At 41.5% G+C, this 57,671-nt stretch carries 50 protein-coding genes, 2 tRNA genes, 2 rRNA genes and 1 pseudogene (2 of these 55 cut by a window edge); 41 read left to right on the top strand and 14 right to left on the bottom strand.

The window, feature by feature from the left end; translation table 11 throughout:
- From OC529_RS03070 to ilvD, 4 genes are all read left to right on the top strand, one after another.
- Positions 1-72 carry the end of a PTS ascorbate transporter subunit IIC gene (locus OC529_RS03070; protein WP_262081450.1) on the top strand. Its footprint begins 1,275 nt before the window's first position, so 72 of the gene's 1,347 nt are visible here — the last part of the coding sequence; its start codon lies beyond the left edge, outside the window; it ends in the stop codon at positions 70-72.
- A 3-nt stretch (positions 73-75) separates the two neighbouring features.
- Complete coding sequence (locus OC529_RS03065) at positions 76-933, top strand: transketolase (protein ID WP_262081449.1); 858 nt, start codon at positions 76-78, stop codon at positions 931-933.
- On the top strand, positions 930-1,862 hold the full coding sequence (locus tag OC529_RS03060) for a transketolase family protein (protein ID WP_262081448.1): 933 nt from the start codon (positions 930-932) through the stop codon (positions 1,860-1,862). Before OC529_RS03065 ends, OC529_RS03060 begins: the two co-directional genes overlap by 4 nt.
- A gap of 232 nt (positions 1,863-2,094) precedes the next feature.
- On the top strand, positions 2,095-3,798 hold the full coding sequence (gene ilvD / locus OC529_RS03055) for a dihydroxy-acid dehydratase (protein ID WP_261020425.1): 1,704 nt from the start codon (positions 2,095-2,097) through the stop codon (positions 3,796-3,798).
- A gap of 60 nt (positions 3,799-3,858) precedes the next feature.
- On the opposite strand, the gene OC529_RS03050 is transcribed toward ilvD, so the two are convergent.
- Positions 3,859-4,200 carry a metal-sulfur cluster assembly factor gene (locus tag OC529_RS03050; protein ID WP_001204052.1) on the bottom strand — a complete coding sequence of 114 codons (342 nt, stop codon included), beginning with the start codon at positions 4,198-4,200 and terminating at the stop codon, positions 3,859-3,861.
- 123 nt (positions 4,201-4,323) lie between these two features.
- Here OC529_RS03050 and rgg point away from each other — a divergent pair, with 123 nt between their 5' ends.
- Positions 4,324-5,175, top strand: a complete 852-nt coding sequence (gene rgg / locus OC529_RS03045) for a quorum-sensing system transcriptional regulator Rgg (protein WP_262081447.1) — start codon at positions 4,324-4,326, stop codon at positions 5,173-5,175.
- 305 nt (positions 5,176-5,480) lie between these two features.
- Positions 5,481-6,728: a transporter gene (locus OC529_RS03040; RefSeq protein WP_262081446.1), complete on the top strand. Its 1,248-nt coding sequence runs from the start codon at positions 5,481-5,483 to the stop codon at positions 6,726-6,728.
- Positions 6,729-6,756: 28 nt separating this feature from the next.
- On the opposite strand, the gene OC529_RS03035 is transcribed toward OC529_RS03040, so the two are convergent.
- Positions 6,757-6,915 carry a hypothetical protein gene (locus OC529_RS03035; RefSeq protein WP_262081445.1) on the bottom strand — a complete coding sequence of 53 codons (159 nt, stop codon included), beginning with the start codon at positions 6,913-6,915 and terminating at the stop codon, positions 6,757-6,759.
- Between the two features lie 86 nt (positions 6,916-7,001).
- Between OC529_RS03035 and hisS the strand changes: the two genes are divergently transcribed.
- The 12 genes from hisS to OC529_RS02975 all read left to right on the top strand — a co-directional run bounded on the left by hisS (position 7,002) and on the right by OC529_RS02975 (position 15,336).
- A complete protein-coding gene (gene hisS / locus OC529_RS03030; protein ID WP_262081444.1) occupies positions 7,002-8,282 on the top strand; it encodes a histidine--tRNA ligase in 1,281 nt (426 codons plus the stop codon).
- Positions 8,282-8,746, top strand: a complete 465-nt coding sequence (locus tag OC529_RS03025; RefSeq protein ID WP_262081546.1) for a hypothetical protein — start codon at positions 8,282-8,284, stop codon at positions 8,744-8,746. Before hisS ends, OC529_RS03025 begins: the two co-directional genes overlap by 1 nt.
- A 9-nt stretch (positions 8,747-8,755) precedes the next feature.
- Entirely contained in the window at positions 8,756-8,962 is a 207-nt protein-coding gene (locus OC529_RS03020; RefSeq protein ID WP_001176231.1) for a helix-turn-helix transcriptional regulator, read from the top strand.
- Entirely contained in the window at positions 8,962-9,150 is a 189-nt protein-coding gene (locus OC529_RS03015; RefSeq protein ID WP_049513531.1) for a hypothetical protein, read from the top strand. The genes OC529_RS03020 and OC529_RS03015 overlap by 1 nt, the downstream gene beginning before the upstream one ends.
- Positions 9,137-9,325 carry a hypothetical protein gene (locus OC529_RS03010; protein ID WP_001046123.1) on the top strand — a complete coding sequence of 63 codons (189 nt, stop codon included), beginning with the start codon at positions 9,137-9,139 and terminating at the stop codon, positions 9,323-9,325. The genes OC529_RS03015 and OC529_RS03010 overlap by 14 nt, the downstream gene beginning before the upstream one ends.
- A gap of 11 nt (positions 9,326-9,336) precedes the next feature.
- On the top strand, positions 9,337-10,077 hold the full coding sequence (locus OC529_RS03005; RefSeq protein WP_262081443.1) for a DUF3169 family protein: 741 nt from the start codon (positions 9,337-9,339) through the stop codon (positions 10,075-10,077).
- A 10-nt stretch (positions 10,078-10,087) separates the two neighbouring features.
- Positions 10,088-10,912 carry an ABC transporter ATP-binding protein gene (locus OC529_RS03000; RefSeq protein WP_262081442.1) on the top strand — a complete coding sequence of 275 codons (825 nt, stop codon included), beginning with the start codon at positions 10,088-10,090 and terminating at the stop codon, positions 10,910-10,912.
- Positions 10,905-11,603 (top strand): ABC transporter permease, encoded by a 699-nt coding sequence (locus OC529_RS02995; RefSeq protein ID WP_262081441.1) that lies wholly within the window; start codon positions 10,905-10,907, stop codon positions 11,601-11,603. Before OC529_RS03000 ends, OC529_RS02995 begins: the two co-directional genes overlap by 8 nt.
- Positions 11,604-11,612: 9 nt before the next feature.
- Positions 11,613-12,251, top strand: coding sequence for a CPBP family intramembrane glutamic endopeptidase (locus OC529_RS02990; RefSeq protein ID WP_196310609.1), 639 nt, complete (start codon positions 11,613-11,615; stop codon positions 12,249-12,251).
- A 17-nt stretch (positions 12,252-12,268) separates the two neighbouring features.
- Positions 12,269-12,499, top strand: a complete 231-nt coding sequence (locus OC529_RS02985) for a hypothetical protein (protein ID WP_000832181.1) — start codon at positions 12,269-12,271, stop codon at positions 12,497-12,499.
- Positions 12,500-12,653: 154 nt separating this feature from the next.
- Positions 12,654-14,417: an aspartate--tRNA ligase gene (gene aspS / locus OC529_RS02980; RefSeq protein ID WP_262081440.1), complete on the top strand. Its 1,764-nt coding sequence runs from the start codon at positions 12,654-12,656 to the stop codon at positions 14,415-14,417.
- Complete coding sequence (locus OC529_RS02975) at positions 14,395-15,336, top strand: YitT family protein (protein ID WP_000806293.1); 942 nt, start codon at positions 14,395-14,397, stop codon at positions 15,334-15,336. Before aspS ends, OC529_RS02975 begins: the two co-directional genes overlap by 23 nt.
- A gap of 29 nt (positions 15,337-15,365) precedes the next feature.
- On the opposite strand, the gene OC529_RS02970 is transcribed toward OC529_RS02975, so the two are convergent.
- The 5 genes from OC529_RS02970 to OC529_RS02950 form a co-directional block, all read right to left on the bottom strand.
- Positions 15,366-16,352: a LacI family DNA-binding transcriptional regulator gene (locus OC529_RS02970; RefSeq protein WP_262081439.1), complete on the bottom strand. Its 987-nt coding sequence runs from the start codon at positions 16,350-16,352 to the stop codon at positions 15,366-15,368.
- 9 nt (positions 16,353-16,361) lie between these two features.
- On the bottom strand, positions 16,362-17,162 hold the full coding sequence (locus OC529_RS02965) for a DUF1189 domain-containing protein (RefSeq protein ID WP_262081438.1): 801 nt from the start codon (positions 17,160-17,162) through the stop codon (positions 16,362-16,364).
- Between the two features lie 153 nt (positions 17,163-17,315).
- Positions 17,316-18,158 (bottom strand): sugar ABC transporter permease, encoded by an 843-nt coding sequence (locus OC529_RS02960; RefSeq protein ID WP_262081437.1) that lies wholly within the window; start codon positions 18,156-18,158, stop codon positions 17,316-17,318.
- 1 nt (position 18,159) lies between these two features.
- The gene (locus tag OC529_RS02955) at positions 18,160-19,452 is read right to left on the bottom strand and encodes a carbohydrate ABC transporter permease (RefSeq protein ID WP_000414952.1); all 1,293 of its coding nucleotides are present in this window, start codon (positions 19,450-19,452) and stop codon (positions 18,160-18,162) included.
- 109 nt (positions 19,453-19,561) lie between these two features.
- Positions 19,562-20,833: a maltodextrin ABC transporter substrate-binding protein gene (locus tag OC529_RS02950; protein WP_173224770.1), complete on the bottom strand. Its 1,272-nt coding sequence runs from the start codon at positions 20,831-20,833 to the stop codon at positions 19,562-19,564.
- Positions 20,834-21,492: 659 nt separating this feature from the next.
- Between OC529_RS02950 and malQ the strand changes: the two genes are divergently transcribed.
- The 3 genes from malQ (at position 21,493) to OC529_RS02935 (ending at position 25,744) form a co-directional block, all read left to right on the top strand.
- The gene (gene malQ / locus OC529_RS02945) at positions 21,493-23,010 is read left to right on the top strand and encodes a 4-alpha-glucanotransferase (RefSeq protein ID WP_061439895.1); all 1,518 of its coding nucleotides are present in this window, start codon (positions 21,493-21,495) and stop codon (positions 23,008-23,010) included.
- Positions 23,011-23,035: 25 nt separating this feature from the next.
- On the top strand, positions 23,036-25,294 hold the full coding sequence (glgP, locus tag OC529_RS02940) for a glycogen/starch/alpha-glucan family phosphorylase (protein ID WP_262081436.1): 2,259 nt from the start codon (positions 23,036-23,038) through the stop codon (positions 25,292-25,294).
- Positions 25,295-25,537: 243 nt separating this feature from the next.
- Entirely contained in the window at positions 25,538-25,744 is a 207-nt protein-coding gene (locus OC529_RS02935) for a hypothetical protein (RefSeq protein WP_078706315.1), read from the top strand.
- 341 nt (positions 25,745-26,085) lie between these two features.
- On the opposite strand, the gene OC529_RS02930 is transcribed toward OC529_RS02935, so the two are convergent.
- Positions 26,086-26,934 carry a putative RNA methyltransferase gene (locus OC529_RS02930; protein ID WP_262081435.1) on the bottom strand — a complete coding sequence of 283 codons (849 nt, stop codon included), beginning with the start codon at positions 26,932-26,934 and terminating at the stop codon, positions 26,086-26,088.
- A 150-nt stretch (positions 26,935-27,084) separates the two neighbouring features.
- Between OC529_RS02930 and OC529_RS02925 the strand changes: the two genes are divergently transcribed.
- Both OC529_RS02925 and OC529_RS02920 read left to right on the top strand, forming a co-directional pair.
- The gene (locus OC529_RS02925) at positions 27,085-27,363 is read left to right on the top strand and encodes a DUF6110 family protein (protein WP_000910910.1); all 279 of its coding nucleotides are present in this window, start codon (positions 27,085-27,087) and stop codon (positions 27,361-27,363) included.
- Between the two features lies 1 nt (position 27,364).
- A complete protein-coding gene (locus OC529_RS02920; protein ID WP_262081434.1) occupies positions 27,365-29,425 on the top strand; it encodes a heavy metal translocating P-type ATPase in 2,061 nt (686 codons plus the stop codon).
- A 79-nt stretch (positions 29,426-29,504) separates the two neighbouring features.
- On the opposite strand, the gene tyrS is transcribed toward OC529_RS02920, so the two are convergent.
- Complete coding sequence (gene tyrS, locus OC529_RS02915; protein ID WP_050243306.1) at positions 29,505-30,761, bottom strand: tyrosine--tRNA ligase; 1,257 nt, start codon at positions 30,759-30,761, stop codon at positions 29,505-29,507.
- Positions 30,762-30,902: 141 nt separating this feature from the next.
- Here tyrS and pbp1b point away from each other — a divergent pair, with 141 nt between their 5' ends.
- From pbp1b to OC529_RS02885, 6 genes are all read left to right on the top strand, one after another.
- Complete coding sequence (gene pbp1b, locus OC529_RS02910) at positions 30,903-33,368, top strand: penicillin-binding protein PBP1B (RefSeq protein ID WP_262081433.1); 2,466 nt, start codon at positions 30,903-30,905, stop codon at positions 33,366-33,368.
- Between the two features lie 82 nt (positions 33,369-33,450).
- Complete coding sequence (locus OC529_RS02905) at positions 33,451-34,362, top strand: DMT family transporter (RefSeq protein ID WP_001077843.1); 912 nt, start codon at positions 33,451-33,453, stop codon at positions 34,360-34,362.
- A gap of 229 nt (positions 34,363-34,591) precedes the next feature.
- Positions 34,592-35,290 carry a 2,3,4,5-tetrahydropyridine-2,6-dicarboxylate N-acetyltransferase gene (dapD, locus tag OC529_RS02900; protein WP_164226280.1) on the top strand — a complete coding sequence of 233 codons (699 nt, stop codon included), beginning with the start codon at positions 34,592-34,594 and terminating at the stop codon, positions 35,288-35,290.
- Between the two features lie 67 nt (positions 35,291-35,357).
- Positions 35,358-36,488, top strand: a complete 1,131-nt coding sequence (locus OC529_RS02895) for an N-acetyldiaminopimelate deacetylase (protein ID WP_262081432.1) — start codon at positions 35,358-35,360, stop codon at positions 36,486-36,488.
- 11 nt (positions 36,489-36,499) lie between these two features.
- On the top strand, positions 36,500-37,039 hold the full coding sequence (locus OC529_RS02890; protein ID WP_262081431.1) for a 5-formyltetrahydrofolate cyclo-ligase: 540 nt from the start codon (positions 36,500-36,502) through the stop codon (positions 37,037-37,039).
- Positions 37,023-37,697 (top strand): rhomboid family intramembrane serine protease, encoded by a 675-nt coding sequence (locus OC529_RS02885; protein WP_262081430.1) that lies wholly within the window; start codon positions 37,023-37,025, stop codon positions 37,695-37,697. Before OC529_RS02890 ends, OC529_RS02885 begins: the two co-directional genes overlap by 17 nt.
- 53 nt (positions 37,698-37,750) lie before the next feature.
- Here the strand turns inward: OC529_RS02885 and galU are convergent, their stop codons facing one another.
- From galU to argS, 4 genes are all read right to left on the bottom strand, one after another.
- Positions 37,751-38,650, bottom strand: coding sequence for a UTP--glucose-1-phosphate uridylyltransferase GalU (galU, locus tag OC529_RS02880; RefSeq protein WP_262081429.1), 900 nt, complete (start codon positions 38,648-38,650; stop codon positions 37,751-37,753).
- Between the two features lie 21 nt (positions 38,651-38,671).
- Positions 38,672-39,688 (bottom strand): NAD(P)H-dependent glycerol-3-phosphate dehydrogenase, encoded by a 1,017-nt coding sequence (locus OC529_RS02875; protein ID WP_164226285.1) that lies wholly within the window; start codon positions 39,686-39,688, stop codon positions 38,672-38,674.
- Positions 39,689-39,856: 168 nt separating this feature from the next.
- A complete protein-coding gene (locus OC529_RS02870) occupies positions 39,857-40,102 on the bottom strand; it encodes a hypothetical protein (RefSeq protein ID WP_000084859.1) in 246 nt (81 codons plus the stop codon).
- 577 nt (positions 40,103-40,679) lie between these two features.
- The gene (gene argS, locus OC529_RS02865) at positions 40,680-42,371 is read right to left on the bottom strand and encodes an arginine--tRNA ligase (protein WP_262081428.1); all 1,692 of its coding nucleotides are present in this window, start codon (positions 42,369-42,371) and stop codon (positions 40,680-40,682) included.
- 135 nt (positions 42,372-42,506) lie between these two features.
- On the opposite strand from argS, the gene argR reads away from it, so the two are divergent.
- The 8 genes from argR (at position 42,507) to OC529_RS02825 (ending at position 53,694) form a co-directional block, all read left to right on the top strand.
- Positions 42,507-42,953, top strand: a complete 447-nt coding sequence (gene argR, locus OC529_RS02860; protein WP_001231476.1) for an arginine repressor — start codon at positions 42,507-42,509, stop codon at positions 42,951-42,953.
- Between the two features lie 50 nt (positions 42,954-43,003).
- Entirely contained in the window at positions 43,004-45,538 is a 2,535-nt protein-coding gene (gene mutS, locus OC529_RS02855; RefSeq protein WP_173229729.1) for a DNA mismatch repair protein MutS, read from the top strand.
- Positions 45,539-45,684: 146 nt separating this feature from the next.
- Positions 45,685-47,391: a multidrug efflux ABC transporter subunit PatA gene (gene patA / locus OC529_RS02850; protein WP_173229731.1), complete on the top strand. Its 1,707-nt coding sequence runs from the start codon at positions 45,685-45,687 to the stop codon at positions 47,389-47,391.
- Position 47,392: 1 nt separating this feature from the next.
- Positions 47,393-49,159 carry a multidrug efflux ABC transporter subunit PatB gene (gene patB, locus OC529_RS02845; RefSeq protein ID WP_173229734.1) on the top strand — a complete coding sequence of 589 codons (1,767 nt, stop codon included), beginning with the start codon at positions 47,393-47,395 and terminating at the stop codon, positions 49,157-49,159.
- A 289-nt stretch (positions 49,160-49,448) separates the two neighbouring features.
- The gene (locus tag OC529_RS02840; RefSeq protein ID WP_000124770.1) at positions 49,449-50,138 is read left to right on the top strand and encodes a gamma-glutamyl-gamma-aminobutyrate hydrolase family protein; all 690 of its coding nucleotides are present in this window, start codon (positions 49,449-49,451) and stop codon (positions 50,136-50,138) included.
- A 170-nt stretch (positions 50,139-50,308) separates the two neighbouring features.
- Positions 50,309-51,658 (top strand): glucose-6-phosphate isomerase, encoded by a 1,350-nt coding sequence (locus tag OC529_RS02835; protein ID WP_000018268.1) that lies wholly within the window; start codon positions 50,309-50,311, stop codon positions 51,656-51,658.
- A gap of 127 nt (positions 51,659-51,785) precedes the next feature.
- Positions 51,786-53,246, top strand: coding sequence for a glutamate--tRNA ligase (gene gltX / locus OC529_RS02830; RefSeq protein WP_173269882.1), 1,461 nt, complete (start codon positions 51,786-51,788; stop codon positions 53,244-53,246).
- 13 nt (positions 53,247-53,259) lie between these two features.
- On the top strand, positions 53,260-53,694 hold the full coding sequence (locus OC529_RS02825; protein WP_173229738.1) for a cytidine deaminase family protein: 435 nt from the start codon (positions 53,260-53,262) through the stop codon (positions 53,692-53,694).
- 153 nt (positions 53,695-53,847) lie between these two features.
- Here the strand turns inward: OC529_RS02825 and OC529_RS02820 are convergent.
- A pseudogene (locus tag OC529_RS02820) lies at positions 53,848-54,126 on the bottom strand (helix-turn-helix domain-containing protein); the annotation flags it as partial.
- A 358-nt stretch (positions 54,127-54,484) separates the two neighbouring features.
- Between OC529_RS02820 and OC529_RS02815 the strand changes: the two are divergent.
- From OC529_RS02815 to OC529_RS02800, 4 genes are all read left to right on the top strand, one after another.
- Positions 54,485-54,556 (top strand) — tRNA-Glu (locus OC529_RS02815).
- Positions 54,557-54,799: 243 nt separating this feature from the next.
- Positions 54,800-56,345 (top strand): 16S ribosomal RNA (locus OC529_RS02810).
- Between the two features lie 51 nt (positions 56,346-56,396).
- Positions 56,397-56,469, top strand: a tRNA-Ala gene (locus OC529_RS02805).
- A 124-nt stretch (positions 56,470-56,593) separates the two neighbouring features.
- A 23S ribosomal RNA gene (locus tag OC529_RS02800) occupies positions 56,594-57,671 on the top strand (it continues 1,823 nt past the right edge of the window).
- The 16S and 23S rRNA genes sit together here with 2 tRNA genes alongside, the layout of an rRNA operon.

Here is a 57,671-nt window from a genome sequence, read left to right as displayed (position 1 = left end):
GGTCTTGTTCTTATTTTAGCAGTTATGTTTGGAGTATCCTTTATTAAAAAGCCATCTGTAAAGGAGGAATAAGGGATGATTTTAAGTAAAAATAGAGAAGATGAGTTAAGAAAATTTGCAACAAAAATCCGATTAAATACTCTTGAAACCTTGAATCATCTTGGATTCGGACATTACGGAGGAAGTCTGTCTATCGTAGAAGTTCTAGCAGTGCTTTATGGTGAAATAATGCCAATGACTCCAGAAATATTTGCAGCACGAGATAGAGATTATTTCATATTATCAAAAGGTCACGGAGGACCAGCTCTATACAGTACACTCTATTTGAATGGTTTCTTTGACAAAGAATTCTTATATTCTTTAAATACAAATGGAACCAAATTACCGTCTCATCCTGATAGAAATCTAACGCCGGGCATAGATATGACAACTGGCTCTTTAGGACAGGGAATTAGTGTTGCAACCGGACTTGCATATGGTCAGAGAATAAGAAAAAGTCCCTTTTATACCTATGCTATTGTTGGAGATGGTGAGTTAAATGAGGGACAATGTTGGGAGGCTATACAGTTTGCTTCTCATCAACAGTTATCCAACTTAATTGTATTTGTAGACGATAACAAAAAACAATTAGATGGTTTTACAAAGGATATTTGTAATCCAGGTGATTTCGTAGAAAAATTTTCAGCATTTGGATTTGAATCCATTAGGGTCAAGGGTTCAGATATTAGAGAAATTTATGAAAGGATTGTCCAATTAAAACAGTCAAATAATTCATCCCCTAAGTGCATTGTATTAGATACTATTAAAGGTCAAGGGGTTCAAGAGCTGGAAGAAATGAAATCCAATCATCATCTTCGCCCTACTGTAGAGGAGAAACAAATGTTAACTTCAGTTGTAGAAAGATTAAGTCAGGAATTGGAGGAAACAGAATGATGAGAAGTACGAAAGAATTACGGCATGTATATAGAGACTTCCTTTTAGAGGCTAATCAAAGTTATTCTGATATAGTAGTCTTAGAAGCCGATTTGTCAAGTTCGATGGCTACTAATAATCTTGAAAAGGACTTCGGAGACCGTTATGTGAATGTTGGGATTATGGAAGCAGAAATGGTCGGGCTTGCAGCAGGTTTATCTATTCAGGGGTTTAGACCCTATCTTCATACATTTGGTCCTTTTGCTTCACGAAGAGTATTTGATCAATTATTTATTTCTCTTGGATACGCACAATTGGATGCCACTGTGATTGGATCAGATGCAGGAGTAACTGCAGAAATGAATGGTGGTACACATATGCCATTTGAAGAAATTGGATTGTTACGTTTAATTCCTAAATCGATCATTTTTGAAGCAACTGATGATATCCAATTTCGTGAAATATTGAACCAGACATTAGACTTAAAAGGACTGAAATATATTCGAACAATTAGAAAAGCTCCAGAGGCTGTATATCAAGGTGGAGAAGATTTTTCTAAAGGCTACATTGAGTTAAGACATGGTGAAGATGTTGTAATCGTTGCTTCTGGTATAATGGTTGCTCCAAGTATTCGAGTTGCAGATGAACTGTCTAAATTAGGTTATTCAGTAGGTGTGATAGATTTATTTAGAATCAAACCGATAGCAGAACAGATAAAAACAATGTTAAGTGGAAAAACTATATTTACTGTAGAAAACCACAATCAGATAGGTGGAATTGGCAGTGCTTTATGTGAATTATTCTCTGATGATGGAATAACAAAAATTCATCGGATGGGTGTTCAAGAAAGATTCGGTCAAGTAGGGAAAATGGATTATCTTCTTAATGAATATGGTTTGAGTGAATCGAATATAAAAGAGAAGGTTCTAGAAATTTATAATGCAAGATAGATGTTAAATACACTGTTCTGAAAGAATTTTTGTAACAATTACAGTACGTTATTTAAAGAAAGCGGATTAAAAAGCATATTCTGGTCATCAGAAAGTGCCCTAATCCGCTTTGTTGTTTTTAGTTTTAAATATTTCATATGTATATAGAATTTTCTGAAAATTCAAGAATTTTCTTCTGTTCATTGCTTTTAAAATGTGCTATAATAGTAAAAACTGAAATGGGAGGGAACAAATGACTGAATTAGATAAACGTCACCGCAGTAGCATTTATGACAGTATGGTAAAATCACCAAACCGTGCTATGCTTCGTGCGACTGGTATGACAGATAAGGACTTTGAAACACCGATTGTGGGAGTGATTTCGACTTGGGCGGAAAATACGCCATGTAATATCCACTTGCATGATTTTGGGAAATTAGCCAAAGAAGGTGTAAAATCAGCAGGTGCTTGGCCTGTGCAGTTTGGAACTATCACCGTAGCGGACGGGATTGCTATGGGAACGCCTGGTATGCGTTTCTCTCTAACATCTCGTGACATCATCGCGGACTCCATCGAGGCGGCTATGAGTGGTCACAACGTGGATGCCTTCGTCGCTATCGGTGGCTGTGACAAGAACATGCCTGGATCTATGATTGCTATTGCTAATATGGATATCCCAGCTATTTTCGCCTATGGTGGAACGATTGCACCGGGAAATCTTGATGGTAAAGATATCGACTTGGTTTCTGTCTTTGAAGGGATCGGAAAATGGAACCACGGTGACATGACAGCTGAGGACGTGAAACGTCTTGAATGTAATGCCTGCCCTGGCCCTGGTGGCTGTGGTGGTATGTATACTGCTAATACCATGGCGACTGCTATCGAAGTTTTGGGTATGAGTTTGCCAGGTTCTTCATCTCATCCAGCTGAATCAGCTGATAAGAAAGAAGACATCGAAGCAGCAGGACGTGCTGTTGTTAAGATGTTGGAGCTTGGTCTCAAGCCATCAGACATCTTGACTCGTGAAGCCTTTGAAGATGCCATTACTGTAACTATGGCTCTCGGTGGTTCTACAAATGCCACTCTTCACTTGCTTGCCATTGCCCATGCTGCCAATGTTGACTTGTCACTTGAGGACTTTAATACTATCCAAGAGCGTGTGCCTCACTTGGCTGACTTGAAACCATCTGGTCAGTATGTCTTCCAAGACCTCTACGAAGTCGGTGGTGTGCCTGCGGTTATGAGATACCTCTTGGCAAATGGTTTCCTTCATGGAGACCGCATTACATGTACTGGTAAGACTGTTGCTGAGAACTTGGCTGATTTTGCAGACCTCACACCAGGTCAAAAAGTTATCATGCCACTTGAAAATCCTAAACGTGCGGACGGTCCGCTTATCATCTTGAACGGGAACCTTGCACCAGACGGTGCGGTTGCCAAGGTATCAGGTGTGAAAGTGCGTCGTCACGTTGGTCCAGCTAAGGTATTTGATTCAGAAGAAGATGCTATTCAGGCCGTTCTGACAGATGAAATCGTTGATGGCGATGTAGTCGTTGTTCGTTTTGTTGGGCCTAAGGGTGGTCCTGGTATGCCTGAGATGCTCTCACTTTCATCAATGATTGTCGGTAAAGGTCAGGGAGACAAGGTTGCCCTCTTGACGGATGGACGTTTCTCTGGTGGTACTTATGGTCTGGTTGTAGGACATATCGCTCCTGAAGCTCAGGATGGTGGACCGATTGCCTACCTTCGTACAGGCGATATCGTTACGGTTGACCAAGATACCAAAGAAATTTCCATGGCCGTATCCGAAGAAGAACTTGAAAAACGCAAGGCAGAAACAACCTTGCCACCACTTTACAGCCGTGGTGTCCTCGGTAAATATGCCCATATCGTATCATCTGCTTCTCGCGGAGCCGTGACAGACTTCTGGAATATGGACAAGTCAGGTAAAAAATAAACTCAAAAAGCAAGCCAATCTCGGCTTGCTTTTTTTCATCTTCAAAAGTAATTTACCTGCTTAACGAGGTGGCAGTCCAAGGGCAATGCGGCCGTAGCGACTGATTCGTGTAATCTTCCAGGCAGGCGACCAGGTAACTTCAACCTTGACATCTTCGATACCCTCGATTTGTTTCAGACCTGCCACGATTTCGATAGGCAGGCTTTCGGCACAATCACAGGCAGTGTCGGTGAAGGTCATGACAATCTTGCAGAGACCTGTTTCGTCCAGATTGATTTCATAAATCAACCCTAGATTGTAAACATCCAATTCCACATCTGTATCAAAAACCTTCTCTAGTTTTTCGATAATTTGGTCTTGCAAGGCCAAAGCACGGTCATTGATTTTGATATCGTCTCTCATTACAGTCCCTCCACGTGATAAATATCCTCTATTTTCTCATAATTCTGACAATTTGGCAAGTTTTTGATGAATTTTCTGAAAAATATGATAAAATGAAGAAAATACGGAATCAAGGGGAAGTCTATGGAGCAGATTGGAAAAGTCTTTAGACAATTACGAGAGTCAAGAAATATCTCGCTGAGACAAGCAACTGGGGGACAATTTTCGCCGTCTATGTTGTCCCGATTTGAAACTGGTCAGAGTGAGCTTTCGGTGGAAAAGTTTTTATTTGCCTTAGAAAATATATCTGCCAGTGTAGAGGAAATCCTCTTTCTGGCGAGAGGTTTTCAGTATGATACAGATTCTGAGTTGAGAAAAGAAATCATAGATGTCTTGGATCCAAAGAATATAGCACCTCTTGAGGACTTGTATCGCAGGGAGTATCAAAAGCATGCCCATTCTCAAAACAAACAGAAACATATTCTAAATGCCATTCTTATAAAGTCTTATATGAAGAGCATGGACGAAAGGGTAGAGTTAACGGCAGAGGAGGGGAAAGTCCTTCATGACTATCTGTTTTCTACCGAGATCTGGGGAATCTATGAACTCAATTTATTTTCAGTCAGTTCACCATTTCTATCTGTTTCTCTTTTCACTAGGTATGTTAGAGAGATGGTACGAAAATCTGATTTTCTAATGGAAATGTCTGGTAATCGAAACCTTTTTCACACTATACTATTGAATGGTTTTTTAGCCAGCATTGAGTGTGAAGAATTTACCAATGCCTCTTATTTTAAACGTGTTATCGAAGAGCATTTCTACAAGGAAAATGAGACCTATTTCCGAATTGTCTATTTGTGGGCGGAAGGTCTCCTTGATAGCAAGCAAGGTAGAGTCAAGGAAGGCCAGAAAAAGATGGAGGATGCTGTCCGTATTTTTGAGATGCTTGGTTGTAATAAATCTGCCGAATACTATAGAAAAACTCTCGATTCTTGAATATCTGCAAACTAAGAAAAAAATTTGAAATTTGAAGCGATAGAACTGTTGGGCTCTCTCAGGTCAGTAAAGTAGTTTTATCGTTTCTTTTTGCTCATTTTATTTGTTGCATATATTCAAAAGTTTTTCCTCTAAAATTTCTAAGTGCTATACTATAGTCATACTTCACATAAAACTTATACTCTTCGAAAATCTCTTCAAACCACGTCAGCTTCACCTTGCCGTACTCAAGTACAGCCTTCGGCTAGCTTCCTAGTTTGCTCTTTGATTTTCATTGAGTATTTGAACAAGAAGGTAGATTATCTATGAAACTATTGTTTAGAAATCAAGCTTATCGACTCTTGACTTTGTCACGCTTCTTCAATGCTTTTGGTGCTTCAATTTTTAACCTGGTATTTATCGTTTATGCATCGACCTTGCCACAAGCCTCTTTTGCTGTTGCTATGGCGAATATTGTCATGATTCTTCCGACTCTCTTTACAGTTTTTGTAGGGATTCGGGCAGATTACACGAGGGACAAGGTCAAATGGATGGTCTATAGCGGTTTATTTCAGGCGATCTTATTTTTTCTGGCAGCCCTAGTTGTTCAGCAAGCTAGTCTCTTTGCCTTTTCTAGTTTGTGTTTAATCAATGTCATTAGTGATGTCATCAGTGATTTTGCAGGTGGCTTGCGCATGCCTCTCATTAAGGAAAAAGTAGCTGAAGATGATTTGATGGAAGCTTACTCTTTTTCTCAGTTCATCACCTATATTTCAGCTATTGGTGGTCAAGCTTTTGGAGTCTGGCTCTTAGGTCTATCGGTCAACAATTTTTCCCTCGTTGCGGGAATCAATGCCTGTTTTTTCCTCGTATCAGCCTTTATTCTCTTTTTAGGGAAAAGCAAATTGAGCCTGTCAATTTCATCTGCTGATGGTGAATCACTAAAAAATGAGAAGCTTCCTATCAAAGACCAATTTCTAACGATTTATCGAAATTTACGTCTCGTTTTTCTTAAAAGTGGACAGAAAAACTTTGGTTTTATGCTCTTTGCTGTCTTGCTTATCAATGCCTTGGGTGGCGCTTTGGGTGGAATTTATAATATCTTCTTTTTGAGCCATTCTCTCTTGAATTTTTCTTATACAGAGGCATTATTTATCAGTCAATTCTGTGCTTTGTTAGCAATCATCATCAGTAGCCTTACGGGCAATGATTATTTTGGGAAGCAGTCCTTGCCTAGATTGATGATGTGGGTGACCGTAGGACTCAGTTTAGTTGGTCTAGCTAATTTATTCAATCAAGTCGTGCTTGGTTTACTATTTCTCTGTTCAACTCTGTATGTGTCTGGTAAAGTTCAACCAAAGATTAGTGCCATGCTCCTGAAAAATCTAGCTCCAGAAGTTCTAGCTCGTACCAGTAATTTTTTAGGTTTATTGTTCACCTTATCCATACCTGTGGGAACAGCTTGTTTTTCACTTATAGCTGTATGGAATATACAGTTGACTTGGATGCTATTTGTTGGTCTTTCCTTGCTAGCTATTCTTTTGACGATTCTTAATCTCAAAAATGATATCTAATACTCTTCGAAAATCTCTTCAAACCACGTCAGCGTCGCCTTACCGTATAGATGTTACTGACTTCGTCAGTTCTATCTGCAACCTCAAAACAGTGTTTTGAGCTGACTTCGTCAGTTCTATCCACAATCTCAAAACAGTGTTTTGAGCAACCTGCGGCTAACTTCCTAGTTTGCTTTTTGATTTTCATTGAGTATAAATCCTAATTTTGTTCTCACTGTTTTAATCCCTCTATTTATGGTAAAATAAGACTATTAAGTTTAAAGAGGATTCCCTATGAAATTACAAAAACCAAAAGGAACGCAGGATATTTTGCCTGCTGAATCTGCCAAGTGGCAGTACGTTGAGGGCTTTGCCCGTGAGATTTTCAAGCGCTATAACTATGCAGAAGTGCGTACGCCTATTTTTGAGCATTACGAGGTCATCAGTCGCTCTGTCGGAGATACGACTGATATCGTAACCAAGGAAATGTACGATTTCTATGACAAGGGTGACCGTCATATCACCCTCCGTCCAGAAGGCACAGCGCCCGTTGTCCGTTCCTATGTGGAAAATAAACTCTTTGCACCAGAAGTGCAAAAGCCAAGTAAGTTTTACTACATGGGTCCTATGTTCCGTTACGAGCGTCCACAGGCAGGACGTTTGCGCCAATTCCATCAGATTGGTGTTGAGTGTTTTGGCTCTAGTAATCCAGCTACCGATGTGGAAACAATCGCTATGGCAGCTCACTTCCTGAAAGAAATCGGCATCCAAGGTGTCAAATTACATCTTAACACTCTTGGTAATCCTGAGAGCCGTGCGGCCTATCGTCAAGCCTTAATTGACTATTTGACACCGCTCAAGGAGATCTTGTCTAAGGATAGCCGGCGTCGTTTGGAGGAAAATCCTCTCCGTGTCTTGGACTCTAAGGAAAAAGAAGACAAGGTAGCAGTAGAGAATGCGCCTTCTATCTTGGACTTCCTTGATGAAGAAAGTCAAGCTCATTTTGATGCTGTGCGTCAGATGTTGGAAAATCTTGGAGTAGATTACATCATCGATACTAATATGGTGCGTGGTCTGGACTACTACAACCACACCATTTTCGAGTTCATCACAGAGATTGAGGGCAATGACCTGACCGTCTGTGCGGGTGGTCGTTACGATGGTTTGGTTTCTTACTTTGGAGGCCCTGAAACTGCTGGATTTGGTTTTGGACTTGGTGTAGAGCGCCTGCTTCTCATTCTTGAAAAGCAAGGTGTGGCCCTCCCTATCGAAAACGCCCTAGATGTCTATATAGCAGTCTTGGGTCAAGGAGCAAATGTCAAGGCCTTGGAGTTGGTACAAGCCCTTCGCCAACAAGGTTTCAAAGCAGAGCGTGATTACCTCAACCGTAAACTCAAAGCTCAGTTCAAGTCAGCTGATGTCTTTGCGGCTAAGACTCTCATCACCCTAGGAGAGAGTGAAGTCGAAAGCGGACAAGTAACGGTCAAGAACAACCAAACCCGAGAAGAAGTGCAAGTGTCACTTGAGACAATTAGCCAAAACTTCTCAGAAATATTTGAAAAATTAGGCTTTTAATAGTAGAAAAACTGGTCAGGAACCTACTCCTGACCTTTTTCTTTTGCAAAATGACAAAAATCATAAACTTTTTGACAAATATGTTTGTCAAAAAGAAAAAGATGTGTTACAATATAAGCAAGTTAAGAGAAAAGGAGCAAGGAACGATTATGTGGGCATTAGGATTTGTACCTCTTGTGATTATGTTTTATCTCTATCATACCCAAAGGGTCAAGAAATTAGAGAATAAAATCAAAAGAATTGAGCAAAAACAGAAAGGAAATAAAGAAATGTCAAGATTATTGCAAGAAATGATTGGAAAGAAACCAACAATCATTGGAGAACTATTTGGAACAAATTTTTGGGAAGTTGTGGATGTTGATGAGGAATGGGTCAAGCTACGATATGTAGACAAGACGGGAAAAGAAAAAATCAAGTTGCAACGTATTGAGGATATCCAAACAGTTGAATTTGACGGAGAGTAGGTGTGTAACATGCAACTTAAAAATCGTCTAAAAGAGCTTCGGGCTCGCGATGGTCTCAATCAAACCGACCTAGCCAAGCTGGCAGGGGTTTCCAGACAGACCGTTAGCCTACTAGAACGGGATGAGTACACCCCGTCCATTATCATTGCCCTGAAAATATCTCAAATTTTCAACGAAACAGTCGAATCGGTATTTCGCTTGGAGGAGGACGAGTGATGAACAAGTATAAAGTGATTTATTACATGAGTGTTCTTGCCCTCATTGTGAATGCTTTCGCTATGATTGGAACATTACTGGGGTGGTTCTATTTTGTTGAAAGTAAGTATTTATTTTGGGTTAACTTAGTCCTCTTGTCCATTTTCAACTGGTTGAAGAAGAAGGAGAAAAATGATGAACAAGTATAAAGTAATCTATTATGTAGTTGCCATAGCTCTATTAGTCAGCCTGTGTCTACTAATTGGAACAAATCTAGGATGGTTTGATCTCTATTACAGCGACCAATTTATCTGGGCCTACTTTGCTCTTATCCCAGTCGTTGACTGGATTGAAAAGAAATCCAAAAATCTAGCAAGTAAATAAGGAGAATGAATATGGAAAAGAAAAAGAAACGTGGATTGTTGTTTTTAATGGTTGTTGTCTTGGGATTTTTCTTGGGCATTTTTGTAGGGATGTTTAAGGCTGTTGCCGAATCCCACGGAATTATGTTAGATGTAAAAATCTTGATACCATGGATATCAGCTATTTGTTTAGTATTAGGTTTCATTAGCATTCTTTTGACATTCAATTTCTTAAAGAAAAGCAGAAAATTTCATTCCTTGTATCAAGAGGAAATGGATGATGATCTGAATGAAACCTATTATGTGCAAATGTATCGGAATCTCGAGTTTGGAACCATTGCTTTTAATATTGCAAGTGTAGCGATTTTATTGGCTCTTTTCATCTCAGGTAGTGAAGTGATTGTACCAAATAGAAGCAATCTAACCTTATCTCTTTCTTTTTTGGGATTAGTGCTGATTTTCAGTGTTCAAAAATATCTTTTTAAGACCATTGCGATTGTTCGTCAGTTTGATTTGGCATTTTTCTCAACACCAAAGGATGTCTTAGAGTATGTAAATTCTTATGATGAAGGGGAGCGTCAGGCTAATTTGGAACAGAGTTTTCGAATTTTATTCCAATTAAACCAATATGTCTTACCAGGCTTATATATTTTTCTTTTTATCATTTCTTTCTTGACAGGAGAGATTCAGTTACTAGCCTTCTTGCTTGTAGGAGCCATCCATGTTTATATCAATGTGATGCAGTTACCTATGGTAAAACGCTATTTCAAATAAAGGAGTTTTTATGATTCGTGTTGAAAATGTAAGCAAAAGTTTTGGGAGCAAAAAAGCTCTTCATCAGATTTCTTTTGAAATTAAGGAGGGAGAAATCTTTGGTTTTCTTGGTCCCTCTGGCTCAGGTAAAACAACCATGATCAATGTCTTAACAGGACAGTTGGCTGCAGATCAAGGTAAAACAGTTTTGTTAGGCAAGAATTCTCAAGATTTAACCTCAAATGATTTGGAACAAATTGGTATTGTTAGTGATGGCAGTGGTTTTTATGAAAAGATGAGTCTTTATAAAAATCTGCTCATCTATGCTAAGTTATATGGCCTCAAGGCAGATAGAGTAGTTCAGGTGCTTCAACAGGTTGGATTGGCAGATGCTAAAGATATTATCGCAGAAAAACTATCTACAGGAATGAAACAACGAATGTTCTTGGCTCGTGCCCTTCTGAATGCACCTAAGATTCTCTTCCTTGATGAGCCAACCAGTGGCTTAGACCCTACAACATCTAAGATGATTCATACCCTACTTCAAGAATTAAAGCATGCGGGGACAACTATCTTTCTGACCACGCATGATATGAATGAAGCAACTCTGCTTTGTGATCGCTTATCTCTTTTAAATAAGGGAAACTTAATAGAGTATGGAAGTCCACAAGATATTATCCAGAAGTATCATGTGGATAAGAAAGTACATGTGGTTTATAACGATGGACGAGAACAGATAGTTCCATTTGAAGAATTGCCACATTTAGACACGACAGATTTGATGGTGGTTCACTCTTGTGAGCCGACACTAGAAGAAATCTTTATCAGATTGACAGGAGAAAAGTTAGATGTTTAGAAAATTAAATGCCCTACTATGGTTAAGATTACAAGTTCTTATCAGCAATTCAACTTTATTGGCGACTTTATTGATGCCTTTTGGTATTGCTGTTTTATATAATGAATTTTTAAATAAGAATGGACAATTGAGCCTATTTTTACTATCTGCTAGCTTGACGATGGTCTTGAGCATGGGAAGTGGTTATATGGTATCGATTATGATGGCAGAAGATAAGGAAAAACGAAATCTTAAATCACTCATCCTAAGTGGTGTGACAGCAACAGAATATACTTTCAGTATGCTTGTTCTCCCTATTCTGATAATGTTGGTTGCTATGACTGTACTTCCCATCTATCTTAAAGTAGATGTATCTGGTTATTTAGTTGCCTATGCTATCTATTTGATTCTAGCAACGATTAGTATTATTTTTCTCAACCTTCTAATCGGTGCGGTGTCAGATACTCAGTCTAAAGCGCAAGTCTATAGTATCTTTCCTATGCTAATCGTATCTTTTTTACCCATAATTGCTCTTCAAAATGATACGGCTCAAAAAGTGTTGGATTACTCGTTCGTTGGTCCTATTGTAAATCTTTTAAATCAAAAAGGTGGGGAAATATCCTTTTCTAATATCTGCATGTTACTTGCCTGGGTACTTGTGTTAGGGATAGCAAACCTCTTTGTATTGAAAAACAGTTATAAAGCAAGATAGGAGACTTTTATGAAATTACTTAAAAATTTTGGCTGGTTTCTTCTAGCTGTTCTATCCTTTTTCTTTGGTTATGGTCTGGTTCAGAGTATGGCTCTGTCAGCTCTTGGACTAGGAGCTTCAATCTTTGGAGTCTTACCACTTTATATCGCCCTGTCAGGGACCTATGTTTATGGAGTTTACAGATGGTATCAGACAGAAAAGGTTAGTATCCAGACGACTGCTTTTAATCGTCATATCTGGTTGCCTACTCTGGTTTTGCTAGTGGCTATTACAGCCCAGTTCTTTTTACCAGAAGATCCGTCGGTCAGTCAACAAATCGTATCTCAACTGACAGTGGAACAGCCTGCATTTGGTTTCTTTATGGTGGTGGTCTTTGCTCCTTTGACGGAAGAACTTATCTTTAGAGGGATGTTGGCACGCTATCTCTTTCCTAAGCAGGATAAGAGCAAACAGGTTCTGTTTCTTCTGGTGTCTAGTGTTCTGTTTGCCTTGATTCATTTCCCAGGTGATGTGCAACAATTTTTAGTCTATACTAGTCTTGGTTTTAGCTTGGGCTTGGCTTATGTAAGCCGAAAAGGTCTGGTCTACAGTATTTCTCTCCACGCTTTGAATAATTTAGTCAGCTTTTTGATGATTCTCATGCTATAATAGAGTCAGGAGGTCACATGAAACGAGTAATTTTATTAGCAGTGATTCAAGCAGTTGTTCTATTTTTCATCATTGGGGCGCTAGCTTATGCCTTTAAGGGCGATTTCTTCTACAACTATCTAGCAGTTGTCTTTGCCCCTATTGCAGGTGTCTTGCGTTTTGGGACAGCTTACATAACGGAAATTGTCTTGCCTCGAAAGGCAGCCGAAATTGCTGAAAAGCGTAAAGCAGGCAACAATTCAAAATAAAAGAGTCCGATGAACTTCATCGGATTTTTGTATGGGCGCTAATTTTTAGAGTCTTCACTTGATTTTTAAAGACTGGCAAACTTTTCTGCTGATTTTCATGAAGAGCCTGCGCTTTTATGGTAAAATAGTAACAGAATAAAAGAGGAGAGAAACAATGAAACGTAGTATGTATGCTGGTCGTGTTCGTGAGGAACACATCGGACAAGAAATAACCTTGAAAGGATGGGTTGGCCGTCGTCGTGACCTTGGTGGTTTGATCTTTATCGACCTTCGTGACCGTGAAGGAATCATGCAGTTGGTTATCAACCCTGAAAAAGTATCTGCTGAGGTCATGGCAACAGCTGAAAGCCTTCGTAGCGAATTTGTTATCGAGGTGACTGGACAGGTCGCTGCGCGTGAGCAAGCCAATGATAAGTTGCCAACTGGTGCAGTTGAGTTGAACGTGACAGCTCTGACAGTGTTTAATACAGCTAAGACAACCCCATTTGAGATTAAGGATGGCATTGAGGCCAATGACGATACACGTTTGCGTTACCGTTACCTTGACCTTCGTCGCCCAGAAATGTTGGAAAATCTCAAACTTCGTGCTAAGGTGACCCACTCTATCCGCAACTACTTGGATGAGTTGGAGTTTATCGACGTGGAGACACCATTCCTTTCTAAGTCAACGCCTGAAGGGGCGCGTGATTATTTAGTGCCGTCTCGTGTTAATAAGGGGCATTTTTACGCCCTTCCTCAAAGTCCACAAATCACGAAACAGCTCTTGATGAATGCTGGTTTTGACCGTTATTACCAAATCGTTAAATGTTTCCGTGATGAGGACTTGCGTGGAGACCGCCAGCCTGAGTTCACTCAGGTCGACTTGGAAACGTCTTTCCTTACGGAGCAAGAAATCCAAGATATTACAGAAGGCTTGATTGCGCGCGTGATGAAAGAAACAAAAGGCATCGAAGTAACGCTACCATTCCCTCGTATGAAATACGATGATGCGATGGCTCTTTACGGTTCTGACAAGCCAGATACCCGTTTTGACATGTTGCTTCAGGACTTGACAGAAGTGGTCAAGGGTGTTGATTTTAAAGTCTTTTCAGAAGCACCTGCTGTAAAAGCCATTGTGGTCAAAGGAGCTGCGGACGACTATTCACGTAAAGACATCGACAAGATGACGGAAGTAGCCAAACAGTACGGTGCCAAAGGTCTTGCTTGGGTCAAGGTAGTTGATGGAGAATTAAATGGACCAGTTGCCAAGTTCTTGACTGGCATCCAAGCAGAATTGACAGCAGCGCTTGCGCTTGAGGATAAGGATTTGGTTCTCTTTGTGGCAGATACGCTTGAAGTGGCGAATGCAACTCTTGGTGCCCTTCGTGGACGTATTGCCAAAGAGCTTGGCTTGATTGATAATGATAAATTCAACTTCCTTTGGGTGGTTGACTGGCCAATGTTTGAATGGTCTGAAGAAGAAGACCGTTACATGAGTGCCCACCATCCATTTACCCTTCCACAGGAAGAAACAGCTCACGAATTAGAAGGTGATTTGGCTAAGGTTCGTGCCATTGCTTACGATATCGTCTTGAACGGTTACGAACTTGGTGGTGGTAGTCTTCGTATCAACCAAAAAGACCTTCAAGAACGCATGTTCAAGGCTCTTGGTTTCTCAGCCGAAGAAGCAAATGACCAGTTTGGCTTCCTTCTTGAAGCCATGGACTATGGTTTCCCACCACACGGTGGCTTGGCTATCGGGCTTGACCGCTTTGTCATGCTCTTAGCAGGAGAAGAAAATATCCGTGAAGTCATTGCCTTTCCTAAGAACAACAAGGCAAGTGACCCAATGACACAAGCTCCATCAACAGTAGCACTCAAACAACTAGAGGAACTCAGCTTACAAGTAGAAGAAGATGAAACAAGCAAAACGAATTAAGCGGTGGCGCTATTATCTGCGCCGCTTTGCTTATCAGATAAAAATTTTACGTGTCTTACAAAGCATCTCTCGCGAAAAATATGATGAGAAGATTTCGGCCTCTCTGGTCTATGGTTTTTTATCAGCAGTAGCAGTTAATTTTTTTTTCCAACCAGGGCATGTGTATTCGAGTGGTGCAACAGGTATGGCACAGATTATCTCTGCCTTGAGTAATCACTGGTTTGGTTTTCATATTCCGATTTCGCTAACCTTCTACGCCATTAACTTCCCTTTGATGGTCTTAGCTTGGTATCAGATTGGCCATAAGTTTACTGTCTTTACCTTTATCACGGTGTCTATGAGTTCCTTCTTTATCCAGTTTGTCCCTGTGGCAACCTTGACGGAGGATCCCATTATCAATGCCCTTTTTGGGGGTGTTGTTATGGGTTTGGGGATTGGTTTTGCTCTTCGAAACAATATCTCCAGTGGTGGGACGGATATCGTCAGCCTGACTATTCGCAAGAAAACAGGTAAGAATGTCGGTAGTATTTCTCTCTTGGTAAATGGGACCATCATGCTGATAGCAGGTTTGACCTTTGGTTGGAAATACGCTCTCTACTCTATGATTACCATCTTTGTCTCTAGCCGTGTAACAGACGCTGTTTTTACCAAGCAAAAACGCATGCAGGCTATGATTGTGACCAATCATCCAGATAAAGTAATTGAGAAAATCCATAAAAAATTGCACCGCGGAGCAACCATGATCCATGATGCAGAAGGAACCTATAATCACGAGAGAAAGGCAGTTTTAATCACTGTCATTACACGTGCAGAGTTTAATGAATTTAAACAGATTATGACACAAGTGGATCCAAGCGCCTTTGTCTCTGTCTCGGAAAATGTTCATATTCTAGGAAGATTTGTTGAGATAGATAATTAGTGACCAAAAAAACCAGCGTGAGCTGGTTTTTATTTTTCTATAATTTTATGGGCAATCAACTGGCGGTAACAAATTTGTTTATTGCTTTTAGCATCATTGATAATCTGAAGAATCGTTTCAAATGATGTTTGACCAAGTTCTAGGCTATTGATATCTATATAGGCTGCCAAATTGAGCTTGGGATTAACCGAGTCAAAGCTGAGAACAGGGACATCCAGTTGGTGTTTGGCAATATAGTCACAGACCCCTTCGGCTAGGAGGCTATCGGTTGTGATGATGGCATCAATTTGTGGATCGTGCTTGAATAATCGCTTGCTAAATTTATAGCCCTTTTCTTCCAGAAACTCGTCTGCAAAGTAGATGCGATTGGTGTCAGTGGTAAGTTTGTAATGTTTAAGCGCCTGTTCATAGCCTGTTAAACGGTCTTTGGTCACGAAGAGCTTTTTACTTCCTCCGATAAAGGCAATGCGTTTGCAGCCTTTTTTGATGAAATATTCGGTTGCATCAAAACCAGCTTGAACATTGTCGTTGTCGACAAGTGGGATGAAAGGAGATAGAGATTTACCTAAGATAAGGAAGGGGAACTGTTCTTCTGCTACGAGTTTTACGAGAGGGTCTTCTTCTTGGGCATAGAGAAAGATTAGCCCATCTACACGCTTGCCGTAGACCATTTGTGAAATAGCGTTGAGACGCTCCTTCTCATCTTTCCCTGTTGCTATCTGAATGGCATAGTGATTTTCAGATGCGACTTGAGAGATGCCACGTAGAACCGATGGAAAGAAAGGATTCTGGTAGAAGGCGTCTGAGTCATCAGGAAGAACTAAGCCGATAACTTGCGTATAACTGCTTACCAAGCTACGAGCGTTGAGGTTGGGATGGTAATTGAGCTCCTTCATAGCCTTGCGAACGCGTTTTTTTGTTTCGTCGCTAATGGTTGATTTATTTTGAATAACACGGGTTACGGTTGAAGGTGAAACACCAGCAGCCTTGGCCACGTCTTTAATCGTAACGGGCATAAAAATCTCCTATTTATGGTAATCTGGATCACGGAAATGTGTTTTATAAAAGATAGTGACCAGATACAGAACAAAAAGAATGTTTTGTACAGTAATCAGGGTTGACATATTTTGACCAAATAGTCCCAAAATAAGTGTAATCAGAGTTGGCAATCCTAAACAGTTCAAGATAAAGTGATAGCACTCTTTAAAGGTTCTAAATGAAAAGAGGCGTGATTTCTTAGTGATATAAAGGAGAAGACTAGCTCCTAGAGAGACGATAAAGAAATTCAAACCAAAGAGGAAGCTAGCACCGAGAACTAGGAAGAGACTGATATAGACACGATTTTGTTGGTACCAGTCTTTAGAAATCGCTTGGGTTAAGCTGTCTTTGCTTTTGAAACTCTCAGTATCAATCGCTCTATAAGAGACGCGGGTCAGTTCCTTACTTTCCTTGCTGATGACCAGCTCATTTGTATCGAAATGCAGTTGCAAGTCCTTAGGTAATTCCTTGCTTTGACTGGGGCCAATCACAACAGAAGGTGTTTGATTGGCAGTTCCTGTATAAGTAAATTTACCATCAACAATTGCAGCATGCTCAGAGAGATCCTGGACAACCTCATCTGTCAATGGTTCATAGACATTATCGATAAAGGTTTCTAGGGGATAAGTCTCCTGTGAGCTGTTTTGGATGGCAATGGGTACCATCGACAAGCTGATAAGGAAGATACTGGTAAAGAGAAGTTGAAACCAGTTGAGCCCGAAACGTTTGGATAGGGGCTTACGAAATCCCCAAATACTTGAAAAATAGGAAAATGGATATGGAAGCATAGGTATCTTTCTAAAAGGTGTTTTCTATATGAGTATTATTATATAGAGAAATGTACTTTATTTCAAGTCTAGGAGAAAAATTGCTTGTTGAGAGAACATTTTTCATAATCCTCATCAATAGGCTTCAAAATGAAAAAGGGTGGCGGGGATATATTATCCCTTGTCGCCACCACTTGTAAGTCCTGAAACAAAGTTCTTTTGTAGGAAGAAGAAGAGAATACTGATTGGAAGGGCGATGAGGATAGCACCTGCTGAGAAGTAGGCAATCTTCAAGTTCTTCGCATTGTTAACGAAGGTTTGGAGACCAACGGCAACTGTGAAGTATTCTTTCTCACGAAGCAAGAAACTAGAGAGGATGTAGTCCCCAAAAGGTCCCATGAAGGCCCAGAGAGCTTGTACGGCAACCATTGGGCGAACAAGTGGAAGAACAATTTGCCAGAAGCGGCGGAAGTGTCCTGCACCGTCTAATTTTGCAGATTCGTCTAAAGACATTGGTACTGTATCGAAGTAGCCTTTCATGAGCCAAGCATTCATCGGGATACCACCACCAACGTAGAGGAAGATGAGGAACCAGCTATGGTTAAGGGCGTTCAACATAAGCGCCATAACGAAGAAGGCTGTCAAAGCGGCCATGGTTGGCACCATTTGGATAATCAAGAAGAAGACCAAACTTTGCTTACGGGCCAAGAAGTTGTAACGGCTGTAGGCATAACCAGCAAGTACGATGATACTTGTTTGAACAACCATAGTAATCAAGGCGATAATCAAAGTGTTGAGGTACCAAGTACCGTACAAGGTTTCAGTGAAGAGGCCTTTAAAGTTATCAAAATTGAGATCGATATTAGTATCCAGTTTAAAGGCTGAGACATTACCTGCTTTAAAGGCTGACATGATGGTAATCAAAAGTGGATAGATAATCACGATTGATAGGCCAATTAAGTAGAGGTAAGTAAGGGTTTGAGTCAGTCTACGTTTGAGTTTAATTGAGTTATTCATCTTAGACATCCTCCATATCAAATGCGTGTAGTTTCTTGAATGCGATCATAGAGATTGAGATGACAATGATAGAGATAATCAAAGTAACAGCTGCCGCCATTGAGTATTGAGGAGATGTACCTGTTGTCAAACGGTAGATCCATGAGATCAAGATATCGGTTGAACCAGCTCCACCTCCGACACTACCAGGTCCTCCACCATTGAAGAGGTACATGATAGAGAAGTTGTTAAAGTTGAAGGTGTATTGGCTAATCAAAGTAGGTGCTGCAACAGCCAAGATCATTGGGAAAGTGATGTTGCGGAATTTTTGCCAAGCATTAGCACCGTCAATATAAGCTGCCTCGTAAAGGTCGTTAGGAATAGATTGCAAGATACCCAAAGTCAAAACGTAGATGTATGGGAATCCGAGCCAACCTTGCATCATAATCAAGGCAATCTTAGTCCAAGTTGGGTCTGTTTTCCAAGGTATAAGAGCCCCATCAAGGAAAGGAAGGAATTTAGCAAAGATTGGCAATACTTGAGTGTTGATAGCTCCGACACTATCGTTAAACATGTTTGAGAATGTCAAGATAGTGATGAAGGCTGGAACAGCCCAAGGAAGAAGGAAAATAACACCGAAGATACGTTTTCCTTTGATAAATGGTTGGTTAGCAATGATAGCTGTGAAGATACCAATTACGATTTGTAAAGTAGAGGCTGCCAAAGCCCAGATGATAGTCCAAGAAAGAACAGAACCAAAGGCAGAACGGAAGGTACTCAAGCTCCAGATATTACTAAAATTTGTCAAGCCAACCCAGTCCAACAACTTGTTTGGTGGTAAGTGTTGGAAGTCATAGTTAGTAAAGGCGATCATCAAGGTTACGATAACTGGGAAGATAATCGCAAAAGTCATGGCAACATAAGATGGAATAATCAAGAGGTAAGGGAAGCCATTTTCATAAATCCCTTTGATCATGTCTTTGAGTGTGCGTGGAACTGGAATTCCATTGTTAATGCGTTTTGCAATCGTATGTGCATCTTTGATATTTGCGAAATAAAAGAGTACATAAACAACTACAAAGATTAAATGGAAGGCACCACGAATCAGCATAAAGAGGGAATTATCACGACCTGGCTTGTCACCAAGAGTGATGAGGTTGCTCAATTCAGGGGCTGCAAGTGCTAGGAAGTAAAGGACAAATACGATGGTTACACCAAGGAAGATAAAACCTTTAGCTTTTTGTTTATTGTAAATCTGTCCTAACCCAGGAATGATAGACAGCAGGGCTGCTTTACTAGGTTGTTGCTTTTCCATAATAACTCCTTTCATAGGATACCGCTTTTTATAAGAAAGCTAAATTATTTGTGTTTCTATTGATAAATTCAAAGGGGGATTTGATTTCCACCCCCCTTGAACAAATTTGTTATTCACCAAATTTTTGTTTGATTGTTTCTTTAATCAATGTTACAGCATCGTTAGCAGATGTTTTCGCATCTTTTTGACCACTTACAGCATCAAAGAGCATGTTTTTCGCTGGATCCCAAACTGCAGACATTTGAGAGATGTTTGGCAGTGGCTGAGTGCTCTTGAACTGTTTGATAACAGCTGTTGTCAACTCATCGTTTTTACCTTCAGCGTATGAACGAGCTTCAGTATTAGCTGGGATTTCATTAGTCTTATCGTATAAGGCTTTTTGTTGTTCAGTTGAAACAAGGAAGTCTACAAATTTTTGTGCGGCTTCAAGGTTCTTAACGGCTTGAGGGATGACCCAGGCTTTACCACCACCGAATGCAGCATATTCTTTTCCATTTGGAAGAGTTGGAATAGTTGCAACTCCGTAGTTTACTTTAGCATCTTTGAAAGCTTGAGCTTTCCAAGGTCCGTCGATGATAGCAGCTGTTTTACCTTCTTGGAAATGAGTTTGGATCAAGTTTCCAGCACCTTCTGTATCTTGCATACCTTTAGGCCATTTTTCATACCAAGATTTAGCGTAGTTGATACCTGCGATAGAACCGTCGTTGGCAAGACCGATGTCTTTAGGATCTTTACCATTTTGACCGAATACGTATCCGCCGTTACCAGCAAGAAGTCCGTATGCATAGTAGAAGTTTGTCCAGTCAGCTAGGAAGGCAGTAGTTTTGCCATCTTCTCCAGCGAAGGCATATTTGCTATCCTTAGCAAGGTTTTCCAAGTCAGCAAATGTTTTTGGAGCATCTTTTACCAAGTCTTTGTTGTAGTACATAACAAGTGACTCGATCACGGCAGGAGCACCGTAAACTTTACCATTAGCAGCAGTTACAAGAGATTTAGTTGTGTCGTCTGTTTTAGCACCATCGCTCAATTTCACTTCTGAAAGTTGTCCGTCAGAACCAAGGCTACCTACACGGTCGTATGGAGCCATCATAATATCAGGGACATTACCAGATTGGTTGTCAAGAGAAAGTTTATCAAGACCTCCTAGAGCATCACCAGTTTTAAGAGTAATTTTTACGCCTGCTTCTTTTTCATAAGCTTTAGCAATCTCTTCAATATAGCTCTTATATCCTTCGTCTACATATACAGTGAGTTCTTTGGCTTCAGATGAACCAGAATCAGCAGGCTTATCAGCAGTTTTGCTTCCGCAAGCTACCAAAAGCAAGCTAGCAAGTGTAACAGTTCCAAGCACAGCAGCGCTCTTCGTGAATTTAGATGACATAGTGTATTCCTCCTAAAGAATAACAAGTTTTATTGATAAGGAAAACGCAAACGTTTTCCTTTATGAGCTTAGTATAGCACAAATAGAAAACGGTTGCAAGTGTTTTTGTTAAAAATTTTAAAAAAATTTTAAGCTTGATTTGATAGCATGATTTTGCTTTTTAATAGAAGAAAAGTATGAAATAGATAAGAATACAGTATTTTTAATAAAAAATAGATGGAATCTGTCTAAAGAGGGAAATTAGGAGGGTCTACCTCCCTGTTTCTAATCCCTATCTATTTTCTATAGACATTTGTGTCTTCTTGCATCTAAATTCAAGTTTTCTAAGGAGGTTTTGCACTTTTTAGACTGTCCCATGAGGCTCAAACTTTAGGATTAGATAGTTTTAATACTCTTCGAAAATCAAATTCAAACCGCGTCAACGTCGCCTTGCCGTACTCAAGTACAGCCTGCGGCTAGTTTCCTAGTTTGCTCTTTGATTTTCATTGAGTATAAGTTATCTTTGCTAAAATGGGTTAGTCTCCTTAAAAATAATCAAAAAAGTTTTTTAAAAACGCTTGCAATTATGCTTGAAAAGGAGTATACTTGTAAGTAGCGCAAACGTTTGCGTCTGCAAAAATACGCAACGTTCCATTAATTTTAACACATGAGGTGCTATTATGAAAAAACGTCAAAGTGGTGTGTTGATGCACATCTCTTCTCTCCCAGGAGCTTACGGAATCGGATCATTTGGTCAAAGTGCTTACGACTTCGTTGATTTCTTGGTTCGTACAAAACAACGTTACTGGCAAATCCTTCCATTAGGAACAACTAGTTACGGGGATTCTCCTTACCAATCTTTCTCAGCTTTCGCAGGAAACACTCATTTTATCGATTTAGATATCTTGGTGGAGCAAGGTTTGTTGGAAGCAAGTGACCTTGAAGGAGTTGACTTTGGTAGCGATGCGTCTGAAGTTGACTATGCTAAAATCTACTATGCACGTCGTCCTCTTTTAGAAAAAGCGGTGAAACGTTTCTTTGAAGTCGGAGATGTTAAAGATTTTGAGAAATTTGCTCAAGATAACCAATCATGGCTTGAGCTCTTTGCTGAGTATATGGCTATCAAAGAGCATTTTGACAATCTTGCTTGGACTGAATGGCCAGATGCGGATGCTCGTGCTCGTAAAGCTTCAGCACTTGAAAGCTACCGTGAGCAATTGGCAGACAAATTGGTTTACCACCGTGTGACTCAATACTTCTTCTTCCAACAATGGTTGAAATTGAAAGCTTACGCTAACGACAACCACATCGAAATCGTTGGGGACATGCCAATCTACGTAGCGGAAGATTCAAGCGATATGTGGGCAAATCCACATCTCTTCAAGACAGATGTCAATGGTAAGGCTACTTGCATCGCAGGATGCCCACCAGATGAATTTTCTGCAACTGGTCAGCTTTGGGGTAACCCAATCTATGACTGGGAAGCAATGGATAAAGACGGTTATAAATGGTGGATTGAACGCTTGCGTGAAAGCTTCAAAATCTACGACATCGTTCGTATCGACCACTTCCGTGGTTTCGAATCTTACTGGGAAATCCCTGCTGGTTCTGATACAGCAGCACCTGGTGAGTGGGTCAAAGGTCCTGGCTACAAGCTCTTTGCAGCCGTTAAGGAAGAACTTGGTGAGTTAAACATCATCGCAGAAGACCTTGGTTTCATGACAGATGAAGTTATCGAGTTGCGTGAACGTACTGGCTTCCCAGGAATGAAGATTCTTCAATTTGCCTTCAACCCAGAAGACGAAAGCATCGATAGCCCACACTTGGCACCTGCTAACTCAGTTATGTACACAGGAACACACGATAACAACACGGTTCTTGGCTGGTACCGTAACGAGATCGATGATGCGACTCGTGAGTACATGGCTCGTTACACGAACCGTAAAGAGTATGAAACAGTGCCACATGCTATGCTTCGTACAGTCTTTTCATCAGTTAGCTTTATGGCAATTGCAACTATGCAAGATTTGCTAGAATTGGATGAGACAGCTCGTATGAACTTCCCATCTACCCTTGGTGGAAACTGGTCTTGGCGTATGACTGAAGAGCAATTGACACCAGCTGTTGAGGAAGGTTTGCTTGACTTAACAACAATCTATCGCCGAATCAATGAAAATTTGGTAGAATTAAAGAAATAATACAATATCAGGAGACATCTTAAACATGTTATCACTACAAGAATTTGTACAAAATCGTTACAATAAAACCATTGCAGAATGTAGCAATGAAGAGCTTTACCTTGCCCTTCTTAACTACAGCAAGCTTGCAAGTAGCCAAAAACCAGTTAACACTGGTAAGAAAAAAGTTTACTACATCTCAGCTGAGTTCTTGATTGGTAAACTCTTGTCAAACAACTTGATTAACCTTGGTCTTTACGACGATGTCAAAAAAGAACTTGCAGCTGCAGGTAAAGACTTGATCGAAGTTGAAGAAGTTGAATTGGAACCATCTCTTGGTAATGGTGGTTTGGGACGTTTGGCTGCCTGCTTTATCGACTCAATTGCGACTCTTGGTTTGAATGGTGACGGTGTTGGTCTGAACTACCACTTTGGTCTTTTCCAACAAGTTCTTAAAAATAACCAACAAGAAACAATTCCAAATGCATGGTTGACAGAGCAAAACTGGTTGGTTCGCTCAAGCCGTAGCTACCAAGTACCATTTGCAGACTTTACTTTGACATCAACTCTTTATGATATTGATGTTCCTGGTTACAAGACAGAAACGAAGAACCGCTTGCGTTTGTTTGACTTGGATTCAGTTGATTCTTCTATTATTAAAGACGGTATCAGCTTTGACAAGACAGATATTGCTCGCAACTTGACTCTCTTCCTTTACCCAGATGATAGTGACCGTCAAGGTGAATTGCTCCGTATCTTCCAACAATACTTCATGGTTTCAAACGGTGCGCAATTGATCATCGACGAAGCAATCGAAAAAGGAAGCAACTTGCATGACCTTGCTGACTACGCAGTTGTGCAAATCAACGATACTCACCCATCAATGGTGATTCCTGAATTGATCCGTCTTTTGACTGCACGTGGTATCGAACTTGACGAAGCAATCTCAATCGTTCGTAGCATGACTGCCTACACTAACCACACAATCCTTGCTGAAGCCCTTGAAAAATGGCCTCTTGAATTCTTGCAAGAAGTGGTTCCTCACTTGGTACCAATCATCGAAGAATTGGACCGTCGCGTGAAAGCAGAATACAAAGATCCAGCTGTTCAAATTATCGATGAGAGCGAACGTGTTCACATGGCTCACATGGATATCCACTACGGATACAGCGTTAACGGGGTTGCGGCACTTCACACTGAAATCTTGAAAAATTCTGAGTTGAAAGCTTTCTACGACCTTTACCCAGAAAAATTCAACAACAAAACAAACGGTATCACTTTCCGTCGTTGGCTCATGCATGCTAACCCAAGATTGTCTCACTACTTGGATGAGATTCTCGGAGAAGGTTGGCACCATGAAGCAGATGAGCTTGAAAAACTTTTGTCTTATGAAGACAAAGCAGCTGTCAAAGAAAAATTGGAAAGCATCAAGGCTCACAACAAACGTAAATTGGCTCGTCACTTGAAAGAACACCAAGGTGTGGAAATCAATCCAAACTCTATCTTTGATATCCAAATCAAACGTCTTCACGAGTACAAACGCCAACAAATGAACGCTTTGTACGTGATCCACAAATACCTTGACATCAAAGCTGGCAACATCCCTGCTCGTCCAATCACAATCTTCTTTGGTGGTAAAGCAGCTCCAGCCTATACAATCGCTCAAGACATCATCCACTTAATCCTTTGCATGTCAGAAGTTATTGCTAACGATCCAGCAGTAGCTCCACACTTGCAAGTAGTTATGGTTGAAAACTACAACGTTACTGCAGCAAGCTTCCTTATCCCAGCATGTGATATCTCAGAACAAATTTCACTTGCTTCTAAAGAAGCTTCAGGTACTGGTAACATGAAATTCATGTTGAACGGAGCTTTGACTCTTGGTACTATGGACGGCGCTAACGTGGAAATCGCTGAGTTGGTTGGAGACGAAAATATCTACATCTTTGGTGAAGATTCAGAAACTGTTATCGACCTTTACGCAAAAGCAGCTTACAAATCAAGCGAATTCTACGCTCGTGAAGCTATCAAACCATTGGTTGACTTCATCGTTAGCGATGCAGTTCTTGCAGCTGGAAACAAAGAGCGCTTGGAACGTCTTTACAATGAATTGATCAACAAAGACTGGTTCATGACTCTTCTTGACTTGGAAGACTACATCAAAGTCAAAGAGCAAATGTTGGCTGACTACGAAGACCGTGACGCATGGTTGGGTAAAGTCATCGTTAACATTTCTAAAGCAGGATTCTTCTCATCTGACCGTACAATTGCTCAGTATAACGAAGATATTTGGCACTTGAACTAAGATACAAATTTATACGAATACATTTTGTAAAAAAGCGAGTTTCGATTGAAATTCGCTTTTTTTGAATGCTGTGGATTTGGGTCAATCTTGTCTAAAAATAGGGAAATCCTAGATACAGTGAAGGCTTTAAATGCTGGTTTTTACGGTCTTTCAGCTTCAAAATCTACTTAAAAATCACCTCAAATTTCTTGTATTCGCTTACATAAAGTATTATAATATGATTATAGGAAAGAAGGTGTTCTTATGTGGAAAAAATATTTTTCAAAATATAAATGGACTGATTTATTTTGGATACTATTTGTTATTTTGACATGCCTCTTGACGGGTAATAATACTCTTTTCCCCCTTACCCATCAAGAAATCTCTTATCATGGGTGCTTATTGGGAATTACACTTGCCTTATATCACTTGCTATTTATTGATAAGTTTGTTATCTCGAATCGAAAATAAAGATTAGGGCTATGCTTAACTGTGTACTTTTAGAATTTATTTTGGAGGGAAGATTTTGTCTCTATTATTTATTATTTTAAATTTATTTATCTTGTACAAGATTTATTCTTTGAGGCGGGAGAAATCGAAATACTTGATTTATGCGGCCTATATCATATTTGGAATAAATGTACTATATGGTATTCAATGGTTATTAAAAGAATTGGTTTCAACTATTTCCCCTTAATGTGTATGGAAACTATAACAAAACGCATAAGATTAAGGTTTTTGAGTACCTGTTCTTATGCGTTTTTGTAATATTGAAGATTTTCGGTAAGTTTTATACCTTTGGGAAGTCTAGTTTAGAATGCTCTCCCAACCAAAATCTCTGCTTCAATGGTAATCTCTGTCAGTTGGCTCCAGTCAATCTTGCTCTGGTCAACGTGAAAGAGGAGAGGGGTCATGCTGAGTAGGGCTTGAAGTTGCTCTGTTGTGATAGTCTTAGTCAGAGAGGCCGTTTGGTTAGATAGGATGGTAAAGTTTTCTTGGAAATGTTCCTTAATGTCTTGATTAGAATAATCCTTGTTTGTCAGCTGGTCCTGTACTCTTTGACGGATTTCTTTGAGGTGATTTTCAGTTGGAATAACCTTTATCAAGATACCGTCTTTGGATAAAACGCGACGAAATTCTTCATAGTTGGCAGGTGAGAAGATATCAAGCAGGATATCCATGCTAGCGTCTTTTATAGGAAGTCGTGCCAAGTCACCAACGAACCAGTTGACTGCCCAGTTTGGTTCACTCTTGGCAGCGATTTGGACTGAATCTTTGGAGATGTCAAAGGCATAGAAAGTTTTGTCAGGATGCCTTTCTTGGAGCTTGCGAGAATAGAATCCTTCACCACAGCCGATATCCAAAATTGTTTTGGCATTTTTTGAGTTTGAAAGTAAATCAGAGATAGCCTCTAAGATGGCCCGATAAAAGCCGGCTTCTAGGATTTGTTGCCGGTTTTGAAAGTTTTCCTTGTCGTAGTTGACAGATTGCTTGATTTGAGGGGCTAGATTGACATAGCCAAATTTCGCCAAGTCAAAAGAATGACGGTTGCAGCACTTGAGACTAGTCTCTAGCAGAGTCAGATTTTCTTGACAGATAGGGCAGGCAAAGGCAGTCGCAGAAGCAAAACGCTGGAGTTTAGGTTTGAGATTTGTATTCATAGTTTAAGTGTATCAAAAGAGGCAAATGAAAGCAACTTTAGGATGATTTGTAATAAAATTAAATAGTAGTATCATTACTTTTCAAAGTACCAAAATTAAATTGCTTTTATATCCAAAATGCTATATAATAATGATAAGGAGGAAATAAGTATGTTAAAAGAAGTATTAACCGTCGCAAAAGTTGCGAAAAAATCATCACTCTTTTTGGGTGGTGTCGCATTTGGTACCCTTGGTTTGAAAATCTTGGCAAGTAAGGAAGCTAAAAAAGGTTATTCTAAAGCTTTGGCTAAGGCTTACAAGTTGAAAGATGGGCTAGATGCATCTGTTTCTGTTGTGAAACAACATGGAGACGATGTTTTGCAAGATGCCAAATATTTGTACGAGCAAGAGAAAAAAGAAGAGCAATTAGATAGCCTTATAGGAGAATAATATGTCTTTTAAAGTGCTACATAGAGGATACCAACATATCCGACTATCATCTTCTTTTTCACTCACCTTGGATATTCAAGACTATCTTCGTTCCTTGGCGAGAGATGAAAAGGGGATTGAGTCTATCCAGTTTTACATGGATCAACAGCACTTTACTCTACGCATAAAAGAAGGCTTTTCTGTATTAGATAATGCAGAAGCCTTTTTAAAAAGAATTGATAAAGGGAAAGTTTCTGAGTTGATGACTCTTCCCATTCGTAGAGAAGAGAGTGCTTATTCTATTGTTTCAGGTGCAGCGATTAAGCGTGTGCTTTTTCGTAGTTTTGTGCCGTATCCTATTCGCTATATATGGACTTGTTATCAGGCTTTTGGCTATATTAGAGAAGCCTATCAAACACTAGCGCGTAAGGAACTAACGATGGAAGTCTTGGACTGTTCGGCGATTTTATTGTCCTTGTTTATGAACCAATCCAAGACAGCTAGCAATATCATGTTTATGCTTGATTTGGGGAATCATTTAGATCAGTGGTCCTTGAAAAAAACGGCAACAGATTTAGAACAAAGCCTTCTTGCAAAAGAGAGCGACGTATTCTTAGTACAGGGCGATACGGTTGTTAGTATCAAGAGTTCCGATGTTCAAATAGGAGATGTCTTGATCTTATCTCAAGGAAATGAAATTCTGTTTGATGGACAAGTAGTTTCAGGTTTAGGTATGGTCAACGAAAGTTCCTTGACGGGAGAGAGTTTTCCAGTTGAAAAAAGAGAGTCTGATTTGGTTTGTGCAAATACAGTATTAGAAACTGGAGAGTTGCGCATTCGTGTAACCGATAATCAGATGAACAGCCGGATTTTACAACTGATTGAGTTGATGAAGAAATCTGAAGAAAACAAGAAAACGAAACAACGCTATTTCATCAAGATGGCGGACAAGGTCGTCAAATATAATTTCTTGGGGGCTGGGCTGACTTACCTATTAACAGGTTCTTTTTCTAAGGCTATTTCTTTCCTATTGGTCGATTTCTCCTGCGCTTTGAAAATCTCTACTCCTGTAGCTTATTTGACAGCTATCAAGGAGGGGTTGAACCGTGAAATGGTGATTAAGGATGGAGATGTTCTGGAGAAATATCTGGAAGTTGATACTTTCTTGTTTGATAAGACAGGAACCATCACAACTAGCTATCCGATAGTTGAAAAGGTGTTACCTTTTGGAGACTATAGTGAGGAAGATATTCTCAGAATCAGTGCCTGTCTTGAGGAACACATTTATCATCCTATTGCTAATGCCATCGTCAAGCAAGCTGAGATAGAGGGGATTGAACATGAGGAAATGCATGGGAAACTCCAATATATTGCAAGTAAGGGGATTAAGTCCCATATCGATGGTCAACCAGTTCTTATTGGGAATTATGTCTTGATGCAGGATGAGCAGATTCATATCAGTTCAGAACAACATGCTTTAATTGAAGAGTACAAGAGTCACTACAATCTCTTATTCTTAGCTTATCAGAATGAATTGATTGGAATGTTCTGCATTCATACTCCTTTGAGAAAAGAAGCTAAGGCAGCCTTGGAGAAACTTAAGGCACAAGGGAAAAAATTGATTCTGGCAACAGGGGACACCTTGGTTAGAACAGAGGAATTAGTCAAAGATTTGCCCTTTGATCATGTCTATACAGACTTGAAACCTGATGGGAAATTTGAGTTAGTAGAGGAACTGCAGAAAGCAGGTCACACTATTTTGATGGTTGGAGATGGCTTGAATGACTCAGCGGCTCTAACCCTATCAGATATCGGTGTGGTGATGAATGAGAGTGCAGATATTTCTAAGCAGATGAGCGATATCTTATTGTTAGATAATCGCTTGGATTTCTTCCAAGAGTTGGATTGGCTATCATCATCTTTGCAAACACTCATCAAGAAGAATATTCAGGATACCGTTGTCGTAAATAGTAGTTTGATTGGCCTTGGCTTGTTTAATTGGCTCAGTCCTTCAAATCTCTCTATCTTACATAATCTAACAACCTTGCGCATTGTACTGCGTAGCCTGTCTATTAAGGGATAGGTGGGGGACTATTCACAGCAAAAAAGGAGTTACCTTTCTCGAGGGTGACTCCTTTTTTTATAGGTAAATGTTGAACAATTTAGTAAGTCAATACAAAGTATTTTTTCTTCCCACGACGGATAACAGTCAGTTCATTCTCTAACTTATCTGCGTCACTCAAGACATAGTCAAGGTCTTGGATACGGTCGCCGTTGACGTAGATAGCTCCGTTTTGGACATCTTCACGGGCTTGGCGTTTTGAGCTAACCACACCAGACGAAACGAGCAGTTCCACGATATTGTGGTTTTCGTCTGCTTGAACTTGGTAGTTTGGTACACCACGAAGTCCTTGTTTGAGTTCTTTAACAGAAAGGTTTTTGATGTTTCCTGCAAAGAGTTGCTCAGTGATGTTGAGGGCTTCTTTGTAGGCTTCTTCACCGTGAACAAGTGTAACGACTTCACGAGCCAAGACTTTTTGAGCCAAGCGTTCGTGTGGAGCCGCTTCAAATTGTTTGCGGATGTCTTCAATCTCATCAAGTGACAAGAAAGTAAAGATTTTCAAGAAGCGAACAGCGTCAGCGTCCATAACGTTCATCCAGAATTGGTACATTTCGTATGGAGAAGTCTTTTCAGGATTGAGCCAGACTGCGTTTCCTTCTGATTTACCAAATTTCTTACCAGTTGCATCTGTGATCAGTGGAACAGTGATAACGTGGCCTGTCTTGTCAGCCTTACGACGAAGCAATTCAGTACCAGCTGTCATATTTCCCCACTGGTCAGAACCACCGATTTGAAGAGTGACATTATGGTCTTGGTTAAGGACGAAGAAGTCGTACCCTTGCATGATTTGGTAAGCAAACTCAGTGTAAGAAATTCCAGTTTCAATCCGTTTTTTAACAGATTCCTTACTCATCATGTAGTTGACCGTGAAGTATTTTCCAATGTCACGGAGGAAGTCAATGAAGCTGATGCTGCCAAACCAGTCGTAGTTGTTGACCATGACAGCTTTATTTTCGCCATTTTCAAAGTCAAGAAAACGAGAAAGTTGTCCTTGGATAGACTTGACCCAGCCATTTACTGTGTCTTTTGTTTGGAGACTACGTTCAGCATCTTTGAAGGACGGATCTCCGATGAGACCTGTGGCACCGCCAACGAGCGCATAAGGTTTGTGACCTGCTAGTTGCAAGCGACGACTTGTCAAGATTGCGACAAGGTGGCCTAGGTGAAGGCTGTCAGCAGTTGGATCGTAGCCAGTATAATAAGAAACTTGACCTTCTTCTAGGGCTTTACGCAAAGCTTCTTCATCAGTCGTTTGAAATATCAAACCACGCTCTTTTAGCTCATCAAAAATGTGCATGTGTCTTTTCTCCTTTTTAAAATTATTGTTTCTACCTATTGTATCACAAACTTGGGCAATAGCCTAGCAGAATAGGGAAGAAAGTGGCTATTTTATTGAAAGTTTCCCTTTTATGGTATAATAGATAGAGTGAGGAAATCCATGCAAAATCAATTAAATGAATTAAAACGAAAAATGCTGGAATTTTTCCAGCAAAAACAAAAAAATAAAAAATCAGCTAGCCCTGGCAAGAAAGGTTCAAGTGCCCAAAAATCTAAATCTCTAGATAGGCCAGCCATTTTTCCAGCTATTTTACTGAGTATAAAAGCCCTATTTAACTTACTCTTTGTGCTCGGTTTTCTAGGAGGAATGTTGGGAGCTGGGATTGCTTTGGGGTACGGAGTGGCCTTATTTGACAAGGTTCGGGTGCCTCAGACAGAAGAATTGGTACATCAGGTCAAGGACATCTCTTCTATTTCAGAGATTACCTATGCAGATGGGACGGTGATTGCTTCCATAGAGAGTGATTTGTTGCGCACTTCTATCTCATCTGAGCAAATTTCGGAAAATCTGAAGAAGGCTATCATTGCGACAGAAGATGAACACTTTAAAGAACATAAGGGTGTAGTACCCAAGGCGGTGATTCGTGCGACCTTGGGGAAATTTGTAGGTTTGGGTTCCTCTAGTGGGGGGTCAACCTTGACCCAGCAACTGATTAAACAGCAGGTGGTTGGGGATGCACCGACCTTGGCTCGTAAGGCGACAGAGATTGTGGATGCTCTTGCCTTGGAACGCGCCATGAATAAAGATGAGATTTTAACGACCTATCTCAATGTGGCTCCCTTTGGCCGAAATAATAAGGGGCAGAATATTGCAGGAGCTCAGCAGGCAGCTGAGGGGATTTTCGGTGTAGATGCCAGTCAGTTGACGGTTCCTCAAGCAGCATTTTTAGCAGGACTTCCACAGAGTCCCATTACTTATTCCCCTTATGAAAATACTGGAGAGTTGAAGAGTGATGAAGACCTAGAAATAGGCTTGAGACGGGCTAAGGCAGTTCTTTACAGTATGTATCGTACAGGTGCCTTAAGCAAAGACGAGTATTCTCAGTACAAGGATTATGACCTTAAACAGGACTTTTTACCATCGGGCACGGTTGCAGGAATTTCACGAGACTATTTATACTTTACAACTTTGGCGGAAGCTCAAGAACGTATGTATGACTATCTAGCTCAGAGAGACAATGTCTCCGCTAAGGAGTTGAAAAATGAGGCAACTCAGAAGTTTTATCGTGATTTGGCAGCCAAGGAGATTGAAAATGGTGGTTATAAAATTACTACTACCATAGACCAGAAAATTCATTCTGCTATGCAAAGTGCGGTTGCTGACTATGGCTATCTTTTAGACGATGGAACAGGTCGTGTAGAAGTAGGAAATGTCTTGATGGACAACCAAACAGGTGCTATTCTAGGCTTTGTAGGTGGTCGTAATTATCAAGAAAATCAAAATAATCATGCCTTTGATACCAAACGTTCGCCAGCTTCTACTACCAAGCCCTTGCTGGCCTACGGGATTGCTATTGACCAGGGCTTGATGGGAAGTGAAACGATTCTCTCTAACTATCCAACAAACTTTGCTAATGGCAATCCGATTATGTATGCTAATAGCAAGGGAACAGGAATGATGACCTTGGGAGAAGCTCTGAACTATTCATGGAATATCCCTGCTTACTGGACCTATCGTATGCTTCGTGAAAAGGGTGTTGATGTCAAGGGTTATATGGAAAAGATGGGCTACGAGATTCCTGAGTACGGTATTGAGAGCCTGCCAATGGGTGGTGGTATTGAAGTCACAGTTGCTCAGCATACCAATGGCTATCAGACCCTAGCAAATAATGGTCTATATCATAAAAAACATGTGATTTCTAAAATTGAAGCAGCAGATGGTAGAGTGGTGTATGAGTATCAGGATAAACCGGTTCAAGTTTATTCAAAAGCTACTGCGACAATTATGCAGGGATTGCTGCGAGAAGTTCTATCCTCTCGTGTGACAACAACCTTCAAGACGAATCTGACTTCTTTAAATCCTACTCTGGCTAATGCAGATTGGATTGGGAAGACTGGTACAACCAACCAAGACGAAAATATGTGGCTCATGCTTTCGACACCTAGATTAACCCTAGGTGGCTGGATTGGGCATGATGATAATCATTCACTGTCACGTAGAGCAGGCTATTCCAATAACTCTAATTACATGGCTCATCTGGTAAATGCGATTCAGCAAGCCTCACCAAGCATTTGGGGGAACGAGCGCTTCGCTTTAGATCCTAGTGTCGTAAAATCCGAAGTCTTGAAATCAACAGGTCAAAAACCAGGGAAGGTTTCTGTTGAAGGAAAAGAAGTAGAGGTCACAGGTTCGACTGTTACCAGCTATTGGGCTAATAAGGCAGGAGCGCCAACGACCAGTTATCGCTTTGCTATTGGCGGAAGTGATGCGGATTATCAAAATGCTTGGTCAAGCATTGTGGGGAGTCTACCAACTCCATCAAGCTCCAGCAGTTCAAGTAGTAGTTCTAGCGATAGCAGTAACTCAAGTACTACACGACCTTCTTCTTCAAGGGCGAGACGATAAGTTCTATAAACTGTGCTAAATGAAGTGGCTAATCAATTGATTGCCACTTTTTTCTTTTTTCCTTTCGTGTTACAATAAAGGTATGAATCAGTATCAGAAAAAGATTGTTAAAGGAACCATTTATTCGCTCTTATCTGGCTTAATCTGGGGAATTTGTGGGATTTTAGGAGAGTATTTCTTTACTCATTATCAGGTGTCCTCTGGCTGGATTACCTCTATGCGTTTAACACTGGCAGGAAGTCTTGTGCTCATTTGGTCTGCAATGCAATTAAAATCACAAGTGCTAGATATTTGGCGAGATAAGAAAAATTACCTGCCCTTTTTGGCCTACGCTATTTTGGGAATTTTCTCAGTCCAGTATTTTTTCTATCTCTGTGTAGAATTTTCTAATGCTGCTACAGCGACTATTTTACAGTTTATCAGCCCTGTCTTTATCCTCTTTTACAATCGCTTGGTTTATCAAAAACGAGCGTCAAAAAGCGCTATTTTTTATGTTTTGGTTGCCATGTTGGGTGTTGGCCTGATGGCGACAAAGGGCGATCTCTCTCAATTATCCATGACACCACTAGCACTTGTGACGGGTTTGCTGAGTGCCATGGGTGTTATGTTTAATGTTATCCTACCCCAGCCTTTCGCGAAGCGCTATGGTTTTGTACCCACGGTCGGGTGGGGAATGATTTTGGCCGGTTTATTTAGCAATGTCCTCTCGCCGGTTTACCAGCTTTCCTTTACTCTTGATATTTGGAGTATCTTGATTTGCCTCATTATCGCTTTCTTTGGGACGGCTTTTGCTTTTTTTATTTCCATGAAGGCTGTGTCCTTGGTTTCTCCTTTGGTGGTTTCCGTTATCAGTGCCAGTGAACCTCTCTCTTCTGCTCTCTTGAGTGTTTTGTTCTTAGGATTGGTAGTGGATTGGTCACTTCTTCTAGCTATGGCCTTGATTATTTTGCCTATGATATTTTTGTCTATAGAAGAAGCGAAAGAAAGTAGATAAAAAGTCTTTTCTTAATTCTAAAAGTGTGCTATACTAGAATAGTCAATAAAACACGGGGAGATAGTTGTGAAGATTGTTTTTAGGTTGTATCGGTAGGGGCTTGCTTTTACCGACAGCACGTTTTATCTCACATCCCTAAAAAATCATACCTAAAAACAGACAAAAAGGCTTCAAATTTGAGGCCTTTTTTGGTAGAATAGGTATCATTATAAAGAATGAGAGGCCTTTTATGACTGCTACAAAAATGAACGCACAAGAAATTATCCAATTTATCGCCAATGCTGAAAAGAAAACCAGTGTGAAAGTAACCTTTGAGGGACAACTCGCAACTGCTGTACCAAGCTCTGTTGTCAAACTAGGGAATGTCCTATTTGGAGACTGGAAGGACGTGGCTCCGCTTCTAGATGGTTTGGTAGAAAATCAAGACTATGTTGTTGAGCAAGATGCTCGTAATTCTGCAGTTCCTTTGCTAGATAAACGTGCTATCAATGCTCGTATCGAGCCAGGTGCGATTATCCGTGATCAGGTTGAAATTGGTGACAGTGCTGTTATCATGATGGGAGCAGTCATCAATATCGGTGCTGAAATTGGTGCAGGAACCATGATTGATATGGGTGCCATCCTTGGTGGCCGTGCCATAGTTGGGAAAAACAGTCACGTTGGTGCAGGTGCCGTTCTTGCAGGTGTGATTGAGCCAGCTAGCGCAGAACCAGTCCGCGTTGGAGACAATGTTCTTATCGGTGCTAATGCAGTGGTTATCGAAGGAGTTCAAATCGGTAGTGGTTCAGTTGTCGCAGCAGGAGCTATTGTTACCCAAGATGTCCCAGAAAACGTGGTAGTAGCAGGTGTTCCAGCTCGTATCATCAAAGAGATTGATGCCCAAACCCAACAAAAAACAGCGCTAGAGGATGCGCTTCGTACCTTATAATTGTAAAAGTAATAAAGAGGCGGAACTCTTCTTCCAGCCTCTTTCTGCTATATAGGAGGACAGATAGATGTTAGATTTGATTCAGACTAGACGAGATTTGCACCAGATTCCAGAGATTGGCTTGGAGGAGTTCAAGACTCAGGCTTACTTGCTGGATGTGATTGAGAAATTGACTGCGGGCAAGAATTTTGTACAAGTTCGTACTTGGCGGACAGGGATTTTGGTTTATTTGCAGGGAAGTCAGCCAGAGCGAACCATTGGTTGGAGAACAGATATTGATGGTCTGCCTATCGTTGAACAAACAGGGCTTCCGTTCGCTTCTCAGCACCAAGGTCGTATGCACGCTTGTGGCCATGATTTCCACATGACCATTGCCTTGGGCTGTCTTGAGCGAGCCCTTGAGGAGCAACCAAAGAACAATCTGCTCTTTCTGTTTCAGCCTGCTGAAGAAAATGAAGCTGGTGGTATGCTCATGTATGAGGATGATGCTTTTGGAGACTGGTTACCAGATCAATTTTATGGTCTCCATGTCCGTCCAGATCTGAAAGTTGGTCAGATTGCGACTAATACTCATACACTCTTTGCAGGGACCTGTGAGGTGAAGATCCGTTTCAAAGGCAAAGGTGGCCACGCAGCTTTTCCTCATGAAGCCAATGACGCCTTGGTGGCTGCTAGTTACTTTGTGACCCAAGTGCAGTCAGTTGTTAGCCGCAATGTCAACCCAATAGAGGGAGCAGTGGTGACCTTTGGTCTTTTCCAAGCCGGAACCACCAACAATGTCATCACAGATACAGCCTTTTTGCATGGAACTATTCGGGCATTGACACAGGACATGAGTCTCTTGGTGCAAAAAAGGGTCAAAACAGTTGCAGAAGGAGTTGCAGCTGCCTTTGATATGGAAGTGGAAGCGGAACTCAAGCAAGGTGGATACCTACCTGTTGAGAACAATCCAGCCTTAGCGCGTGAACTGATGGACTTCTTTGAAGAAAAAGATGGAATCGAGTTGATTGATATCGAGCCAGCTATGACTGGTGAGGACTTTGGTTATCTCCTTTCAAAAGTTGATGGCGTTATGTTCTGGCTAGGTATCGATAGTCCCTACGCCCTTCATCACCCTCAGATGAGCCCTAAGGAAGAAGCCTTAGCTATTGGGGTGGATGCGGTCTCTAGTTTCCTGAAAAAGAAGGCAGCAGAGTAGAGGAATTGTCTATGAAAGCAGAATTACGCAAGCAAGTCTTGCAAGAAATGAAGGTTATATCTCAAGAGCAAAAACAGGCTATAGACCAAGCTTTAACGGATCAATTTTTGAAGCATCCCTTCTACCAAGAAGCCAAGGTCATAGCAACCTACCTCTCTTTTCCTCATGAGTTTCAAACGCAGGAACTGATTGAGCAGGCGCTGAGGGACGGCAAGAAGGTTCTGATACCAAAAACCTATCCCAAGGGGCGCATGGACTTTGTAGTCTATGATCCACAGCAGTTGGTAAAAACTTCCTTTGGCTTACTGGAACCACAGGGAGATTTGGAAGTGGTGGATGCCTCTCAGATTGATTTGATTCATGTTCCTGGTCTGGCTTTTACGACAAAGGGTTATCGGATTGGATATGGTGGAGGCTATTATGACCGCTATCTGGAACATTTTTCTGGTCATACTTTGAGTACGATATATCCTTGTCAAATTCAGGACTTTATGCCTGAAGACCATGATATTGCTGTTCAGGAGGTATTAATTGATGAAGGAAATCTTTGATCGACGTTATCCTGTGACGAGTTTCTTCCTCTTAATGACGGCCTTGGTGTTTCTACTAATGTTGGTGACTACAGGTGGAAACTTTGATAGGGCGGATACCTTATTTCGATTTGGAGCCATGTATGGGCCTGTTATTCGGCTCTTTCCCGAGCAGATTTGGCGTCTCTTTTCTGCTATTTTTGTTCATATTGGGTGGGAGCATTTCATTGTTAATATGCTTTCGCTCTATTATCTTGGTAGGCAAGTAGAGGAAATTTTCGGATCCAAGCAGTTTTTCTTTCTCTATCTTTTATCAGGAATGATGGGCAATCTCTTTGTTTTTGTATTTAGTCCCAAATCCTTAGCAGCAGGAGCCTCGACTTCTCTCTATGGGCTATTTGCTGCGATTATTGTTCTTCGCTATGCAACGCGTAATCCTTATATCCAGCAGTTGGGGCAATCCTATCTGACACTTTTTGTGGTTAACATTATTGGAAGTGTTCTGATTCCAGGAATCAGTCTAGCAGGCCATATCGGAGGTGCAGTCGGTGGAGCATTTCTAGCAGTTATCTTTCCAGTTAGAGGAGAAAGACGGATATATAGTGCTAGTCAGAGATTAGGAGCAGTAGTGTTATTCGTAGGACTCGCAGTCTTACTTCTCTACAAGGGAATGGGATGAAAATTTATGTAATGAAAAAAGATAAGGTATTTTTTGAACCTTATCTTTTTATTTTATTCCTTCTCAGCCAATTCTTTTCCCAGTTGGATGAGGTAATCCTTCAAGTCATCTTTGACTTGTGGATGTTTGAGGGCGTAGTCAATAGATGTTTTCATAAATCCAAACTTATCCCCAACGTCGTAACGAGCTCCTGTAAATTCACGGGCAAAAACACGCTGTGTTTTATTAAGGGTATCAATCGCGTCGGTAAGTTGGATTTCATTTCCAGCACCGGGAGCTTGATTTTCGAGGATTTCAAAAATTTCTGGTGTCAGAAGATAACGACCGATAATTGCTAAATCACTTGGTGCATCTTCGGGAGCTGGTTTTTCAACGAAAGTTTCAACGCTATAGCGACCATTAATCCCTTCACCTTGAGGAGCGATAACCCCGTATGATGAAACGTCTTCGTGTGGTACAGGCATGACAGCAATGGTTGATGCGTGTGTCTTTTCGTAATCATTCATCAGTTGTTTTGTCAAAGGAACGGCATTCTCGTCTGTGATGTCCATAAGGTCATCACCCAGCATAACAACGAAGGGCTCATTCCCCACAAAAGCTTTGGCTTGTAAGACAGCGTCTCCAAGACCACGAGGGTGAGTTTGGCGGATGAAATGAAGGCGCATACCAGTTGCTTCATCTACCAATTTTAACAAATCCGTTTTGCCTTTTTCTTTGAGATTGTACTCAAGCTCAAAATTTGAGTCAAAGTGGTCCTCAATAGAACGTTTTGATTTACCAGTGACAACTAGAATATCTTCAATACCTGATTTGAGAGCCTCTTCCACGATAAACTGGATAGTTGGTTTGTCTACAATTGGCAACATTTCTTTGGCAAGAGCCTTGGTTGCTGGTAAAAATCGAGTTCCTAGTCCAGCGGCAGGAATGACTGCTTTTCTAACTTTCAGTGCCATAAGAATCCTTTCTCTAGAGGGTTAAGACCACTCATTTTCTGCTTTAAATTCATTGTTCATGATGTCATAAATGGCATCTTTGATATTGGTTCCGTGGTAGATAACTTGGTAAATGGCTTGTGTAATGGGCATATAGACTCCAAGTTCTTGCGCTAGTTCATAGGCTGCTCGGGTCGTTGAAATTCCTTCAATCACCATGCCCATATTGGCTTCGATATCAGCTAGAGATTCTCCACGACCAAGGGCATCTCCAGCTCTCCAGTTACGAGAGTGGATGGAGGTTCCCGTTACGATCAAGTCTCCTACACCAGACAAGCCACTATAGGTCAATGGACTAGCCCCGAGTGCCACCCCTAGGCGGGTAATTTCTGCCAAGCCTCGAGCGATGATGGCTGCCTTGGCATTGTCACCAAATCCCAAACCATGTAAAGCTCCGGCACCGACAGCGATAATATTTTTAAGAGCACCAGCGGTTTCGACCCCGATAACATCTGTATTGGTATAAAGTCGGAAGTAGTGATTACTAAAGAGCTCTTGAACGTATTGAGCTGTTTGTAAATCTTTAGAAGCAGCAGTGATTAAAGTCAGGTCACGCACAATGGTTTCTTCCGCATGACTAGGTCCTGAAACAACGACAATATCACTGCGGAGATGTTCAGGAATTTCTTCTTCAAGAATGGTTGATAATCGTTTATGGCTATCAGGTTCTAATCCCTTTGATGCGTGCATGATAATCGCCTTATGGTCCAAGGTTTGTGCAACTTGCTGGGCAACAAGTCGTGTCACTTTTGTTGGGACAACAAACAAAATCGCATCTACATCTTTCAAGGCCTCTGCTAAGTCGGTGTAGGCAATGATATTTTCGTCTAGGATGACATCTTTAAAGTAGTGCTTATTAGTATGGTGTGTATTAATTTCATTGATTTGCTCGGGAAGATTTCCCCAAATACGTACCTCGTGTCCATTGTCATTTAAGACTTGTGAAAGAGCAGTTCCCCAAGAACCAGGCCCCAAGACGGCGACGGTTTGTTTTTCCATGATTTTCTCCTTGATAGAGTTCTTTCTCTTATTCTATCATATTCTAGGGGATTTTGCACTTGCATTGCTGGGGAGTGGTGGCTTTGTGACTTCAAAAATACACAAAAACCGAGACTCAGTATCAAACTCATAGTCTCGGTTTTGATATTCATTAAAGAATAGCTAGGTTTATTTCAATTGATCTGTAATGTCTTTTGATAGCAACATTCCTAGATGATAAGTTTTATTGATGTAAGCAATGACATCATTGATATTTTCAGTCGTGTGAATTTTCTCTTTGATGTCAGCTCTAAATGTTTCATCCTTTAAAAGTTGTTCTTGGTAGAGCCTTTGAAGTCTCTCCTTCTCGTACTTATTGAGCAGAAAAAGGAAAACCAAGCTAATTACAACGAGGATATAAGCATATTGGCTCATAGGAAATCTCCCTGTATGATAAAGAAGTAGTAGTGAGTAAATCGATTTAGTGGACCTAAAATAGCAGAACAAGTCAGCAAAACTTGATAAGATTTTTGATAGGCCTCTAAACCAAAATCCGTATAGGCTTTAGTGTAAGTTACTTAGATTACTTTGCAATCAAGTAATTTAAAATATTACAACATGAACCAAACCAAATCGATATTATTTGGTTTGGTGAATTAGTAAAGCGTTTAGGCAAGTATCTCTGGTTACGACGTTCTGTGACATAAATCGATAATATTATGTCACAGAACTAGTGAAGCGTCTAAGCAAATACCTGATAGGATTTGGCGTTAGTTACTTAGACTACTTTACAATAAAGTGATTAAAAGATTACGACATGAGCCTAACCAAATCGATATTATTTGGTTAGGTGAATTAGTGAAGTGTTTAGACAAGTATCTCTAATTACGACGTAAAGAAACATAAATCGATAATATTTATGTTTCTTTACTAGTGAAGCAGTTAGCTAGTCCGCATATAAGCGGCTAGCGTCTAACAATTAGGAACTTTAGTTCCAATTGTTAGTACTGAATCACATCTTCTCTGGCGTTTCTACTCCAAGCAAGCGAAGGGCTTCTTTGAGAACGACTGCGGTTGCGTAGCTGAGGGCTAGACGGCTGTCGCGTTCTGGACTTTCATCCAAGATACGGGTATGTGCGTAGTACTTGTTGAAGGCTTGAGCCAGACTAATTGCAAATTTAGCAATGATAGAAGGTTCAAAGTTATCCGCCGCACGGTTGATAATACGTGGGAAATCTTGGATGAGTTTGATGATTTCCCAGCTTTCAACATCATTCAAGCTATAGTCGCCAGCTGTTTCTGGTTTGAAGTCTGCTTTACGTAAGATAGATTGGATACGAGCGTAGGCGTATTGAACGTAAGGTCCAGTTTCCCCCTCGAAGGATACCATAGCTTCTAGATCGAAATCATACCCATTTGTACGGTCGGTCTTGAGGTCATAGAATTTAATGGCTCCAACTCCAACAGCATGCGCTACCTGGTCTTTGTTTTCCAGTTCAGGATTTTTAGCCTCGATTTGGGCCTTGGCACGACTAACGGCCTCTGCAACAGTAGGCTCTAGCAAGATGACATTCCCTTTACGAGTAGAGAGTTTTTTCCCTTCTTTTGTAACCAAACCAAAAGGAACGTGAGTAATGTCGTCACTCCAGTCGTAGCCCATCTCTTGCAAGACAGCTTTGAGCTGTTTAAAGTGGGCAGATTGCTCTTGACCAACAACGTAGATAGATTTAGCAAATTGGTATTCGTTTTTACGGTAAAGGGCTGCAGCCAAGTCACGTGTGATATAGAGAGTTGCACCATCAGATTTCTTGATAAGGGCTGGGTGTTCAATTCCATATTTCTCAAGATTCACAACTTGGGCACCTTCTGATTCAACAAGAAGGCCTTTTTCAGAAAGAATGTCTACAACTGCATCCATCTTATCGTTGTAGAAGGCTTCTCCATTGTAGCTGTCAAATTCGACTTGCAATTCATTGTAAAGGCGGCTAAATTCCACCAAACTTTCATCACGGAACCATTGCCAAAGAGCGAGAGCTTCCTCGTCTCCATTTTCAAGTTTACGGAACCATTCGCGTGCTTCTTCATCCAAGCTAGGGTCATTTTCAGCTTCAGCGTTGATGCGGACATAGAGTTTAAGAAGTTCATCAATTGGATGAGCTTTTACAGCTTCTTCGTCGCCCCATTTTTTGTAGGCAACAATCAACATCCCAAACTGTTTACCCCAGTCTCCCAAGTGGTTGACCTTGACTGTTTGATAACCGATTTTTTGGAAAATATGTGACAAGCTATCTCCGATGACAGTTGAGCGCAGATGACCAATAGAGAATGGCTTAGCGATATTGGGACTAGACATGTCGATAACAACATTTTCTTGTTTGCCAATAGTTTGGTCAGCATAGTGTTCTTTTTCAGTAATAACAGCTTGCAATACTTGAGCAGAAATGGCAGATTTATCAAGGAAAAAGTTAACGTAAGGTCCCGTTGCAACAACCTTTTCAAAGGCTTGGCTGTTAATCTTTTCAGCCAGTTCAGCCGCAATCATTTGAGGCGCTTTACGTTCGACTTTTGCAAGAGAAAAAGCAGGGAAAGCAATGTCTCCCATTTCTGAGTTTTTAGGGGTTTCCAGTAAATTTAAAATAGCCTCTTGGTCCAGGCTATCAATGACGCTAGCCAACTCGCTAGCAATCAATTCTTTTGTATTCATTAAGAGCTCCTTTTTGGACTTTTCTACTATTTTATCACATTTTTAAAGAAAGAAGAAAAAATTTTTGAAATCTCCTATTTTTTTGGTATAATATAGTTATAAAAATAGTTATAAATATTCACATAAGAGGATTTTATGAGAAAAAGAGATCGTCATCAGTTAATAAAAAAAATGATTACTGAGGAGAAATTAAGTACACAAAAAGAAATTCAAGATCGGTTGGAGGCGCACAATGTCTTTGTGACTCAGACCACCTTGTCTCGTGATTTGCGTGAAATCGGCTTGACCAAGGTCAAGAAAAATGATATGGTGTATTATGTACTAGCAAATGAGACAGAAAAGATTGATTTGGTGGAATTTTTGTCTCATCATTTAGAAGGTGTTGCAAGAGCAGAGTTTACCTTGGTGCTTCATACCAAACTGGGAGAAGCCTCTGTTTTGGCAAATATTGTAGATGCAAACAAGGATGAATGGATTTTAGGAACAGTTGCTGGTGCCAATACCTTATTGGTCATTTGTCGAGACCAGCACGTTGCCAAACTCATGGAAGATCGTTTGCTAGATTTGATGAAAGATAAGTAAGGTCTTGAGAGTTGCTCTCAAGACTTATTTTTGACAAGGAGAGACGGAAAATGGCGACAGAAAAGCTATCACCCGGCATGCAACAGTATGTGGATATTAAAAAGCAATATCCAGATGCGTTTTTGCTCTTTCGTATGGGTGATTTTTATGAATTATTTTATGAGGATGCGGTCAATGCTGCGCAGATTCTGGAAATTTCCTTAACGAGTCGCAACAAGAATGCCGACAATCCGATTCCTATGGCGGGTGTTCCCTATCATTCTGCCCAACAGTACATTGATGTCTTGATTGAGCAGGGCTATAAGGTAGCCATTGCTGAACAGATGGAAGATCCTAAACAAGCAGTTGGGGTTGTGAAACGAGAGGTTGTTCAGGTCATTACGCCAGGGACAGTGGTCGATAGCAGTAAGCCGGATAGTCAGAACAACTTCTTGGTTGCCATAGACCGTGCTGGCAATCAATTTGGCCTAGCTTATATGGACCTGGTGACGGGTGACTTTTATGTGACAGGTCTTTTGGATTTTACGCTGGTTTGTGGGGAAATCCGCAATCTCAAGGCTCGAGAAGTGGTGCTGGGTTATGACTTGTCTGAGGAAGAAGAACAAATCCTTAGTCGTCAGATGAATCTGGTACTTTCCTATGAAAAAGAAGGCTTTGAAGACCTTCATTTACTGGATTCACGATTGGCAGCTGTGGAACAAGCGGCATCTAGTAAGTTGCTCCAGTATGTCCATCGGACTCAGATGAGGGAATTGAACCACCTCAAACCTGTTATCCGCTATGAGATCAAGGATTTCTTGCAGATGGATTACGTGACCAAGGCTAGTCTGGATTTGGTTGAGAATGCTCGTTCAGGCAAGAAGCAAGGCAGTCTTTTCTGGCTTTTGGATGAAACCAAAACTGCTATGGGAATGCGTCTCTTGCGTTCTTGGATTCATCGTCCTTTGATTGATAAGGAACGAATCATCCAACGTCAGGAAGTGGTGCAGGTCTTCCTCGACCATTTCTTTGAGCGCAGTGATTTGACAGACAGTCTCAAGGGTGTTTATGACATTGAGCGCTTGGCTAGTCGTGTTTCTTTTGGCAAGACCAATCCCAAGGATCTCTTGCAGTTGGCGACTACCTTGTCTAGTGTGCCACGGATTCGTGCGATTTTAGAAGGGATGGAGCAACCTGCTCTAGCCTATCTCATCGCACAACTGGATGGAATTCCTGAGTTGGAGAGTTTGATTAGCGCAGCGATTGCTCCTGAAGCTCCCCATGTGATTACGGAAGGTGGTATTATCCGGACTGGATTTGATGAGACTTTAGACAAGTACCGTCGTGTGCTCAGAGAAGGGACTGGTTGGATTGCTGAGATTGAGGCCAAGGAACGCGAAAACTCTGGTATCAGTACGCTCAAGATTGACTACAATAAAAAGGATGGTTACTATTTCCATGTGACCAATTCTCAACTGGGAAATGTGCCTGCTCACTTTTTCCGCAAGGCAACGCTGAAAAACTCAGAACGCTTCGGTACCGAGGAATTAGCTCGTATCGAGGGAGATATGCTGGAGGCACGTGAGAAGTCAGCCAATCTAGAGTACGAAATTTTTATGCGTATTCGTGAAGAGGTCAGCAAGTATATCCAGCGTTTGCAGGCTCTAGCCCAAGGAATTGCGACCGTTGATGTCTTGCAAAGTCTGGCAGTTGTTGCTGAAACCCAGCATTTGATTCGACCTGAGTTTGGAGATGATTCGCGAATTGATATCCAGAAAGGGCGCCATGCTGTCGTTGAAAAGGTTATGGGGGCTCAGACCTATATTCCAAATACGATTCAGATGGCAGAAGATACCAGTATTCAACTGATTACAGGGCCAAACATGAGTGGTAAGTCAACCTATATGCGTCAGTTAGCCATGACGGCGGTTATGGCCCAGATGGGGTCTTATGTGCCAGCAGAAAGCGCCCATTTACCGATTTTTGATGCGATTTTTACCCGTATTGGAGCAGCAGATGATTTGGTTTCAGGTCAATCAACCTTCATGGTAGAGATGATGGAGGCCAACAATGCCATTTCGCATGCGACCAAGAACTCACTCATTCTCTTCGATGAATTAGGACGGGGAACTGCAACTTATGACGGGATGGCTCTTGCCCAGTCCATCATCGAATACATTCACGAGCATATCGGAGCCAAGACCCTCTTTGCGACCCACTACCATGAGTTGACTAGTCTGGAGTCTAGTTTACAACACTTGGTCAATGTCCACGTGGCAACCTTGGAGCAGGATGGGCAGGTCACCTTCCTTCACAAGATTGAACCAGGTCCAGCTGATAAATCCTATGGTATCCATGTTGCCAAGATTGCTGGCTTGCCAGCAGACCTGTTAGCAAGGGCGGATAAGATTTTGACTCAGTTAGAGAATCAAGGGACAGAAAGTCCTGTTCCCGTGAGGCAAACAAGTGCTGTCACAGAACAGATTTCACTCTTTGATACGACTGAAGAGCATCCTATTTTAGCAGAATTAGCTAAGCTGGATGTTTACAATATGACACCTATGCAGGCTATGAATGTCTTAGTAGAGTTAAAACAGAAACTATAAAACCAAGACTCACTAGTTAATCTAGCTATATCAAGGAGACTTCTTTGACAATCCCCCACTTTTTTGCTAGAATAACATCACACAAACAGAATGAGAAGGAGCTGACACATTGTCGCTCCCTTTTGTCTATTTTTTAAGGAGAAAGTATGCTGATTCAGAAAATAAAAACCTACAAGTGGCAGGCCTTGGCTTCGCTCCTGATGACAGGCTTGATGGTTGCTAGTTCACTTCTGCAACCGCGTTATCTGCAGGAAGTGTTAGACGCCCTCCTTGCTGGGAAATATGAAGCCATTTATAGTATCGGGGCTTGGTTGATTGGTGTGGCCTTGGTCGGTCTGGTTGCTGGTGGGCTCAATGTTGTCCTTGCAGCCTATATTGCCCAAGGAGTTTCATCTGACCTTCGAGAGGATGCCTTCCGTAAAATCCAAACCTTTTCTTATGCTAATATTGAACAATTTAATGCGGGAAATCTAGTCGTTCGCATGACAAATGACATCAACCAGATTCAGAACGTGGTCATGATGACCTTCCAAATTCTTTTCAGACTTCCCCTCTTGTTCATCGGTTCGTTTATCCTGGCGGTTCAAACCTTACCTTCTCTGTGGTGGGTGATTGTTTTCATGGTAATCTTAATTTTTGGCTTGACTGCCGTCATGATGGGAATGATGGGGCCTCGTTTTGCCAAGTTTCAAACCCTTCTTGAACGCATCAATGCCATTGCCAAGGAAAATTTGCGTGGCGTTCGCGTGGTCAAGTCCTTTGTCCAAGAAAAAGAGCAATTTACTAAGTTTACGGAGGTTTCAGACGAGCTTCTTGGTCAAAACCTTTACATCGGTTATGCCTTTTCAGTAGTGGAACCCTTTATGATGTTGGTCGGCTACGGGGCGGTTTTCCTCTCTATTTGGCTAGTTGCTGGGATGGTTCAGTCGGATCCGTCAGTTGTTGGATCCATTGCTTCCTTTGTCAATTACCTAAGCCAGATTATCTTTACCATTGTTATGGTTGGATTTTTGGGAAATTCTGTCAGCCGTGCCATGATTTCCATGCGTCGTATTCGAGAAATTCTGGATGCAGAGCCAGCCATGACTTTCAAGGATGTCCCAGATGAAGAGTTGGTCGGTAGTCTTAGCTTTGAAAATGTGACCTTTACCTATCCAATGGACAAGGAACCGATGCTGAAAGATGTGAGCTTTACTATTGAACCTGGTCAAATGGTTGGTGTCGTTGGAGCGACTGGTGCAGGAAAATCAACCTTGGCACAATTGATTCCACGTCTCTTTGATCCGCAAGAAGGCTCTATCAAAATCGGAGGTAAGGATATTCGAGAAGTGAGTGAAGGAACCCTGCGTAAAACAGTTTCTATCGTTCTTCAACGTGCTATTCTTTTCAGTGGAACGATTGCAGATAACTTGAGACAGGGTAAGGGAGATGCTACTCTATTTGAAATGGAACGCGCAGCTAATATTGCCCAGGCTAGTGAATTCATTCATCGTATGGAGAAAACCTTTGAAAGTCCAGTTGAGGAACGGGGAACCAATTTCTCTGGTGGGCAAAAACAAAGGATGTCGATTGCGCGTGGGATTGTTAGCAATCCACGTATTCTGATTTTTGACGATTCGACCTCGGCCTTGGATGCCAAGTCAGAGCGCCTGGTGCAAGAAGCCTTGAATAAGGACTTGAAGGGAACAACAACCATTATCATCGCTCAAAAGATTAGCTCGGTTGTTCATGCAGATAAAATCTTGGTTCTAGATCAAGGACGATTGATTGGTCAAGGTACGCATGCAGACTTGGTTGCCAACAATGCCGTTTACCGTGAAATCTACGAAACACAGAAAGGAAAGGAGGAGTAAAATGAAGACAGTTCAATTTTTTTGGAATTATTTTAAAGCCTATAAGCTATCATTTGTAGTTGTCATCCTGATGATTGTTCTGGCGACTCTTGCCCAAGCCCTCTTTCCGGTCTTTTCTGGACAAGCAGTGACGCAACTAGCCAATTTAGTTCAAGCTTATCAAGATGGCAGTCCAGAACTTGTTTGGCAAAGTCTATCAGGAATCATGGTCAATCTAGGCCTGCTGGTTTTGCTTCTCTTTATCTCCAGTGTCATATACATGTGTCTCATGACGCGCGTGATTGCAGAGTCGACCAACGAGATGCGTAAAGGTCTTTTTGGCAAATTGGCTCGTTTGACCGTTTCTTTCTTTGACCGCCGACAAGATGGCGATATCTTATCTCGTTTTACCAGTGATTTGGATAATATCCTCCAAGCCTTTAACGAAAGCTTGATTCAGGTCATGAGCAATATTGTTTTATACATTGGTCTGATTCTTGTCATGTTTTCGAGGAATGTGACGCTGGCTCTCATCACCATTGCCAGCACACCAGTAGCCTTCCTCATGCTAATTTTCATCGTGAAAATGGCACGCAAATACACCAACCTCCAGCAAAAAGAGGTAGGGAAACTCAACGCCTATATGGACGAGAGTATTTCAGGCCAAAAAGCCGTGATTGTGCAAGGAATTCAAGAGGATATGATGGCAGGATTTCTTGAACAAAATGAGCGCGTGCGCAAGGCGACCTTTAAAGGAAGAATGTTCTCAGGAATTCTTTTCCCTGTCATGAATGGGATGAGCCTGGTTAACACAGCCATCGTTATCTTTGCGGGTTCAGCTGTTTTATTAAATGATAAGACTATTGAAACTAGTACAGCCCTAGGTTTGATTGTTATGTTTGCCCAATTTTCACAGCAGTACTACCAGCCTATTATCCAAGTTGCAGCTAGTTGGGGAAGTCTTCAGTTGGCCTTTACAGGTGCTGAACGGATTCAGGAAATGTTTGATGCAGAGGAAGAAATTCGACCTGAAAAGGCTCCAATTTTCACTAAGTTGCAAGAAGGTGTTGAAATTAGTCATATTGATTTTTCATACTTGCCTGATAAACCTATTTTGAAAGATGTCAGCATTTCCGCTCCAAAAGGTCAGATGACAGCAGTTGTTGGTCCGACTGGGTCAGGGAAAACCACTATTATGAACCTCATCAATCGCTTTTATGATGTTGATGCTGGTGGGATTTATTTTGATGGCAAAGACATTCGTGACTATGATTTAGATAGTCTCAGAAGCAAGGTGGGAATTGTTTTGCAGGATTCGGTCTTATTTAGCGGAACGATTCGAGACAATATCCGTTTCGGTGTGCCAGATGCTAGTCAAGAAATGGTTGAGGCAGCAGCCAAGGCAACCCACATTCACGACTATATCGAAAGCTTACCTGATAAGTACGATACTCTTATAGATGATGACCAGAGCATCTTTTCAACAGGACAGAAACAATTGATTTCTATCGCTCGAACCCTGATGACAGATCCAGAAGTTCTCATTCTCGATGAAGCCACTTCAAACGTAGATACGGTGACAGAAAGTAAGATTCAGCATGCCATGGAGGCGGTTGTAGCAGGCAGAACTAGTTTCGTCATTGCCCACCGTTTGAAGACCATCCTCAATGCAGACCAGATTATTGTCCTTAAAGATGGAGAAGTCATTGAACGCGGTAACCACCATGAACTTTTGAAACTAGGTGGCTTCTACTCAGAACTTTATCACAATCAATTTGTTTTCGAATAAGAAAGAAGTTGTCCTATGTGGGCAGCTTTTTCTTGTCCATAAAAAATATTTATCACATTCTTAAAAAAAACATATTAGACGAAAGTCATTTTGAGTGATATGATAGGACTATCGTTATACTCAATGAAAATCAAAGAGCAAACTAGGAAGCTAGCCGTAGGTTGCTCAAAGCACTGCTTTGAGGTTGTAGATAGAACTGACGAAGTCAGTAACATATATACGGTAAGGCGACGCTGACGTGGTTTGAAGAGATTTTCGAAGAGTGTTAATATTTGAAAGGAGAAGCATCATGGCTAGAACGGTTGTAGGAGTTGCTGCAAATCTATGTCCCGTAGACGCAGAAGGAAAAAACATTCATTCATCTGTATCTTGTAGATTCGCAGAGAGCATTCGTCAAGTCGGTGGTCTCCCTTTAGTCATTCCTGTTGGTGATGAGTCAGTTGTACGCGATTATGTGGAAATGATTGACAAATTGATTTTGACAGGCGGTCAAAATGTCCATCCTCAGTTTTATGGAGAGAAAAAGACCATCGAGAGTGATGATTACAATCTAGTGCGTGATGAGTTTGAACTGGCCCTCTTGAAAGAAGCGCTTCGTCAGAATAAACCAATTATGGCAATCTGTCGCGGTGTTCAACTTGTCAATGTTGCCTTTGGTGGAACCCTCAATCAAGAAATCGAAGGTCACTGGCAAGGCCTACCTTTCGGAACATCTCACTCTATTGAGACAGTGGAGGGAAGCGTGGTGGCCAAGCTATTTGGAAAAGAAAGTCAGGTTAACTCGGTCCATCGTCAAAGCATTAAAGATTTGGCACCTAATTTTCGTGTAACTGCTATTGATCCAAGAGACCAGACCATCGAAGCGATTGAATCTATCGATGAACACCGCATTATCGGTTTGCAGTGGCATCCAGAGTTTCTGGTTAATGAAGAAGATGGCAATTTAGAATTATTTGAGTATTTATTGAATGAACTGTGACGACTGGGACATCTAGTCGTTCTTTCTTTTATTTTTTCAAAATTTTTGGAATGCGGCATTTTTACGCAAACGTTTGAATTCTGATAAAAAATGGAGAAATTCGACAAAAAAACTTGAAAAAAACGAAGGTAAGCGTTATGATAGAAAAGAAGAAATATTGGAGGAATAACATGTCACATATTAAATTTGATTATTCAAAAGTTTTAGACAAATTTGTTGCACCACATGAAGTGGAATACATGCAATCACAAGTAACAGCAGCAGATGAATTGATCCGTAAAGGAACTGGTGCTGGTAGCGACTTCCTAGGATGGTTGGACCTTCCTGAAAACTACGACCGCGAAGAATTTGACCGTATCTTGAAAGCTGCTGAGCAAATCAAGTCAGACAGCGATGTTTTGGTTGTTATCGGTATCGGTGGATCTTACCTTGGTGCCAAAGCAGCAATTGACTTCTTGAACCACCACTTTGCTAACTTGCAAACAAAAGAAGAACGCAAAGCTCCACAAATCCTTTACGCAGGAAACTCAATCTCATCTACTTACCTTGCTGACTTAGTAGAGTACGTTGCGGATAAAGACTTCTCAGTAAACGTGATTTCTAAATCAGGTACAACAACTGAACCAGCTATCGCTTTCCGTGTTTTCAAAGAACTCTTGGTTAAGAAATACGGACAAGAAGAAGCTAACAAACGTATCTATGCAACAACTGACCGCCAAAAAGGTGCGGTTAAGGTTGAAGCAGATGCTAACGGTTGGGAAACATTTGTTGTTCCAGATGACATCGGTGGACGCTTCTCAGTATTGACAGCCGTTGGTTTGCTTCCAATCGCAGCATCAGGAGCTGACATCAAAGCCCTTATGGAAGGTGCGAATGCAGCTCGCAAAGACTACACTTCAGACAAAATCTCTGAAAACGAAGCTTACCAATATGCAGCAGTTCGTAACATCCTTTACCGTAAAGGCTATGCAACTGAGATCTTGGTAAACTACGAGCCATCACTTCAATACTTCTCAGAATGGTGGAAACAATTGGCTGGTGAATCAGAAGGAAAAGACCAAAAAGGTATCTACCCAACTTCAGCCAACTTCTCAACTGACTTGCACTCACTTGGTCAATTTATCCAAGAAGGAACTCGTATCATGTTTGAAACAGTTGTCCGTGTTGACAAACCTCGTAAGAACGTGATTATCCCTAGCTTGGAAGAAGATCTTGATGGACTTGGTTACCTTCAAGGAAAAGACGTTGACTTTGTAAACAAAAAAGCGACTGACGGTGTTCTTCTTGCCCACACAGATGGTGATGTACCAAACATGTACGTGACTCTTCCAGAGCAAGACGCTTTCACTCTTGGTTACACAATCTACTTCTTCGAATTGGCTATCGCCCTTTCTGGTTACTTGAATGCCATCAACCCATTTGACCAACCAGGTGTTGAAGCATACAAACGTAACATGTTCGCTCTTCTTGGAAAACCAGGATTTGAAGAATTGAGCAAAGAACTTAACGCACGTCTATAATAGAAGAAAAGAGTGGTTTGCCCACTCTTTTTACTCTCTTTATCCATAGAAATTGGACTCAGCCAAGACTTGTGATATAATATAGAGAGCAACAAGGCAGACGCCTAGAGACTTTATAGGAGAAACTATGTCAAAAAATATCCGCGTACGTTACGCACCAAGTCCAACAGGACTATTACACATCGGAAATGCCCGTACAGCATTATTCAACTACCTTTACGCCCGCCATCATGGTGGAACATTTATCATTCGGATCGAAGATACTGACCGTAAACGCCATGTCGAGGATGGAGAACGTTCACAGCTTGAAAACCTTCGTTGGTTAGGCATGGATTGGGATGAAAGCCCAGAAACACATGAGAATTACCGCCAGTCTGAGCGTTTGGACTTGTATCAAAAATACATCGACCAACTGTTAGCTGAAGGAAAAGCCTACAAATCTTACGTCACAGAAGAAGAGTTGGCAGCTGAACGCGAACGCCAAGAAGCAGCAGGTGAAACACCTCGCTATATCAACGAATACCTTGGTATGAGTGAAGAAGAAAAAGCGGCTTACATCGCAGAACGTGAAGCAGCAGGCATTATCCCAACTGTTCGTTTGGCTGTCAATGAGTCAGGTATCTACAAATGGCATGATATGGTCAAAGGTGATATCGAATTTGAAGGTGCCAATATCGGTGGTGACTGGGTTATCCAAAAGAAAGATGGTTACCCAACATACAACTTTGCCGTTGTCATCGATGACCATGATATGCAAATCTCTCATGTAATCCGTGGAGACGACCACATTGCTAATACACCAAAACAGCTCATGGTTTATGAAGCACTTGGTTGGGAAGCTCCAGAGTTTGGTCACATGACCTTGATTATCAACTCTGAAACTGGAAAAAAATTGTCTAAACGTGATACTAATACACTTCAATTTATCGAAGATTACCGTAAGAAGGGTTACCTTCCAGAAGCGGTCTTTAACTTTATTGCTCTTCTTGGTTGGAACCCAGGTGGCGAAGATGAAATCTTCTCTCGTGAAGAACTCATTAAACTTTTCGATGAAAACCGCCTGAGTAAGTCTCCAGCAGCCTTTGACCAGAAAAAACTGGACTGGATGAGCAATGATTATATCAAGAATGCAGACCTAGAAACTATCTTTGAAATGGCAAAACCATTCCTAGAAGAAGCAGGTCGATTGACTGACAAGGCTGAAAAATTAGTTGAGCTCTATAAACCACAAATGAAATCAGTAGATGAAATTATCCCATTGACAGATCTCTTCTTCTCAGATTTTCCAGAATTGACCGAAGCAGAGCGTGAAGTCATGGCGGGTGAAACAGTTCCAACAGTTCTTGAAACCTTTAAGGCAAAACTTGAAGCGATGACAGATGATGAATTTGTAACAGAGAATATCTTCCCACAAATTAAAGCAGTCCAAAAAGAAACAGGTATTAAAGGGAAAAATCTTTTCATGCCTATTCGTATCGCTGTTTCAGGTGAAATGCATGGACCAGAATTACCAGATACAATTTTCTTGCTTGGACGTAAAAAATCAATCCAGCATATCGAAAATATGTTAAAGGAAATCTCTAAGTAAGAAAGGTACAATAATGGACATCTGGGAAAAGATGTACGAAGAAGCACAGAAACTATACGATCCACATGAAGTATCGGATTTTGTTTATGCCAACCATGTTGTAGCCGCAGTAGAAGCAGAAGATGGACAAATATTTACAGGTTTCTGTATGGAGGGAACCTGTGGTGTTTTCCATCTCTGCGCAGAGCGCGCTGCACTCTTCAATATGTACCAATTTTCAGGACAAACTAAGGTTAAAAAAGTATTAGCCTTTCGAGACAAACCACCTTATGGTGGAAGTTCAGCCATGCCTTGCGGTGCTTGTAGAGAATTCCTTTTAGAACTGAATGCTGAAAATAAAGATGCAGAATTCATGATGGACTATGATACAAGAAAAACAGTTAAAGTCGCAGAACTAATCCCTTATTGGTGGGGAGAAGAACGTGCTTCTAAGTTTAATGAACAATAGAAGAGTCAGTACAATTCTGGCTCTTTTTACTATAATTTGAAAAACTGTACTTGAAAAAAGGTAAATTCCCAAACTAAGTTCTACTGCTAATCCAAGTGGAAGTTAGTCTGATAAAAATCGTAAAAACCAGTGGAAACTCGTGTCAGGGTAAGTTCTACTGGTTTTAATCATGCTTGATTTCTTGACCGAACGCTTCCGATTATTTTCATAAGACTGTTGAGCATAGTCGGCAGAATAAACCGCTTTGAAGCGCCCTTTTCCAAGACATTGTCGGACTGTCCCACGCTTGATTTCAGTATGGATAGTTTGAGGAGCTTTTCCAAGTAGAGAAGCAATTTCTCTATTTGATTTTCCTTCTTTTTTCCATCGTTCAATTAAGCGACGGCTATCGATTGTCAAATGTTTGCCTTTTGTAGTATAATTGTCATTCATCTCTGTGCCTTTCTTGTGTTTGTGGTGGAACAACAGGTATAACACAGAGGTGTTTTCTTATGCCTAGACGAGCTTTCATTTGACAAAAGGAACCCTTGAAGCGGTTTTGTCAGCTAAACCAAGGCTAATCTTAGCCTTGGCTCGCCAGCCTAACAGCATCAAGCCTCTTTTCAAATGAAATCGAGGACTAGCTATCAGCTAGTTGAACCATCTAATTTTTAGGAGAGCTGGGTGGCTAACTTCATTATAGAACTTTCAGAGAAGTTAGAGATTTGAAAAAATTTGTAAAAATTTTAAAAAAGGTGTTGACAAAGTTTAAAAAGTGGGTATAATAGTAAGAGTTGAAAATAACAACTCTGGTCCGTTGGTCAAGGGGTTAAGACACCGCCTTTTCACGGCGGTAACACGGGTTCGAATCCCGTACGGACTATGGTATGTTGCGGTTGTAACACTTGATGAAAAAAGTTTTAAAAAAATTTCAAAAAAGTGTTGACAAGCGAAAGCAGCTGTGATATACTAATATAGTTGTCGCTTGAGAGAAGCGAGTGACAAAGACCTTTGAAAACTGAACAAGACGAACCAATGTGCAGGGCACTACAACTACGGTTGTAGTACTGAACAATGAAAAAAACAATAAATCTGTCAGTGGCAGAAATGAGTGAGAACTCAAACTTTTAATGAGAGTTTGATCCTGGCTCAGGACGAACGCTGGCGGCGTGCCTAATACATGCAAGTAGAACGCTGAAGGAGGAGCTTGCTTCTCCGGATGAGTTGCGAACGGGTGAGTAACGCGTAGGTAACCTGCCTGGTAGCGGGGGATAACTATTGGAAACGATAGCTAATACCGCATAAGAGTAGATGTTGCATGACATTTGCTTAAAAGGTGCAATTGCATCACTACCAGATGGACCTGCGTTGTATTAGCTAGTTGGTGGGGTAACGGCTCACCAAGGCGACGATACATAGCCGACCTGAGAGGGTGATCGGCCACACTGGGACTGAGACACGGCCCAGACTCCTACGGGAGGCAGCAGTAGGGAATCTTCGGCAATGGACGGAAGTCTGACCGAGCAACGCCGCGTGAGTGAAGAAGGTTTTCGGATCGTAAAGCTCTGTTGTAAGAGAAGAACGAGTGTGAGAGTGGAAAGTTCACACTGTGACGGTATCTTACCAGAAAGGGACGGCTAACTACGTGCCAGCAGCCGCGGTAATACGTAGGTCCCGAGCGTTGTCCGGATTTATTGGGCGTAAAGCGAGCGCAGGCGGTTAGATAAGTCTGAAGTTAAAGGCTGTGGCTTAACCATAGTACGCTTTGGAAACTGTTTAACTTGAGTGCAAGAGGGGAGAGTGGAATTCCATGTGTAGCGGTGAAATGCGTAGATATATGGAGGAACACCGGTGGCGAAAGCGGCTCTCTGGCTTGTAACTGACGCTGAGGCTCGAAAGCGTGGGGAGCAAACAGGATTAGATACCCTGGTAGTCCACGCCGTAAACGATGAGTGCTAGGTGTTAGACCCTTTCCGGGGTTTAGTGCCGTAGCTAACGCATTAAGCACTCCGCCTGGGGAGTACGACCGCAAGGTTGAAACTCAAAGGAATTGACGGGGGCCCGCACAAGCGGTGGAGCATGTGGTTTAATTCGAAGCAACGCGAAGAACCTTACCAGGTCTTGACATCCCTCTGACCGCTCTAGAGATAGAGTTTTCCTTCGGGACAGAGGTGACAGGTGGTGCATGGTTGTCGTCAGCTCGTGTCGTGAGATGTTGGGTTAAGTCCCGCAACGAGCGCAACCCCTATTGTTAGTTGCCATCATTCAGTTGGGCACTCTAGCGAGACTGCCGGTAATAAACCGGAGGAAGGTGGGGATGACGTCAAATCATCATGCCCCTTATGACCTGGGCTACACACGTGCTACAATGGCTGGTACAACGAGTCGCAAGCCGGTGACGGCAAGCTAATCTCTTAAAGCCAGTCTCAGTTCGGATTGTAGGCTGCAACTCGCCTACATGAAGTCGGAATCGCTAGTAATCGCGGATCAGCACGCCGCGGTGAATACGTTCCCGGGCCTTGTACACACCGCCCGTCACACCACGAGAGTTTGTAACACCCGAAGTCGGTGAGGTAACCGTAAGGAGCCAGCCGCCTAAGGTGGGATAGATGATTGGGGTGAAGTCGTAACAAGGTAGCCGTATCGGAAGGTGCGGCTGGATCACCTCCTTTCTAAGGATAAGGAACTGCGCATTGGTCTTGTTTAGTCTTGAGAGGTCTTGTGGGGCCTTAGCTCAGCTGGGAGAGCGCCTGCTTTGCACGCAGGAGGTCAGCGGTTCGATCCCGCTAGGCTCCATTGGTGAGAGATCACCAAGTAATGCACATTGAAAATTGAATATCTATATCAAATAGTAACAAGAAAATAAACCGAAAACGCTGTAGTATTAATAAGAGTTTATGACTGAAAGGTCAAAAAATAAGGTTAAGTTAATAAGGGCGCACGGTGGATGCCTTGGCACTAGGAGCCGAAGAAGGACGTGACAAACGACGATATGCCTTGGGTAGCTGTAAGTAAGCGATGATCCAGGGATTTCCGAATGGGGGAACCCAACAGGTACTACCTGTTACCCGCATCTGTTAAGGATGTGAGGAGGAAGACGCAGTGAACTGAAACATCTAAGTAGCTGCAGGAAGAGAAAGCAAAAGCGATTGCCTTAGTAGCGGCGAGCGAAACGGCAGAAGGGCAAACCGAAGAGTTTACTCTTCGGGGTTGTAGGACTGCAATGTGGACTCAAAGATTATAGAAGAATGATTTGGGAAGATCAGCCAAAGAGAGTAATAGCCTCGTATTTAAAATAGTCTTTGTACCTAGCAGTATCCTGAGTACGGCGGGACACGTGAAATCCCGTCGGAATCTGGGAGGACCATCTCCCAACCCTAAATACTCCCTAGTGACCGATAGTGAACCAGTACCGTGAGGGAAAGGTGAAAAGCACCCCGGGAGGGGAGTGAAATAGAACCTGAAACCGTGTGCCTACAACAAGTTCGAGCCCGTTAATGGGTGAGAGCGTGCCTTTTGTAGAATGAACCGGCGAGTTACGTTATGATGCGAGGTTAAGTTGAAGAGACGGAGCCGTAGGGAAACCGAGTCTGAACAGGGCGAATTAGTATCATGACGTAGACCCGAAACCATGTGACCTACCCATGAGCAGGTTGAAGGTGCGGTAAGACGCACTGGAGGACCGAACCAGGGCACGTTGAAAAGTGCTTGGATGACTTGTGGGTAGCGGAGAAATTCCAAACGAACTTGGAGATAGCTGGTTCTCTCCGAAATAGCTTTAGGGCTAGCGTCGACATAAAGATTCTTGGAGGTAGAGCACTGTTTGGGTGAGGGGTCCATCCCGGATTACCAATCTCAGATAAACTCCGAATGCCAATGAATTATGGTCGGCAGTCAGACTGCGAGTGCTAAGATCCGTAGTCGAAAGGGAAACAGCCCAGACCACCAGCTAAGGTCCCAAAATAATTGTTAAGTGGAAAAGGATGTGGGGTTGCACA

The sequence above is a fragment of the Streptococcus sp. Marseille-Q5855 genome (assembly GCF_946901985.1).
Lineage (GTDB): Bacteria > Bacillota > Bacilli > Lactobacillales > Streptococcaceae > Streptococcus.
The sequence above is the reverse complement of the archived record's forward strand: the minus strand, read 5'-3'. Positions and strand labels throughout refer to the sequence as shown.

Coding starts and splice junctions, on each gene's coding strand:
- OC529_RS03065 (WP_262081449.1), top strand. CDS start 76: ATGATTTTAAGTAAAAATAGAGAAGATGAGTTAAGAAAATTTGCAACA.
- OC529_RS03060 (WP_262081448.1), top strand. CDS start 930: ATGATGAGAAGTACGAAAGAATTACGGCATGTATATAGAGACTTCCTT.
- ilvD (WP_261020425.1), top strand. CDS start 2,095: ATGACTGAATTAGATAAACGTCACCGCAGTAGCATTTATGACAGTATG.
- OC529_RS03050 (WP_001204052.1), bottom strand. CDS start 4,200: ATGAGAGACGATATCAAAATCAATGACCGTGCTTTGGCCTTGCAAGAC.
- rgg (WP_262081447.1), top strand. CDS start 4,324: ATGGAGCAGATTGGAAAAGTCTTTAGACAATTACGAGAGTCAAGAAAT.
- OC529_RS03040 (WP_262081446.1), top strand. CDS start 5,481: ATGAAACTATTGTTTAGAAATCAAGCTTATCGACTCTTGACTTTGTCA.
- OC529_RS03035 (WP_262081445.1), bottom strand. CDS start 6,915: ATGAAAATCAAAAAGCAAACTAGGAAGTTAGCCGCAGGTTGCTCAAAA.
- hisS (WP_262081444.1), top strand. CDS start 7,002: ATGAAATTACAAAAACCAAAAGGAACGCAGGATATTTTGCCTGCTGAA.
- OC529_RS03020 (WP_001176231.1), top strand. CDS start 8,756: ATGCAACTTAAAAATCGTCTAAAAGAGCTTCGGGCTCGCGATGGTCTC.
- OC529_RS03015 (WP_049513531.1), top strand. CDS start 8,962: ATGAACAAGTATAAAGTGATTTATTACATGAGTGTTCTTGCCCTCATT.
- OC529_RS03010 (WP_001046123.1), top strand. CDS start 9,137: ATGAACAAGTATAAAGTAATCTATTATGTAGTTGCCATAGCTCTATTA.
- OC529_RS03005 (WP_262081443.1), top strand. CDS start 9,337: ATGGAAAAGAAAAAGAAACGTGGATTGTTGTTTTTAATGGTTGTTGTC.
- OC529_RS03000 (WP_262081442.1), top strand. CDS start 10,088: ATGATTCGTGTTGAAAATGTAAGCAAAAGTTTTGGGAGCAAAAAAGCT.
- OC529_RS02995 (WP_262081441.1), top strand. CDS start 10,905: ATGTTTAGAAAATTAAATGCCCTACTATGGTTAAGATTACAAGTTCTT.
- OC529_RS02990 (WP_196310609.1), top strand. CDS start 11,613: ATGAAATTACTTAAAAATTTTGGCTGGTTTCTTCTAGCTGTTCTATCC.
- OC529_RS02985 (WP_000832181.1), top strand. CDS start 12,269: ATGAAACGAGTAATTTTATTAGCAGTGATTCAAGCAGTTGTTCTATTT.
- aspS (WP_262081440.1), top strand. CDS start 12,654: ATGAAACGTAGTATGTATGCTGGTCGTGTTCGTGAGGAACACATCGGA.
- OC529_RS02975 (WP_000806293.1), top strand. CDS start 14,395: ATGAAACAAGCAAAACGAATTAAGCGGTGGCGCTATTATCTGCGCCGC.
- OC529_RS02970 (WP_262081439.1), bottom strand. CDS start 16,352: ATGCCCGTTACGATTAAAGACGTGGCCAAGGCTGCTGGTGTTTCACCT.
- OC529_RS02965 (WP_262081438.1), bottom strand. CDS start 17,162: ATGCTTCCATATCCATTTTCCTATTTTTCAAGTATTTGGGGATTTCGT.
- OC529_RS02960 (WP_262081437.1), bottom strand. CDS start 18,158: ATGAATAACTCAATTAAACTCAAACGTAGACTGACTCAAACCCTTACT.
- OC529_RS02955 (WP_000414952.1), bottom strand. CDS start 19,452: ATGGAAAAGCAACAACCTAGTAAAGCAGCCCTGCTGTCTATCATTCCT.
- OC529_RS02950 (WP_173224770.1), bottom strand. CDS start 20,833: ATGTCATCTAAATTCACGAAGAGCGCTGCTGTGCTTGGAACTGTTACA.
- malQ (WP_061439895.1), top strand. CDS start 21,493: ATGAAAAAACGTCAAAGTGGTGTGTTGATGCACATCTCTTCTCTCCCA.
- glgP (WP_262081436.1), top strand. CDS start 23,036: ATGTTATCACTACAAGAATTTGTACAAAATCGTTACAATAAAACCATT.
- OC529_RS02935 (WP_078706315.1), top strand. CDS start 25,538: ATGTGGAAAAAATATTTTTCAAAATATAAATGGACTGATTTATTTTGG.
- OC529_RS02930 (WP_262081435.1), bottom strand. CDS start 26,934: ATGAATACAAATCTCAAACCTAAACTCCAGCGTTTTGCTTCTGCGACT.
- OC529_RS02925 (WP_000910910.1), top strand. CDS start 27,085: ATGTTAAAAGAAGTATTAACCGTCGCAAAAGTTGCGAAAAAATCATCA.
- OC529_RS02920 (WP_262081434.1), top strand. CDS start 27,365: ATGTCTTTTAAAGTGCTACATAGAGGATACCAACATATCCGACTATCA.
- tyrS (WP_050243306.1), bottom strand. CDS start 30,761: ATGCACATTTTTGATGAGCTAAAAGAGCGTGGTTTGATATTTCAAACG.
- pbp1b (WP_262081433.1), top strand. CDS start 30,903: ATGCAAAATCAATTAAATGAATTAAAACGAAAAATGCTGGAATTTTTC.
- OC529_RS02905 (WP_001077843.1), top strand. CDS start 33,451: ATGAATCAGTATCAGAAAAAGATTGTTAAAGGAACCATTTATTCGCTC.
- dapD (WP_164226280.1), top strand. CDS start 34,592: ATGACTGCTACAAAAATGAACGCACAAGAAATTATCCAATTTATCGCC.
- OC529_RS02895 (WP_262081432.1), top strand. CDS start 35,358: ATGTTAGATTTGATTCAGACTAGACGAGATTTGCACCAGATTCCAGAG.
- OC529_RS02890 (WP_262081431.1), top strand. CDS start 36,500: ATGAAAGCAGAATTACGCAAGCAAGTCTTGCAAGAAATGAAGGTTATA.
- OC529_RS02885 (WP_262081430.1), top strand. CDS start 37,023: ATGAAGGAAATCTTTGATCGACGTTATCCTGTGACGAGTTTCTTCCTC.
- galU (WP_262081429.1), bottom strand. CDS start 38,650: ATGGCACTGAAAGTTAGAAAAGCAGTCATTCCTGCCGCTGGACTAGGA.
- OC529_RS02875 (WP_164226285.1), bottom strand. CDS start 39,688: ATGGAAAAACAAACCGTCGCCGTCTTGGGGCCTGGTTCTTGGGGAACT.
- OC529_RS02870 (WP_000084859.1), bottom strand. CDS start 40,102: ATGAGCCAATATGCTTATATCCTCGTTGTAATTAGCTTGGTTTTCCTT.
- argS (WP_262081428.1), bottom strand. CDS start 42,371: ATGAATACAAAAGAATTGATTGCTAGCGAGTTGGCTAGCGTCATTGAT.
- argR (WP_001231476.1), top strand. CDS start 42,507: ATGAGAAAAAGAGATCGTCATCAGTTAATAAAAAAAATGATTACTGAG.
- mutS (WP_173229729.1), top strand. CDS start 43,004: ATGGCGACAGAAAAGCTATCACCCGGCATGCAACAGTATGTGGATATT.
- patA (WP_173229731.1), top strand. CDS start 45,685: ATGCTGATTCAGAAAATAAAAACCTACAAGTGGCAGGCCTTGGCTTCG.
- patB (WP_173229734.1), top strand. CDS start 47,393: ATGAAGACAGTTCAATTTTTTTGGAATTATTTTAAAGCCTATAAGCTA.
- OC529_RS02840 (WP_000124770.1), top strand. CDS start 49,449: ATGGCTAGAACGGTTGTAGGAGTTGCTGCAAATCTATGTCCCGTAGAC.
- OC529_RS02835 (WP_000018268.1), top strand. CDS start 50,309: ATGTCACATATTAAATTTGATTATTCAAAAGTTTTAGACAAATTTGTT.
- gltX (WP_173269882.1), top strand. CDS start 51,786: ATGTCAAAAAATATCCGCGTACGTTACGCACCAAGTCCAACAGGACTA.
- OC529_RS02825 (WP_173229738.1), top strand. CDS start 53,260: ATGGACATCTGGGAAAAGATGTACGAAGAAGCACAGAAACTATACGAT.